Origin of the sequence: Sphingorhabdus sp., from assembly GCF_041737645.1 — a bacterium.
Taxonomy (GTDB): Bacteria; Pseudomonadota; Alphaproteobacteria; order Sphingomonadales; family Sphingomonadaceae; genus Sphingorhabdus_B.
In genome coordinates, this window is record NZ_JBGSRI010000065.1 from 55882 (window position 1) to 99958 (window position 44077).

The window sequence follows — 44077 nt, forward strand, 5'->3', positions numbered from 1 at the left end:
TATTTGCACTCATTCTGGAATCGACCGCGCATCCACCTTTTTGGGTTCATGTTTTGATTTGGGTTCCCATCACCATTGTGATGACGGTCTACTCGTTGCGTGTGTCCAAGGGTGCACTGTTGGCTTCAGAGCATCATAACAGAGCACACGAAGCCGGTCGGGATGATATCGTATGAAGTGGCCGGTGTTCCCCACAATAATCGTTTCCTTAGCCGTGGCCACCATGATCGGATTGGGGGTTTGGCAATTGCAACGCAAAGAGCAGAAGGAGCTTCTCCTTGCAAGATTTGAGACGGCAGCCAATTTGGTGCCCGTCACATGGCCCGCCGTGCCTGATAAGGAAAATCTGCCTCTTTTTCGAAAATCTGGGCTGATGTGCATCAAGGTCATGCGGATTGAATCAGTGTCCGGAAGCAACCGCGAGGGAAAAGCCGGTTTTGCGCATATAGCGTCCTGTTCTACCGGCGGAGCGGAGGGGCCTGGCGCCAAAGTGGCCATCGGTTGGTCGGAACGACCCGTGTCACCACAGTGGGCGGGGGGGCTGGTAAATGGTATTATCGCGCCCGATAATGTTCAACTTATCAAACTGGTCGCCACAGATAAGGTTGAAGGCCTACAGCAGCTTTCCTTGCCTTCGCCTCAGCAAATCCCGAATAGCCATCTGCTTTACGCAATCCAATGGTTCATTTTTGCGACCGCTGCTGCGATCATTTATGTGCTGGCGCTGCGTAAGCGCACGCAATCGGCTTGAGCCTTCCAGCGGACGTTACTTTCTACCTCGTCGCCTCCGCCGCAGTCATCTTGGTGGGTCTGGCGAAAGGTGGATTTGCCGGCTTGGGTGCCGCAGCTATTCCTTTGCTTGCTCTTGTCATGGATCCGGTATCGGCAGCAGGAATGTTGCTGCCCATATTGATGGCGCAAGACATTGTCAGCGTCTGGGCCTTTCGGCGCAGCTTCGACAGCCGCACATTGAAACTCACCTTGCCAGGGGCAGTCTGCGGGATTTTTCTAGGCTGGTGGTTTGCTGCGGTCGTCAATGAGGATGCCGTCCGGGGATTGGTCGGTATCATCGCGCTCGCCTTCGGGGCTTACAGATTATCTCCGCAGATTAGCCAGATGGTGCAAATGAAGGGCCCTGCACCGGAATGGGTCGGTACGCTTATGGGAGGGGTGTCTGGATTCACGAGCCAGATAGCGCATGCGGGCGGGCCACCGTTTCAGATATGGGCATTATCCCGCAACTTCCCCCATTTTGTGTTTGTCGGGACATCTTCGATATTCTTTGCGATTATCAATTGGATAAAAGTTCCGGCATATGCTGCATTGGGGCAATTCAATAGTCAGAATATGACGTTAACGGCCGTGTTCATGCCGCTGGCGCTGGCAAGTACATTTGCCGGGGTCTGGTTGGTGAAAAGAGTGTCGCCCGCCCGGTTCAATGCGATCATCAACTTATTGATGATCGGCGTTGGACTAGAACTGATCCGGCAAGCCATCTGGTGATGGCGCCATCGCCTATTTAGGAGATAACACCATCAGCATCTGGCGGCCTTCCATCCTGGGATGGGCCTCGATCTTTGCAGTATCAGCGGTATCGGCCTGCACACGTTGCAGTAATTGCATACCCAGTTGCTGGTGCGCCAGTTCGCGTCCACGGAACCGCAAGGTGATCTTTACCTTGTCGCCTTCCTCGATGAATTCGGCGACCTTTTTCATCTTCACCATATAGTCATGGTCGTCGATGTTTGGACGCATCTTGATCTCTTTGATTTCCTGGGTCTTCTGGCTCTTGCGTGCAAGATTGGCCTTTTTCTGGGCCTCATATTTGAACTTGCCGATGTCGAGGAACTTACACACTGGCGGATCAGCGTTAGGAGATACTTCAACCAGATCGAGGCCGACTTCAGCGGCCTGTGCTATCGCTTCACGGGTATATAGCACCCCCAGATTTTCGCCGTCATCATCGATGACGCGCACTTTTTCGGCGGTGATTAAATTGTTGTAGCGCGGTCCACTTTTTACAGGTGGGGTCATGGCGCGCCGGGTAGGCGGGGTTGCGATAATGGATACTCCTAAGGTTGATATGCGGGGCCAATACAGGCATTTGCCGCGCAAATAAAGTGCTTACACAATGGCAGTGCACAATTGTCGCATATAGTTGCCCGCTCGCAACGGACAAGTCGTCGAATCGAAGCCGTTATTTCGATGGTAATGAACGATTCGAATTTATACTGTCAGCAAAGCGATGCTGGTCAATGTTCGCATACGAATGCGATAGCTTTGCGGATATATTTTTCGATTGTGCTTTCAGGGCGATACCAGAAACCGGATCCATTTTGGCGCTCGTTCACTTTACGTGCAGGTAAATTGATGTATGTGAAAAAAAGAAAAGAACATGTTTGGATTTTAATATATCCATTTAAAGTAATAAAATAACATTCGATTGGAATAATAATGAGTTTCTCCTCCACTGGCTCACTTTCAAGTGTGCCAAACGGGCGGATCATCGACTTTGAAATTGCAGAATTGCGAACACTGTCCTTCGAGGACAGTAAGTATCTCTGGGTGAGGGGCACGCTTCCGGGGAACAGTTTTGAAGCCAGACTTGCCCCCCGTATCTATCAGAACCGCCCGGATTACTGGGGCATCGAGATTGCAGCGGTGCAAGCCCATGTCCCGCATCGTTTTGCCCCCGTCGGTGGCGAGCCGACGACATTCGAGCAGTCGATCCCATTGACCGGGATTACGGGTGTCCGCGGTATCACCGTGATCGGCGCCAATCAGGTCAAGAGGATCGATGTCACCGGTGAGTCCTGAAAGGGTCGCAACTTGCCGATGAGGTCGGGGACAGGCGGTATCTACGTCTGTCCCCGTACCGCCTGCGATGCGGATCATTTCGCCAGTTCCGTGAGCGTATCGACGGTCAGCACTTGCGGTAGCACCCGAGGTTCACCGCCGACCGGGTAAAAGAGATAGAGCGGCACTCCGGACCGGCCCTGACGGGCAAGGAAACGGGTAATGGCCGGATCACGTCTGGTATAATCCCCCACCATCGTCGCTATTCCGGCTTTTTCGAATGCCTGTGTGGTTTCCTCCCGATCTATTGCGGCGGCTTCATTGACTTTGCAGGTGAGGCACCAGTCCGCAGTGAAATACAGAAATACCGGGCGCTTTTCAGCGAGGAGTTGCGCGAGCCTCTGTTCCGAAAATGCCTCGCCATCGAGCTTGTTCGTGACCGAAGTCGCTGCGTCGGGTTCCGGCAGGCGATCGAGTGCGAAATAGCCCAAGGCAAAGATCACCGAAGCAATCCCCAGCGCCCAAATCATCGATGCACCTTGCCGAACGATAATCATGATCCCTGCCAGCAGAGACGCTGAGGCAATGCCGCCAATGATCCAGCCGTTAATACCTACCAGCTGACCCAGCAGCCACAGTAACGCCAGCGCTGTGAGCGCCATGGGTATCGCCATCCATTGGCGAAATCTGACCATCCACAAACCCGGTTTTGGCATTCGGGAACGGAGAGGCGGGATGTAGGCAATGGCAAGAAACGGCAGCGCAAGGCCAAAGCCTAATCCGGCAAAAATCAGGAGCGCCTGCGGTACTGGAAGCAATAATGCAGCGCCCATTGCTGCTGCCATGAAAGGCCCGGTGCAGGGCGTTGCAACTACCGCCGCCAGTACTCCCGTCCAGAACGACCCTGCCATCCCGCTTTTGCGGGTGAGGCTGTCACCGGCACCAATTCCGCCAATTTCAAAAAGCCCGGCAAGATTGGCGGTGATCGCCACCATCAATAACAGAAGCAGGAAAACGATAACCGGGTCCTGAAGTTGAAAGGCCCAGCCGATTTCCTGTCCTGCCGAGCGCAGTCCCAGCATCACGCCGCCCAGGATGAGGCAACTCAGCATGATCCCTGCGGTGTAGGCGAGGGCATCACGGCGAGCCTGACCTTCATCACCCCCTGATTTGGCAATCGCTATGGCCTTGAGCCCGAGGATCGGAAAAACGCAGGGCATGAGGTTGAGAAGCAACCCCCCGAGAACGGAAAGCCCCAGAATCAACGCCAGGTTCACACTGGATTTGGCCTCACCGGACAAAGCACCTTCGCCGAGAACCGTGACCGCATCACCACCCGACGGCACAGATCCGGGCAATGCGCGAACCTCTATTCCCTGCGCATCCCCGAAACGGAGCAGGCCGTCGATCTGTCCATTGAACGGCTTATCCATCGCGCCTTTGACGACGAGCCAGTTGCCTGTGCGCCGTGCCGACTGCGATGCGGCGTAGCGAAAGATATTCTCGGTGCGAGGGAAGAACCAGACTTTGTCTGCAGGAGCGCCTGCCGGATAAGGAATGGCTATCGAGATGGTCTTGCCGTTGACGGCATATACCGCCTGCCGGTCCAGCGGAACAGGCAAAGCGGCGCGCCAGATGTCGAAGCGGCTGCGCGTGTCTTTATCAATCCTGCCATCACCGATGGTCAGGGGAATAGCGAACGAACCGCTTTCGGGAACGCAGATCATATCGGAGCATGCCGACCAGCGGGCATCGACCTTTATTGTGATCTTTTGACGTGGCTGAAGCTTCAGCGGCAGTTTCAGGTCGACGAGGAAGGCGTGCTTTTGCTTGTAGATATGGTTCATGAAGCCACTGACGATCAGCGTTTCCGGGACTGGTGCGCGGATCGGGCCCGCCGTTACTCCGGGGGGCAGTTTCCATTCGAGTTCGAGCGGTGTGCCCGCGTCACCGGGGTTGAGCCAATAATCATGCCAGCCCGGTTTCGGGTCCATCATAATGGCAACCGTCACGGTGTCGCCGGGGGCGGGGGTATCGGTTTCAACCGCGATCGAGGCACGTACATTTTGCGGTGCGCCGGGAAGCTGTGCATGGGCTGCCGGAATCAGGAACAGGCCAATCAGAAGCAGGATAATCGCGCGCACATTCATGGCGTTGCCCTTACCGGAATTGGGGGTGGGTAGGACAGCGGTATTTTCCAATCGGCGGCCCACTTCCCAACGGGGGCGAACGTCTACCCCAGCCGTGCCAATGCCGCCGTCAGCCGCTCCGCCTCCGCGGCTTTTTCCGCATGGTCGGCGCGGGCCTTTTCGACCGCTTCGGGCTTGGCCTTTTCGACAAAGGACGCGTTGGACAGGCGACCGGAGAGCGAGGCCGCTTCCTTGGTCGCCGCTTCGATGGCTTTGGTGATGCGTGCCCGTTCGGCGTCCAGATCGATCACGCCCGCAAGCGGCAGGACAAAAGTCGCCTCGTCGACGACCAGCTGTATGGAGCCGCCTTCAGGGGCATTTCCGGCGCCGATATTTTCCAGTCGGGCAAGACGTGCGATAACGGCTTTCTGATTGGCCATCCGTTCCAGCGTCGCAGGCGAAGCGTCGCGGACAAAGGCGTCCATCTTGGCACCGGGTGCAATGCCCAGTTCATTCTTCGCGGTACGGACTTCGCCGACCAGCCGGATCAGCCAGTCGATTTCTGCGGTTGCCGAAGCATCAACGTCTGCCTTTGGTTCAGGCCATTTCGCATGAATAAGGTCATAGCGACGTGGCTGTTCAGGGTCGGCCAGCGCGTGCCATAATTCTTCGGTGACGAACGGCATGAAGGGATGCAGCATCACCAGCATCTGGTCGAGCACCCAGCCCGCCACGACCCGGGATTCTTCGTCCATATCCTGCTTCTCGCCATCGATGAAGGCAGGCTTGATCAGTTCCAGATACCAGTCGCAGAACTGGTCCCAGACGAAGTGATAAATAGCGTCGGCCATGCCGTCGAAGCGGAATTCGGCGAAGGCCTTGTTCAGTTTTTCGACTGTCTCGACAACTTCGCCGATGATCCAGCGGTTGACCGCAAGCTCGGCTTTGGGGGCCGAGATCGAATGCGATCCGCCGATACCGTTCGACTGCGCGAAACGCGCCGCGTTCCACAACTTGGTCGCGAAGTTGCGGTAACCGGCAACGCGGCTTTCATCCATCTTGATGTCGCGGCCCTGGCTCTCCATCGCCGCCATGAAAAAGCGCAACGCATCGGCACCATATTGGTCGATCAGGCCGAGCGGGTCGATGGTGTTACCCTTCGACTTCGACATCTTGCTGCCATCGGCAGCGCGAACGAGGCCGTGGAGATAGAGCGTCTTCCACGGCACTTCCTTCATGAAGTGAATCCCCTGCATCGCCATCCGCGCGTCCCAGAAGAACAGGATGTCGAAACCGGAAACGAGGACGTCATTAGGGTAATGGCGCTGGAGGGTGTTCCCCAAATCCTCCCCGGTACGGGGAGGGGGACCAGCCGCAGGCTGGTGGAGGGGGTTGTCCGCATCAGGCGACGCGTTTGGCTGCGCCCCCCCTCCGTCAGCCGGTACGGCTGCCACCTCCCCGGAACGGGGAGGATTTTCTTAGGGCCAACCCAAAGTCCCGCATGGCCCGAGCGCAGACGAAAACCAGGTGTCGAGTACGTCAGGATCGCGGATCAGTTCGACGCTTTCGTCGGCCAAAGCCTGCGCACCTGCTTCGTCTTCGGCGACATAGCATTTGCCGTCGGCGTCAAACCACGCCGGTATCTGGTGCCCCCACCATAACTGGCGCGATACGCACCAGGGCTGGATATTCTCCATCCAGTTGAAATAGGTTTTCTCCCACGACTTGGGCACGATATCGAAGCCGCCATTGGCCTTGCCATTGCGCGCGGCCTCAATCGCTGGCTTGGCGAGCGTTGCCGCATCGACGTACCATTGGTCGGTCAGCATCGGCTCGATGACAACGCCGGAGCGGTCGCCAAAAGGTTGCTGGATCGTTTTGTTTTCGACGGCAATCATCAGGCCATCGCCATCGATGTCGGCGACCACGCGTTTGCGTGCTTCGTAGCGATCAAGTCCTCGATAGGCTTCGGGGACGAGGTTGAGTGCGTCGACTTCAGCAGATGTTGCGGCTTCGCCAGCGGCTATCGCTTTGGCGCGCTCGGAGGTCTCGCTATATGGCGCGCCGTCGGTGCGCATCGCTGCTACTTCGTCCATCAGGCGGTACATCGGGATGCCGTTGCGCTGCGCTACGCCATAATCGTTCTGGTCATGCGCGCCAGTTATCTTGACCGCGCCCGAACCGAAATCTGGGTCGGGATATTCGTCGGTGATGATCGGGATCAGGCGGCGATGCGCCTTGGGGCCGACAGGGATTTCGCAAAGCTTGCCGACGATGGGTTTGTAGCGTTCGTCCGACGGATGCACAGCAACCGCGCCGTCGCCAAGCATCGTTTCGGGGCGAGTGGTGGCAATGGCAATATAGTCGCGTTCCTCTTCGACAGTAACATTGCCGTCTGCGTCGCGCTCGATGTAGGTGTAGGTTTCGCCATCTGCGAGCGGGTATTTGAAGTGCCACATATGGCCGTTCACTTCGCGGGTTTCGACCTCGAGATCACTAATCGCAGTTTTGAAATGCGGGTCCCAGTTGACGAGCCGTTTGTCGCGGTAAAGCAGGCCCTGGTTGTAAAGGTCGACGAACACCTTGATGACGGCCTTTGAAAAGCCGGGGTCCATGGTGAAACGCTCATTCTCCCAATCCATCGAGCAGCCGAGACGGCGCAGCTGGCCAGTGATGGCACCGCCGCTTTCTTCCTTCCACTCCCACACTTTGGTGACAAATTCTTCGCGGGTGAAATCGGTGCGCTTCTGTTGCCGTTCGGCCATCTGCCGTTCGACCACCATCTGTGTTGCGATGCCGGCATGGTCCATGCCGACGACCCACAAGGCATCCTTGCCCTGCATGCGGGCATGGCGGATGAGGATATCCTGCAAGGTGTTGTCGAGCGCGTGGCCGATGTGCAGGCTGCCCGTGACATTGGGCGGCGGGTTGACGATCGTATAGGGCTCGGCTTCGGGGCGATCGGGACGGAACGCGCCGGTGCTTTCCCAATGGGCATACCATTTCGCCTCAATCGCGGCGGGATCAAAAGTCTTGTCGATAGTCATGCGGATGGCTCTTAACGGGCCTTTTCCCAAAGGGAAAGTGCGGTTCGCACCGTTATTTCCCAGCTACGGCGCTGGGCCATTAAGGAAACGCCGTGGTACAGCCGCAAAGGCCACCGGCGTTTCCTTTATCGCCTTATTTGGAAAGCAGGGTGGTCCCAAAAATGTGGGAACCAAAATACACCAGCAAAAAGCCCCATCCCGCCATGCCAAACGCACTGAACGCCATATTTGTGGGGTCACTGTGCATGGCATCCGGTTTGAAATAGAGCATCGCGTTTGTCAGCATTCCCACGGCGCACAACAGTATTACGGTGTTAAGCCAAAGGCCCGGTTTCGCAGGCGCACGGTAAAACAAAGTCACGAGCAACAGAAAGGCGAAAACCGCGGCGATCATCAATGGTTGAAACGGTTGCCGGACAAAAACCGGCGATGCGCTTCGCATGGCATAGATTCCGGCCAGGATGACAAGGGTGGCCTTACTTAAAACAAGAAACATAAATCTCTCCTTCAGGAACAGAATATTTTTCTGGAGTTCAAACTGAAAAGGGATGGCAATGGCTTGAAAGCCAATTGCCATCCCTCAAGGTGTTACCTGTGTGTCAGGTAGAAAAATTCCCGCCTGACATCGTCCGCCCGAAAACTAATGGGGAGCCTTGCGGGAGGAAATGCAGCCGGTGACGTGGCTAAAAAGCTGAAGCAACATCACCGGCCTGGTCACAGTTAGAATTCGCCAGCGATACCCGCACGGATGGCAGTATTCTTGCCACCGCTTTGCGAAATACCGGCGGTCAGCGCGAACGGACTGTCGACATCAAGGCGATGCATCAACGACGCGCTGAACGCGACTTCACCGCGAAAAAGCCCGGTGTTCGCTGCATAGCTGGTCTTGCCCGGCGCCGAAGGGAATGGCGCATCGGCCATCGCAACGGCTGCGGCGATCCCGCGACGCGATTCGGTCTGGTTGATTTTGGCAAGGTCGAACAATGCTGCCTGACCTGCTTCCAATGTTGTCAGGCGACCATCGAATTGACCGATGGACGCGTTCAGCGCGGCGATTGCCGGGCGGATCGTTGCGTCACGTCCAACGGTGCCGGTGGCATCAACGGTCATGACGTCCGTCGGGCCAACCTGCGCCAATGTGCTGGCCGCGATGTCACCAACGGTAACCGATGTGCCTGCGCCGCCCAGAACAACCTGATTGGCGCGGGTTGTCGTGGCCGTGTTGCCAAGTGCTGTCGAACCGTCAAAGTTTGCAACCGCACTTTTGCCGACCGCTGTTGCGCGAACACCCGATGCGAGCGCCTGATGCCCGACAACCAGAGACAGGGTTCCGGTGGCTTTTGATTGCCAGCCAAAGGCCTGCGCCCCGCGTGCGTCGGCTTCGGCTTCTCCGCCGATTGCCGTGCCGTGAAAGCCAGCGCTTGATTTGTCGCCGATAACGGTCGCATCTTCGTCAAAGGCTTCTGCCCCGCTTCCGATGGCAACCGTCGTTTGTGCCGTTGCCTTTGCGGCGCGGCCAATCGCTATGTTCGAATCTGCAAACGGATCGGGGTTAACGGTCGTCGGCGTGATCAGTTCGGCCTGCGCCGCATCGCCCAGCGCAACGGCGGAAAACCCTACAGCAACCGCCTTGTTACCTTGTGCAAATGCACTACCACCCGAAGCAACGCTTTCCGAACCCAAGGCAACTGCCGCGGTTCCGTTGGCGATGTTGGTGAAGCCCAGTCCGACTGCGCCCTGACCACTAACCTGGTTCGGATCACCAATCGCGACCGCACCGTTACCGGTGGCAGTGTTACCAAAGCCGATCGAGACAGAAGCCCCGCCGTCAGCCGTTGCACCGTTGCCGATAGCCACTGCATTGTCGGTTGCGGCAAAGGACGCCTCCTCCTAGATCATTACCGCCAAAAGACACCGTGTTGATTTCGTTGACTCCAGTCGCGATCGAATTAATGCCGATCGCTACGCTGCCTGCTGACAAGGCTTGACTGCCGGCGCCAAGGGCTATGCCGCCACTTGCTCCGAATCCCACTTCGGAACCCACGCCAATAGCAATGCCGCCATCTGCGCTGCCCGCCACGTCAGCCGAAAATCCAACAGCCACCGAATTTAACCCAATGGCATCTGCAAAAGCTCCTACAGCAGTGCTGAACCCAGACGCGTCAGAGCTCGCTCCAACGGCAGTGCCGCTATTACCAGTAACTTCAGCGTCCGCACCAATCGCAGTAGCGTTGGTCGCCGTTGTACCGGTGGTCGAAAGTGTGCCGCACTCCGTAGTATTAGTCCCAGCACCATTGACGCATTCCGGATTTGGCCCCGCCCAAACTGGCGTAACCAGTCCTAGAGCGGCAATGCTTGCGCCTGCGGCCAATGCCGCACGCGTTACTGTTGATTTTCTCATCATTAAATTCCCTTTGGTTATCTTGTTCGTCACCGCTCGATCGCTCCAGAATGGCGCCATCTGTGGTGACTGTTCGATTTTTGAGACCCGTCCCATTTGCTCCAGCGGGCTATTTCCCGCGAGGCAGGGTTGAATACATAGTGTTGCTATGATATAGCACCCCCCAAATGGATAGTCCAATTGGGGGTGCGGTCGGCCTGGAGTCCCGCTGGACCAACGGAGCCGCGTTCTTTCTGGAACTGGACGTCGCCTGAAAACAATGAATGACGCGATGAGCGTCTGGAAGGATCGATTATATGCAATCCTGTCTGATCTGTGATGACCATCCGATGATGCGCGAGGCCTTGTCCGGAAGGGTCAGGCTGGCGTGGCCCAACACACATGTTATGGAAGTTGCCGCCTTTCCGGATGCATGGAAGCACGCAAAAACGGAAGGCCTTGATCTCATCCTTTGCGATCTGGATATGCCCGGCGCAACGCCGATTGTCGGCATTGCAAGAATACTCAGAACCGTGCCGGACGTGCCATTGCTTGTCATTACCGCAATGGAAGATGATGCGACGCTGCTGGCATTATTCGATCTGGGCATAGTCGCCGTCAGTTCGATCCTGTGTGATCGCGCTGACGGTGCATCCGGCACATTTAAGTGGTCCTGACCCTAACGTTCAACGGCCATGCGCGCAGGGTTGAATAGCCGTGTCCAAGTCCGGAGCCCGCGCAATCCGTCAAATCGTGACTACGCGACTTGCTCTACCAAAAATGCACCAGAATTCCTGGAGGCCCGAGCCGGAATCGAACCGGCGTGCAAGGATTTGCAGTCCTCTGCGTCACCACTCCGCCATCGGGCCTCTGGAAAGCAAAATGCTTGATACAGCATAGCTGCATGTGGTGGAGGCGCGCGTCTAGCGGGTTGGACCGCGCAAATCAACCGGCAATCTGTGCCCTGATCGCCACAACGTCCGGAAAAAATGCCATTTGCATGGACAGGTTGGGCGTTTGTCTGAATCCGGCTTGGCGATTGGCTGCGCGCTGGCTAGAACGATTTTCAGCGGCTGTATTGTATTTGCAACACAGCTATGCCACACGACCCGGAAAGTAATGGAAAAATCCCGATGGAATCTGTGAGTTTTGAAGATATGCGGCGGGCAATGGTTGATTCCCAGCTGCGCACCAACGGCGTGACGCAGGCGTGGGTCCTTGCCGCCCTGGGTGGATGTGCGCGGGAACAGTATGTGCCGGCTAAGTATCACACTGTCTGCTATACGGATCGTGCAATCCCCCTTGGGGACGGCACCGTCCTGAACCCGCCGCTGGCGACTGCCCTGTTGCTGCAAGCGGCGGATATCGAGGCATCGGACCGGGTTTTGTTGCTGGGCGCGCCTGACGGATATGTTGCGGACCTGTTGAAAAGCCGGGTTGGTGCGGCAACGTGCGTCGCCCCTGCCGATTTTGATAGCGCCGTAAAATCTGCACCTTTTGACGTTATCATTATCGACGGCGCGATCGAACAGCTTCCCGATGGTTTACTGCACATGGCTGCGGACGGCGCACGGCTGGTAACCGGCCTGGTCGAAGGGCCGGTCACACGGCTGGCCAAGGGCTATGTTCATCAGGGGCAGGTTGCATTGAAACCCTTTATCGACAGCGAAATCGCGCCGTTGGCCGCGTTCGCCCGCAAACCGGAATTTACATTTTGACCCCGCGTATGATCGTGATGGCGTCGCTGCTTTGCTCGGCCTTTGCCAGCGCGCCTGCCGCTGCGGATACCCTGCGCGATGCGTTGGTGTCGGCCTATGAAACCAACCCCAGCCTGACCGCCGCGCGCGAAGGGCAGAAGGCAACCAATGAGGGCGTGCCGCTGGCCAAGGCCAATGGCCGCCCTGATGTCAGCATACAGTCAACCTATTTCGAAAACATCATGCAGGACGGCGGTTCTTCAGTCACGCAAGCGCGCGGGGCAAGCGCGAATGGCACGATATCCGCGCCTGTCTATGCAGGTGGCGGCATCCGCAATGCGGTGCGCGCCGCTGAAAACCGAGTAGAGGCAGGCTTTGCAGGCTTGCGCGGCACCGAAAGTGCGATTTTTTCAGCGGTGGTTGCGGCCTATATGGATGTGATCCGTGATGAATCGATTGTCGAGCTGAACCGCGCACAGGTCGGTGTTTTGTCTGTCAATCTGGACGCGACGCGCGACCGGTTTGAAATTGGCGACCTGACCCGTACCGATGTGGCGCAATCCGAAGCACGGCAGGCGCTGGCGACCAGCAACCTTGAAACTGCGCGGGCAAACCTGATTCGGTCGAAAGAAATCTATATCCAGCTTGTCGGGCGTGAACCGGGGCAGTTGTCCGCGCCGCCGCCATTGCCGAATTTGCCGGATACGCCCGATAATGCCGTAAATGTGGCGCTGGAAAATAACCCGGACCTTATCGCCGCGCGGGAAGCGAAGGAAGCCGCCGGGTTTGACCGACGCGCCGCCAATGCATCGCGCCTGCCCACCGTGAGCGTTTTTACATCGCCTTCCTATAGCAACGCGCTGAACTCGGTTTCATCCAATATCCCCGGGTTTCAGGCGGATAACAGCTCGTTCACGGCGCAGGCCGGTATCCGCGCAACCCTGCCCCTGTATCAAGGCGGGCAACCTGCGGCCCAAATCCGTCAGGCGCAGGCCCGTCTAGGGCAGGCGCAGGAACAGGAAATCGCCGCTGAACGCGAAGTCATTGCCCAGACCCGCGCTTCTTATGCAAGCTGGAGAGCGGCCAACGACGTCATCATTGCGTCCCAACGCGCGGTTTCGGCCAACGAGTTGTCGCTTGAAGGAACGCGCGCGGAAAACAGCGTGGGCAACCGCACAATATTGGACATATTGAACGCCGAGCAGGAATTGCTGGGCAGCAAGGTGCAATTGGTGACGGCACGGCGCAACGCCTATGTCGCAGGCTTCACCCTGCTCGCCGCAATGGGCCGTGCCGAAGCACGTGATCTGGGTCTTGAAGGTGGGGTCCTCTACGATCCCGTTGCCGAATATGAAAAGGTCGACAATGCGTGGAATGACTGGTCGTCGCAACCCGATCCGACGACGAAATCGACACGCACCGTTGACACGCCTGCACAAAAAGCAGAAATAGAGCCGCTTCCCGACCCGACGCGGAAGTAATCAACCAAGGCTTTGGAGAGCTTTCAATATGGCAGAGGGCCGGAACGAACCGTCTATGGATGAGATTCTATCTTCGATTAAACGCATCATTGCAGATGATGACCGTGCGCGCCCAGCTTCGGCAAAGCGCGCCCCCAAGGACGCACCCTTGCCTGCGGACGATGAAATACTTGAGCTGACCGAAGCCGCTGACGCTGATACCGATTCGGACGCAAGCGATGAAATATTGCTCGACGACCAGAAGGCCCGCAGCTTGCGCCATAGCTTTTCCGCCCTGCAAACCCTATCCGAACCTGGCGCAACGCCGCAGATCGTGCGTTCCGGCGAAACTTCGCTTGAGGGTTTGGCCCGGGATCTACTGCGCCCGATGCTGAAGGACTGGCTCGACACCAACCTGCCCCCTATTGTCGAGGCGATGGTTGAACGCGAGATCAACCGGATCACCAAAAAGGGCTGATGCGCGCCTTACCAATTCTGGTATTTGGGCTGGCTTTTACATCCGCCCCGCTTTTTGCCCAAAATCTGTATATCGAAACCGGGCAACTGGTCGATGTCGTGGGCGGCACCGTTCGCACCGGCCAATGCATCCATATTGTGCAGGACCGGATTGATTCGGTTGCCCCCTGCGGCGCGACGCCCAAGGGGGCCCGCCGAATCGATTGGTCCGACCTTACCGTGCTTCCCGGCCTGATCGACCTGCATACCCATCTCGCCGATGCAGGGCAAAGCGCAGACCTTGCCCTGCCGCTCAACACCTCGCCTGCTGAAACAGCGCTGATCGGCGCGCACAATGCTAGGGTCACGCTGGAAGCGGGCTTTACCACCGTGCGCGACGTCGGCACTTATCGCGGCCTGACCGATGTCGCGCTGAAAAATGCAATCAACGCAGGTCATGTGCCGGGGCCACGGATGTTCGTGGCCGGGGCGTATATCACCATCCCCAAGGGCGGGGGCGAACTGAACGGTGTTATCCCCAATGAACAATTGCCCGCCGATATGCGGCTCGGCGTTGCCGGCACGCCCGAAGAGGCGAAGGCAAAGACCGAGTTTTTGATTTCAAAGGGCGCGGACTTCATCAAGACAATCGCCACCGGCGCGGTACTCGCAATGGGCACTGAACCCGGCGAACCGGAATTGACCGAAGCTCAGCTTCGCAGCGTAGTGGACGCTGCAAAAGCCAAAGGGGTGTTTGTGACCGCCCACGCCCACGGCGCCATCGGTATCAAAAACGCGATTCGCGCAGGCGTGCGGTCAATCGAACATGCCAGCCTGATCGACGACGAAGCGCTTGCCATGGCAAAACAGGCAGGGACCTGGCTCGTCATGGATATCTACAATGGCGATTATATTGACGACATCGGCACCAAAGAAGGCTGGCCCGAGGAATATCTGCGTAAGAATCGCGAAACCACCGATATCCAGCGAATTGGCTTTACCAAGGCGGTGAAAATGGGCGTCAAGATTGCCTATGGCACCGACAGCGGGGTCTATCCGCACGGTCAAAACGCGCGGCAATTTGCCTATATGGTGCGCTATGGCATGACCCCGATGCAGGCGATCCAGTCCGCCACCATCCGCGCCGCCGAATTGCTGGGCAAACAGACGGAATTAGGCACGATAGCGCCGGGATATTATGCCGACCTTATCGCCATAAAGGGCGACCCGCGAACCGACATTCGCCTGTTGGAAAATGTCGCGCATGTGATCAAGGGCGGCACGCTGGTAACCCCAGCCCAATAAAGCCGTAAAATTCGGGCATCGACAAAACGCGCGAGGCGCCCGCGTTTAGGGCGAAACCTTCGCAACCGTGCAATCACGCCTCACCTACGAAAACCGAAAATTCGTAATTATAAATAGTGTTACAATGATAACTTGACATAGCGCCGCAATGTTTGGCAGAACTTACTCGAAATCGGTTCTTTTCTCGAATCCTTCGGCGAAGATCCGGTTACCAACCTTGCAGCAGGTACAGCTGCCACGGATGCTGTGAACAAGGGCCAGCTTGATGGCCTTGATGTTGCGGTGGACGGGCGTCTTGATGTTGTCGAACTTGATATTGTCGATATCACCGGGGACATCACTAATATTACAGGAGACGTCAACGCCCTTGAAGACAAGACGAAGTTCCTTGCGGTGGGCAGCCTTGCTACATCGGCTGGGGCTTCGGCAGGCGGACTGGATGCGGTTGCTTTGGGTATGCTTCGTTCACCGCCACCGACATTACCAATCTGCAATCGTCCGTAGCGGATTTGACGAGCGGGTTTACAAACATCAACGCGGACATTGATGGTTTGACGCGGAGGGCCCGTCAGGCCGATGGCGGTATCGCGGCGGCGATGGCGCTCGGTGGAACGTTATTGATACCGGATAAGGCACTTTCAGTGACATTCAACCTTGCGACCTATCGTGGTGAACAAGGCTTCTCCGGCGCGTTGGTCGCGCAAGTGAAAGAAAATATCTGGATCAGTGGCGGTGTCGCAGGTTCTACCGTCAAACGGTCAACCGGTGGCCGCGTCGGTATCAGCTTTGGTTGGTAACACCAAAGCCGGATAGGTTTCGGAAATTAAAAGGGAGCATGGCGATACTAACCGCCATGCTCCTTTATTCCTTTTCACAAAAAACGCTCGTCATACCTGACAGGGATCAGCGACCGTTTCTTGTGACGCCAGACGCTAAATCGCGATCCCGCAATTGGGTGCCGGGACACTGCCAGTGCCCGTTCCGACGCGGTTGATGATATTGCCATAGCTGTCCTGGTCGCCGGCCAATTCGTTCAAAAACTCTTCCAAATTGGTATAGCCATCGCCATCGGCATCGGCTGTCGCATTAGAGACCTTGTTTCGTACTTCCCAAGTGTCGTCCATGCCATCGCGATCGTTGTCGATGTACGCGGCGCTGGATTGCAGGACAGGCCAACCGCCGACTTCGCTCGGGCTGTTGATAATCCGGCCGCTGCATCCAAGAAACGTCTGCAGCACCCGACGGTCAGACGCATCGCGGGGGAAAGCCCCTGCAAATGCAGCGACATCCCTTACCGCTTGTTCAGGGGAGCTGAACAATTGAACGCTCAGATCGCCGATGGGTTGGGTCTTCACATATTTCCAGTCCAAGGGGTCCATGAACATCCTGTTGTCGACATTGTGCGAACGACGGCGACCGTCGATGTTCTGGTATAAATAGAATTCGGCATTGCCCGGATTAGTGGAATATTGTTCGTCATAATTGCCGCCAAAAATTGCGGTGCCGCGCAGCGAGCTTGGTCCCATGGAGACCCAGTTACCAACGATATTCGCCTGCCGCTTCAGTCCGCTGGCCAGCTGGCTCTCTTTCTGTTTCATGGAGAAATATTGATGGGCCTTTTCGCGCATATTGTACGAAATCAGGTTTACAAAATCGGCACGCGTGCCGACACCCGCGTTCGGCATGCGATCGGTTGCATGGGCCATGAAGACATGGTGCGCCGTGATATTATTGCCTTCAAGGAACATACCCTTGGAATGTTCGCCAGATTTATGCGTCGATTTGCTCAATCCTTCATACACCATCGACCATTGGATCGTGATGTTGGATGCTGCCTTGGTTGTGTTGAACGGCTCGTCGGTTGCCCATGACAGGGAGACATGGTCCAATATCGTATAAACTGCGCGGCTGTCGACCGTTATGCCATCGGTGGTATCCTGCTTGGTTCCGTTGGTTGGTCCGGGCCGCACCCGGATATGCCGGATTATATTATGCGGCGCGTTGAAAAAGAGCGGTGATCCAGTGAGGTTATTGGGATGGTTCTTGATTGCGATGCCATCCCCGGGGGCAGTTTGGCCCGCGACCGTCAAATAGCCAGAGGTTGGCTTGATCTGGCTCATCAATTCAATGGTTCCGCTTACCCGGAATACGCAAGTCCGAGGCCCTGTATCCATCATGCAGGCCCGTAACGAACCAACGCCGGAATCGGCAAGTGTAGTGACCTGGATAACACGTCCGCCACGACCGCCCAAAGACGCTGCGCCAAAACCTTCGGCCGTCGGGAAAGATCTTTGTTGTCCGGCAGGCAATTTCGATGGGCTATACGTCGACGAATAATTTGCATGATTGACCGAAGGCAGTGCAATCAACGTTCCAGTCGCCAATAATGCTCCAAGAATTTTCTTCATCAAAACCTCCGCTGCATTTCCAAATCAAAACACAAAAAAATTGTGTGAAATGCGAAATGAACGGAGCAGGTAAAAATTTAACAGAGCAAACGCGGTTAAGTCAAAAACCGGGTAACCATTCCGATAATGGCATGTTGTTTTGCCGAATCAGCGATTTATATAGTTAAAATAGGCTTTCCCATATTTGTACGTGACAGGAAATACTTTGAATATCGGATAATATTTTCGGCGTTGTGACCCTAAGCGGTGCGGATTTTTTGATAGAGTGCAAGGTGATTGGCGCACGTTGCTTCGATGGAAAATGACTTTGATCGCTCAATTGCTGCCGCCGAACAATGGCTGTAAAGGTCAGCATCATCGATCAGGTTCGAGATAGCTCCTGCAAGATCTTCTGCGTCATCCAAAGGACAGAGCAGGCCATTATCCCGATGCCCCACAAGCTCGGTATTGCCTGCGACTTTTGTGGCCACAATAGGAAGGCCGCTCGCCATTGCTTCGAGCAATGCCACCGGCATGCCTTCATAACGCGAAGTGTTGAGGTACAGATCGGATGATTGCATCAATTGCGCTATGTCTGACCGCTCGCCCAGAAAATGCACATGGTCTGCAACACCGCGGTCCTGTGCCATCACCCGCATATTTTCCAGATCGGCGCCGTTACCGGCGATCATGAATTTTGGCATTGCGCCAACGCCAATCCGGTTTTTCAACGCGACTGCCGCTTCGACCAGAAGATCATAATGCTTTTGCGCCGAAATCGTCCCGACACTCAGAATTTGCGGATTGGCGCTCGCGCGTATGCGCGGTGCAGATGCAGAAAAACTCTTGCTCGCGGCATTGGGAATGTAGGCGATGGGTCGCTTTACATTTTGTGTAAAGATCTGCTCGGTCTCTTTGCTGATCGCGACATAGGCATCGGCAATCTGGTCAAACAGCCGAAACATGGCGGTGGGGAAACTCAGCTTGCTGTTATGGTGGGTCAAAACCACCGGCGCTTTGCCGGGATGCGCGAGCAACATGAGCAAGGCGCGCGCCGTATGCGCGTGGACGACGTCAGGCTTTAGTCTCCGCACCAGTGCCCGCATCTGCCTCCACCCCCGCAACGGGTTGCGCGATGTGCCCAGTTGCAGGGATATATGGTCACCCCCTTCATCGAGGATACGCTGTCTTAACGTGGCTTCCATCGCACAAGAGTTTCCGACGCTGTCGGCATCGGCCAATGTAACGACCGTGCTGCGATGTCCGGCTGCGACAAATTCCTTGTTCAAATTGACGACAAGCATTTCGGCACCGCCCGATGTCAGGCTGGTCAGGATGGAAACAATGTGCATATCGGTTCCGCCTGATTTCAATCGAGCGCGATACCGCTGCGCTGCATCAGGGATTTAGCCTGGGGCACCATAGTGTCTCGGCAAATCTGAATGATGCGATCCGCTTCGATCTCGCTGAGCGTATCGGAATAGCCACCGACCTTGCCTTTGCGGACGCGCAGGCTGTCTTCGTCCGACCGGTCATAGTCATGGCCGGGGATTCCGGTTTTCTTTTCAGTTTTTTGCATTTTGCTGAATCGCGCCAGTTCAATCGCCTTGGCCAGCGCGGCTTCGTCGACAGGCTGGCCCAAAAATTCGAGGATTTGGCGAATGGTTGCGTCCGTGTGGCTGCTCATATCTTCGTAGCTGATGACCAGCGAGCGGCTGCCTTCAATTCCCGTGGCCCAGCCATTATGATAGCGGACGATGGCCGGCACGCCATATGTGTCGTCTTCAATAAATTCGGATATGCTGCCGGTAAAACGGTGCTTATGTTTGGTTTCGTGAAAATAGGCCGAAACACATACGTCGCGGGGATCGCGGACCAATATGATGACCGGACGCCCGGCAAACAGCTGTCCTGTAAACTGGCGGTGGCTGACCGCGATTAATGGCACGGATACCGCGTCCGAACGGCCCACAAACACCGGCAGGCCGCGTTCAGCGTCACGATCAAAATTAGGCAGGACACGGAAAGTCGTGCGCAGATCGGGTTCGAAATCCAGATGTGCCACTTGTGCGAAATAGCAGGACAAAAGGTACCGTAACCAGGTCCGACCACTTTTCGGGTAGGACACCAAAAAGGCATCGACCGATGGAGCCGCCCTTTCCAGCAGCATCAGGTTCCGCATCCGCCGCACACGGCGATAAATGTTTTTTACAAATTCCGGCGCCATTTGCATTTTTCCTGAATCCTTCATTGTCCGCGCGCGGTCGCAAGTGCGCCACGGATTGTATTTTCCCAAAGGTCACCAATGGCAGCGGGCGCGAACCGGTCGGCCGCCGATTCCGCTGCAGTGCCAAGACGGCTGCGTAAAACGGCATCGCCCATCAATTGCGACAGGGCGCGCGCCATGGCGTCGACATTGCCTTCTTCGATCAGCAACCCGTCATGGTCGTGGGTAATCATGTCGGCGGGACCAAAGGGACAATCGAATGATATGCATGGCAATCCTGCCGCCATCGCCTCACCCAGCACCAGCCCCCAGCCCTCGAAACGGGAACTGAGTACAAAGGCATCGGCTTCTTCGATCCAGCGTCCGGGGGCCGAACTGACACCGGGCATCTGCACGCTGTCTGCAACTCCATGCTCTACGGCCAATGCCTCCAGCATAGCTCGGTCTGGGCCTTCACCCCAGATACGCAGGCACCAGTCGTTATGTTGGCCTGCTATTTTGGCCCATGCCTGTATAAGTAAATCAAAGCCCTTTTGGTCGACCAGGCGGCCAACGGCGGTCATCACCTTGCGTTCGTTCGTGAATTTGGGTTTGAAATCCTGATAATCGGCCATGTTTGGGATGACCCAGCTGCGTGGTCGCATTACCTGCGGAAAGCATTCCAGCGCGCCGCGTGTCATCGTAATCAAGCCAAAGGCGCGGGCATAAGCGTAGCGGCGCAAAATCTGCCAGACGATCCCCGGTTTTTGGCGAAGCGGATTATTGCGCTCTGAAACGATGACGGGAATGTCGAGACCGGTGGCGGCCAATACAGCAATCACATTGGACCGCGTGAGCAGGCTGACCACCATATCGGGACGCTGTTCCTTGAATATGGCGCGCAGCCGCTGCACGCGTCGCACGATGTCCGAAAGAACGCCCAGGGGCCCGCGTTTGCCGATCGGAACATCGAGATAGTCGATCCGGATCCGATCGTCGGTTTTGTAATAAGGCGTGCTTCCGCTCATTTCGAACGACAGGATGCTGACATCAAAGCCCGATTGCGCCAACCGGTTGGCAACGAAGCTGACCACATGCTCGGAACCGCCAGCCGACAGGCCGGGCAGAATGAATTTGATTCGTGCCGGACGGGGCGTGTTGATCGTCATTCTTTCGACTCTTTCACGGTCTGTCCAATTTGGCGCCACATTGCGATGTCCATGGCAATGGCGGTCAAGGCGGCAAAGGCAATATGGGAAAAGTTGGCGCCCAGCGCGCCATAGGTGGGCATGGTGATCCAGGCCGTGACGAAGAATAGAATAGTTGACGCGATCGCCACCCAAAGCACGAAACCCGGCCGGTTCATTGCCAGCAATGCAGACCGCGACGGTGCTGCGTGCATGATAAGGACGACAGCGAGCAATTGTGCAACGAGCAGCGGATAGGCTTGCGCGAATTCCGGCCCGAATACGACCTTCATCATCCAGTCACCCAATAGCCAGAATGCCACCAGAAATGCGACGCCTACCCCGCCTAGAACAAGCTGCACCCGTTTTACCGTCGACTTAAATGCAGTGAAATCCTTTTGCGCCCACATACGCGCCATGTCGGGATAAACGACGGCTTGCATCATTGATCCGACCTGTTGTGCCACTTTGGCGATCCGTTTTGCGATATGATAAAAACCGGCCCAGGCGGTGCCTGCAAACGCGCTCACCAACAATGTATCGGCTTCTTGCGTCATCGTTCGCAAGGTACCCGAAATATTCGTGGACCAGGCAAAGGACATGAAACCCGGAAACTTTTGTTTCAAACCAAATGGATTGGCGCGAAAGGGGCTGGGGATCCCCTGCTTGCGGATGACACGCAGGCCAAGCCAAAGGAACAGGAGGGAATCCAGCGCCTGACATACGGTCCAGACAATCACAAATTCAAGAAGTGAAAAACCAAGGAACAGCCCCGCACCGGCCAGCGCCAGCCGAAGCACCGATGACGTCATCTGGACATAAGCAAGCGTCTTGAATTTTCCGTCAAAGCGCAATGCCGCCGTGGGAACGCCCCGGATATTCATGGCTATCGCGACTGCATATATTGCCAATAACGGCATATGTTCAGGCTTTAGACCTATAACCGTCATCAACGCATAGCCGACAATCATCGTCAGGACCGCCGCCAGTAATGCCGTGCCGATGTCAAGGAACAGGCCATAAAGGTAAAGTTCGGACATTTTTTTCTTGTCACCGGCAATGTCTTCGGATGCCGCAAAGCGGATCAGCGGTTGCCATGATTCAAAGCGCAAAAGCCGCTCGCTTAACCGGCCGACGGTCAGCACCAACGCCAACACGCCATAAGCCGCAGGGCCAAGCGTCCTTGCCGCGATTGTGGTGCTTATCAGCATCAATATTGCGTTGCCTGAACTTCCCGAAACAAGATGGAGGATGTTTTTTAACCAGCCTTTTTCAAAGCCCTTTTTCCGCCATGCAGGCGTGGCGTCGGCTTTCAAATTATCGGCGGCCGAATTGGGAACTGTCATGGCTGTTGCCCTCTTAATGCAAGTGCGGTTGGCGTTCCGTCGACTTCAAACACATCGTCATATTCCCCGACAATTTCGGGCGTGAAATAGATTTGTATATTGCGCGCGAAACTTGCGGCCAACGCCAACATCAACGGTGTGATCCACAGCCTGTTGTACATGTGCGGGATCGAAGTTGAAAAAATCAGCAAAATGACCAGAATGGCAAGCGCCATCGCCCCGTCTTCGCGATGCATGTTAAAGGCGCGAATTCCCATCATACCGAGTATTCCGAACATCAGAACCAATCCGGTAAAGGACAGAATGCCACCTTCGGTCAGCAAGAGCATCCAGAATTGGTGCACCGGCATACCGTGGATGCTTTCCACCCTGAAACGATCAACGCCCAGGCCGACAAACAGCGTATCCTTGCTCATCTCCCACGCCTCGGCGATCAATGCGGACCGGTGGGTGAACGTACCGGCCTGTGATAAATCACCGCTTAGAACAGCGCCAAGCACGCGTTCGCTGAACGCTTCGGGCAAGGGCAAGCCAAGGGCAATATAAGCCACCGCGCACACGATCAACGGGATGCCGACTTTCATAAAGCGGCCAAGGTTGGACCACACGAAATAGATGCATGTCGCAATGCCGGTTGACGCAAACGCGGTAAAGCTGGCGGTTGACAGCAAAGCCCATAACAGCACCGCACCGACACAAATAGCAAAAAAGTTGCGGATTAACCCGTGGTGGTGGGCATTGAACAAGGCGATAATCGAAAAAGCGATAACCGCACCATTCAGGTTTGCGTCGGACACAAGTCCACCGATGCGGCCATTGCCTGCAACCACGCTTGGCCCGAGCAATTCCTTAGACTGTTCAAAGCTGAAAAAGCTGGCCATCGACAAGGCAACAATTTGTGATGCCGCGACGCCCAGAACGAAATAGAGCAGGCACTTGCGGATCCACATCCGGTCCTCACTCATCAACACCATCGGCAAAAGCAGGAATCCGAAAATATACTGGCTGGCGATATTTGCCCAACGCAGCGGGTCGCCATTAAAGACAGACCCTATCAACAATCCGCCAAGCATCATCGCAAGCGCCGCGCACCAATGCGCGGTCATGACATTCAGCGCCAACATATTCAGGCGGTTCCGAACCAGAAATAATCCGAAACAGACGAGGAACAGGAAATCCGATGCGGTGAAATTGAAATCACCGACCCTCAAGACATGCCAAGAAAGCAGAAAACAGGCCGCACCGAGACATAACTGCCGGAAACGTTCGATACGTTCGAGCGGTGGCGCGTATCCCACGACGTTCTGGTCATATGGATATGCCATGCTTGCGTCTTGCGTCATCGCTTTTGCTCCGGGCAAAAAAGTTCGGGTCTGGGCGTCATCTGTCGATTTGCCGGATCAACATAAACGCCTCGGCGGCTTTCAAATACATGGACGCACCGCGCATAGTCGCGAGCGCCCGGATCGCTTCGATTGACCGTTCATCGGGGAATATTTTCACCTGGCTTTCAAAGCATCGAAAGGCATCGATCTTCAATTCGAGCGTTTCGGTTATGTCGATGAACACATTAGGCACAAATGCAGGCGTAACACCCGGCGCATACCAATTGGTTTCCGACAAGGTTTCATAGGCATAGATGCGTTTTGGCGCATGTTCGTCCCGTGGACGCGCCGCGACCATTGCCGCCAGGAACGTTAATTGATGGTCGGTATGGATATCACCGACAAAGGGCACAAATAAAGTGTCCGGGCGCACGTCCTGAACGAGCTTTGCTAAAGTGCCATTGAGTTTTGTCGCCGGAACCGTTTCCAGCGCGGCGGCGGGCAGGTCGAGATAGACCGTTTCTGTGACACCAACCATCGCGTGCGAAGTCTTCGCCTCGGCGCGGATATTTGCCACAAATTCATCGGAAAATTGCGGAGCCATGCCCCGCGTGACAATCGCAACAACGACTTCGGCCCCCGACTTTGCCAGCCGTGCCATCGTGCCGCCGCAGCCCAAAATCTCGTCGTCGGGATGCGGTGCAATGACGAGCACCTTTCCCATATAATTCAGGTCACCCATGATCGCTTCCCCATATGCCGTGCATAGCAGGACGCCCTTCGCCTTCCCATGACCAATCGGTAATTCTTATCTGGCCCGCACCCGTTTGCACCAGCAAGCCTTGGGCATCATCGACCAACAACTGTCCCGGTGATGCATGAAATGGCAATGCCGGTTCTAGTGGCGTTGATGCCCAAACCGTCAAGCGTGCGCCTTTGACGGTTGTGAATGCCCCGGGATACGGCTTACCCGAAGCCCGCACCAGCCGGTCAATCTGCGTCGCTGACTGGTACCAATCGATCAGGCCATCCGCCGGTGTCCGGCGCACTGCATATGTGGCGCAGTCTTCGTCCTGCACCCGAAATTCCGTGTCACCCCGCGCCAGTCGTGCGAGAGCGCTTTTGGCCATTTTATCGAGTGCAACCATATGCTTATCATACAATGTCTGCGCGGTTTCACGGGGCGCGATATGGAAATAGCTTTGTTCCAACAAGGGCCCGTCGTCGACCCCGTCAGCCATTTGAAACAACGATCCGGCGCTGATTTTTTCATCCAGCACGATCGTCCACGCAATCGCGGCCCGACCCCGCAGCCGGGGCAAGGCTGCCGGGTGATAGCCAATGACCTGTCCTGGTGTAATCGCCAGAAACTCCGGCCCGCAAATCTGTGACCAGCCAACGACGAAAATATAATCGGGTTTTGCGGCACGAACCGCTGCGATCGTGTCCGGGTGGTTGGTTTGGGTGGTACGAAACAGGCGTGCACCGACCTTTTCGGCATCGGTTTGCAAGTCGACATAGTCCGAATGCCGTGCGGATTTCTCTGGCGGCAATGTCACAACCAGCGACAAATCCCAGCCCGAACCGTCAAATGCCCGAATTGCAACGGCCGTGCTTTCGACTGCTCCAACGATGACAGCGCGCAACGTCATGCTTGCTTGGCCACTAGCTGTGCGGCCGAGGAAGTGTTGGCATTCGATATATGTTGCAGGCCCATATGGCCGGTCAAAATGTCGTTGACCTTGGCAACGTCATAAACTGCTTCGGCGATGGCACGCGATTTATCGCCCATTTCTTGCGCTTGCTCCGGGTTTTCAAGGAATGATTGCATCGCCGATGCCAACGCGTCTGCATTTTGGGGTGGAACGATCAGTCCGTTGACCCCGGCTTCGATCGGGTCGCGGCATCCCGGCATATCGGTGGTGATGACGGCACGGCCGGTCGCCAGAGCTTCTAATATCGTACGCGGCAACCCTTCGCGATAATAAGATGGCAGGACGAATACCGAAGATTGCGCCAGATAGGGGCGAACATCGGTTGTCTCTTCCAAAAAGGTAACGGGATATTCGGACTGCAAACGGGGAATGTCGTCTTTGCTGATACCGGTCGGATTGAAAACCTCGGCGCGGCCAAGGATACTGAACCGCGCGTCGGGAAATTCCTGTTTTAGTTTCCGGGCGGCTTCCAAAAATTCGTACACACCCTTGTCGCGCATCAACCGTCCAACCATCAGGAAATGCGTCGGGCCTGCGGGCAGCGGTTGCTGGACAAAATGCGTGGTGTCGACCCCTGAACCTGGCACCTGAATGACAGTCTGGTCCCGGTCGACAATGCCCGCCGCGATCATGTCTTCATGGTCGTCGCGGTTGAATACGAAAATCTTTTTCGTCCGGCGGACACCCTCGCGATAGAGTCGTAAGAAAATAGATCTTTTCAGCCCGGGCTTTGAGCCGTCGGGACTGAACAAATAGCCGAGGCCGGACATCAACGCGTAAAACGGGATATTACCCGTCAGCCGGGCTGCAATACCGCCATAGATGATCGGCTTTTGGGTGTAAGCCAAAATCAGACCGGGACGCTCTTTCAAAATCAGACTGACATACCCCAAAAGGGTACGGATATCCTCTAGCGGTTTCATGCCGGTCCGGTTCATGGACACGATTCTGAATTCAATATTCCGTTCGCTCAGCCATGCGGAAACGGCGGGATCATGATCGGGTGCGACAGCCACTACATCATGTCCGGCGTCTTTCATGCGGCACAACAACGCGCCGCGAAAATTCACAAGCGAATAGGCAAGGCTCGAAAAAACAAGGATTTTCATGCTTGCGCTACCTCCAAAAAATTCGTTTGCGCCGGATTGGCATCTTCGGTTTGCGCCTTAAATCTAAATCGTATCAGTCGCGTTAATACAGGGTCCAGATGGGCCATCGAAGGGCATTAGGCAATTTAGCAATAGGTATTCATCCTTTTGGCCCGACAAAGGGGGCGCGCGCCCACCCCGCGCGTTGCGATTTAGTAGACCCCTATCCCCCATTAGGGCCGAGTTCTCTCTCGTAGGCAGAATTTTGACCCTTTCGTCTAATGTCAGCAAGAGAATGCGACGTGTTAACGTTCCTGTCGTAGATAGACGGTGAAATGACGAAATCAGTTTTCATCACAGGCCACGTCAAATGTGGGATCGCCGTCAAGCAGCGCGCTTGCCGGGCGTGCCTTCGACTTGTGATGTTCGAAAATGGGAGCAAGCAATGATCCAGGGCTTGGCGCAAAACATAGACCGGTTCATCCACAATCGCGGAAACCAGCGGGACTTAAGTTCATTGTGGCGGTTTCCGTATTGGAAACGCGTGGTCCGGACGGCTGCTGTATGGACGTTGGATACGCTGGCGATCTTTGCATCCTTTGTGGTGCTGTTGGCGCTTACCCGGGGATGGGCTGAATCGGCGACATTGCTGTCACTATATGACGGCGCAATTATCGCGGGCGTTGCTTCGACCTTTTTGTTCTTAACTGGCATGTACAAGCGCAGTTGGCGTTTTGTTTCGTTCGCCGACAGTATTTCCATGCTGATTACCAGCTTCATTGGCCTCGCCATCGGCTGGGCTTCGATTGCCTATTTCTCTCCGTTGTCGTCCTATCTGTTCAACTTCGCGACTTTTGCATTTTTACACTACAGCCTGGCCAGTATGGCGATGCAGTTGATGCGCGCCGCTCGACGTGCGGCACGCTCCTATTTGCGCCGGAAGCAAAATGCGGCTTCGACATATTCGAATGACAATGTCGCGAAAACGGCGTTACTGATCGGCGATCCGGAATGGGCGTTGTCAGTGCTTGATATGTTCGGACCGCGCAACTCATCAGCAATCAATGTTATAGGTTTGTTGCTGCCATCCGATGATCGCACCATTTCCCAATTGGCGAATGTGCCTGTGCTGGGTGGTCTCGATTCCTTTAACCAGACCGTGGCGTTCCTGACCGAACAGGGGGAAAAGCCAAATTTGGCAATTGTGTGCGATGATGGGTTTAACATCAGCGTGCGCGACCTTTCTGCCCTGAACAAATCGGCAAAGCAGCACAATATCGAAGTGCTGAAATTGAGCGATCCCGCCAGCCAGCTGCTGAACCGTCAGCCAACCCGCGACCCCAGCAACTTTCCATTGTCGGAACTGCTGGGCCGCACCGAACGCACCATCGAGCGCAGCATCATCCAGCGCCAGGTTGCAGGGCAATGCGTTCTTGTAACAGGTGCAGGTGGAACCATCGGCGGCGAGTTGGTCATGCAGCTCGCGAGCTATGGCCCATCACGGATCGTGCTTCTCGATCATGCCGAATTTCAACTTTATAACATTGAGATGCGGTTGAGCGAAGGCTATCCGGATCTTGAAATCTTCCCTGAGCTTTGCAATATTCGTGATGAAGATGAAGTGCGGCGCGTTTTCGCGAAGCATTTGCCTTCGGTGGTTTATCACGCAGCAGCGCTGAAACATGTACCGATGGTTGAGGCCAATCCGCTGGGCGGCATTCACACCAATATCATTGGCACCCGCAACGTCGCCAACGCCGTGACCGAATATGCGGTGCGCGCCATGGTTCAGGTATCGACCGACAAGGCGGTTAATCCCGTGGGCATGATGGGCGCAACCAAGCGCGTTGGCGAATTATATTGCCAGTCGCTCGATCTGTGCGGCGTCGATGACACATCTGCGCCTCGTTTCATGACCGTCAGGTTTGGCAATGTGCTGGGTTCCAGCGGCTCGATTGTGCCATTGTTCAAGCGGCAGTTGCTTGAAGGTCGTCCTTTGACGGTTACCCATCCGGATATCGAACGGTTCTTCATGACGGTCGGCGAAGCGGTCCAGTTGATTCTGGAAAGCAGCGCCCGCTCGCTTGAGGATAATTCCACCCGCGGCAATATCTTCGTTCTCGATATGGGTGACCCTGTAAAGATCGTCGATCTTGCCAAGCGGATGGCCAAAATGCACGGGTTGGAACCCGATGTCGATGTGCCAATCCAGTTTGTCGGACTGCGTCCGGGTGAAAAACTTTTTGAAGAATTGTTCGATACCTGTGAACGCCGCGTGGATTCGAAAATCCCCAATCTGTTCGAAGCTTGCTCACGCCCCATTCCGTTACCATTGATTGGCCGCGCGATAGACGAGCTTGATCTGGCGGTGAAGCAAGGTAAGCAGGAAGAAGCGTGCCGTTTGACTCATTCGCTGGTCAAACTTCCAAGCAGCGACATCGATCTTTCGACCATGTTCGTTAATAATTCTCTGCCAAAGCGTGGCCACCATCTGCAGCTGGTGCAGGGTCTGTAAAAGAAAAGAAAGTTGGCAAATCATGAACAAGCAAACAACGCCGACCTCCGCCGAGATCCGTGATTATCCGGTGCCGATCGCCTCTTCCTGGCCGACCCATGGCCGCGATGAAATCCTGGCTGTCACACAAGTTCTGCAAAGTGGCCGCGTCAATGCGCTGGTCCATGGCGAACAAAACCGCGCCTTTGAAAAAGAGTTTGCCGCCTATATTGGAATGCCGCACGCCATCGCCGTCAGCAACGGAACCGTTTCGATTGAAATGGCATTGCGCGCCTTTGGCATTGGTGCAGGCGATGAAGTCATCATTCCCGCCCGCAGCTTTTTTGCCACAGCAAGCGCCGTAGTATCGGTTGGGGCCAGCCCGGTCTTTGCCGATATTCTGGTTGAATCACAAAATATCGACCCAGCTTCGGTGGCGCGCATGATTTCGGAGAAAACAAAGGCAGTCATTTGCGTCCACCTTGCCGGACTTCCATGCGACATGCGTGCTTTGACCCAGCTGTGCGAAGACCACAGCCTTTTTCTGATTGAAGATTGCGCGCAGGCACATGGCGCAGTGTATGATGGAAAAATGGTCGGTTCGTTTGGCGATGCGGCCTCCTTTTCCTTTTGTACAGACAAAATCATGTCGACAGGCGGCGAAGGGGGTATGATCCTGTTCGCCGATAAATCGGCTTGGTCCAAAGCGTGGGCGATAAAAGACCACGGTAAGGTGCCACCCGAAGAAATGCCGAAGAACATCGCCCCCGCTGGTGAATTTCGATATGTGCACCAAAGCTTTGGCACCAATTTCCGTATGACGGAAATGCAGGCCGCAATCGGCAGGGTGCAGCTTAAAAAATTGCCCAAATGGCTGGCGCAGCGTCGTGCCAACGCAAATTGCCTGAGCGAAGCTGTCGCTGAAATTCTTGGAATTATAGTTGATGAGCCTGACGCGCACATTTTGTCAGCGCGATACAAATATCTCGTCCGGATTGATGAAAGCAAATTGCCGGGAAACAAGACCCGGTCCGATATTATCGCCGGTTTGCTGGCACTCGGAATCCAGTGCGGTAGTGGTTCCTGCCCCGACATGAGCAGGGAAATCGCGTTTCAGGGTCGCGAACCGCGACGCGATGGAACTCTCGAAAATGCCCACAAGCTGGGTGCCAGCACGATTATGTTTCCCGTAGACCATCTGTTCAGCGAAGATGATATGCTGGTTATCGCCGGTGCCCTGAAAAAAGTAGTGATGACATGACACAGGCTCACGCCGGACAGGCCGACTGGCATCCGTCTTTCATCATCATAGGGGCGGTAAAGGCTGCGACGACTTGGGCGCTGGAACAGTTACAGGTCAATCCCGCGCTCTATATGCCCGATCCTGAACCGCATTATTTCAGCAGTGAATTTGAACAGGGCGAAGATTATTATCGCGCCTTTTTTGAAGCCCAAGCGGGTTCGGAGCGTATGTTGGGCGAGAAATCGGCTGACTATCTTGCCCACCCGCAAGCCGCGCAACGGATTGCTGCGATGTTGCCCCATGCGCGGCTGGTGGTGCAGTTCCGCAATCCGATCGAGCGTGCTTATTCCGACTATAAAATGCTCTATCGCCGCGGGACGGTGAAAGAAGGGCCCGAGGCCTATCTGACATCGCTCGACAATCCGCAGCCGCGATTCTTGAATGACGGCCTGTATGCGCTGCACATGCGCCGCTGGCTTGACCATTTCCCTGCCGAACAGATTTACTCTTTTCTGTACGATGACGTAAAAGCGCAGCCAAAGGCGACCATTGAGGCGATTTCCACGCATATTGGTGTCGATCCGGTCTTCGACATCGACCAGTCACGCAAGAAAGCGAACAATGCGTCGGAACGTTTTCTGCCCTTGCCGGTCCGTAAGGTATTGGCCCCGCTCAAAAGCTCGATTGCGCCATTGCGCGGGACAGCATTGTTCGAATCAACGCGGAGCATGTTCGCGCGTGAAATTGCTTATCCCCCATTGTCGTCAGATTTAAGGTTGCGGTTGCGTGATTTTTATGCCGATGATGTTTCGGAACTTGGTCGGATGCTCGGAAGAGATTTGTCGGATTGGCTGGACGTCACGCAATCCGGTGCCAAACAAGGTGAAGGTCGGGAAAAACACAAAAAAGTCGCCTGATCGGATGAACTGGTTAACTAGGATGCACCGGATTATTCCGGAAGCAAATTAAAATGGGGAGACAGCGAAATGCTGAAAATGCTCAAATGTCTGCTAACCGCCGCGGTTCTTGCAGGATCGTCAATGGTTGCTGGATGCGCGTCTGGGACCAGCGGACTTTCCGCAATACCAGCAACAGATACGGCAGAGTTCCGGCTTGAACCGGGCGACAAGATCAAGGTGCAGATTCCTGACCTTGTGGGCGCAGATGGCGAATATTCAGTGGATCAGAGCGGCATTATCTCGCTGCCATTGGTCGAGGAAGTGAAAATTTCCGGCCTGACTTTGCGCGAAGCCGAACGTGCCGTTGAAAAGTCACTGCTCGACAAACGCATTTTGGTGCGCCCGAATGTCACTATTCAGGCGGCTTCCTTGCGGCCTATCTATATTCTGGGCGAAGTCGGTAAGCCTGGCCAGTATGAATATAGGGAGGGCCTCACGGTTTTCTCGATCATTTCGCTGGCCGGCGGCTACACCTATCGCGCCGACACCATGTCGATGGTCATTACCCGGACCGTAAATGGGCGCAAGGTGACCGGTAAGGCATCGGAAAATACCATCGTGATGCCCGGCGACCAAATCCGGATTGTAGAGAAGTGGTTCTGATCCTGATGCGCCATTATCTATTCGCGGCCTGCACGGTTGCTGGCTTGCTTGTATCACCTTCAGCGCAGGCGGAATCGGTCAGTAAAACCGCGCCGCTTGTGTCTGACCAGTTGCCGGATTTCGAACCCAAAGGGTTTGATCTTGGCGGCTTTCGTTTGTTACCGGATTTTGAGTATATTCTCTATGCCGATGACAATGTCTATGCCGTGCCGGACGGATCGTTTCCGAACGGAACCCAAGCGGATGCCGCGTTCATCATTGTCGGCGGCGTTGAAGCCAAGGGGCGAATTGGCAATATTGATCTCGCCGCCAACGCAAGAACCCGGATCCGGCGTTATGACAAGCTGACCACCGAAAATTCTGAAGGGGCCGAGGCGGGGGTTACGTTGGGTTGGCAGCCGCGCGAGGGCCAGAAATTTGGTCTGGCAGGTGGATGGCGCAGGGTTGTCGAAGAACGCGGCGATCCTGAAGCTCTGCTATTGACATCAACGGGTCCAAGGCTGGCCAATATTTTCGAAACCGAAGCGAAATTCAGCCAGGAAGGCGGAAAAATGCTGGTCGCCACAGATGTTGTGGTCCGGAAATTTGACTTTCTGGGCGCGGTAAATGACCGACGCGATTTTTCGTCGCAATTTGTTTCGCTGACATTGGGCCGCAGCATCGGCGGCAGATTATATGGCACCGCCACAGCCTTTGTGACCAACCGCGACTTTCGACTGCCGCTGACTACTGGCGCCATTCAGGACGAAACCACCGTTGGTGGCCGTATCGGTGTGGCTACCAAGGACCGTGGCTTGATTGAGGGCCGCGCGTCAATTGGGATGTTCCGGCTCAATCCAGCCGAACCTGGTCAAAAAGGCCGCAGCGGTATTTCCGCCGATGTCGCGCTCACTATTCGGCCGCAGCGGCGCACCGCCATATCGTTGAATGTATTTTCCGGCGATGTCGCCACATTCCGTTTGGGCGCAATTGCGCGTTCGGACACGACCGCTTCGTTAAATATCCAGCAGGAAATCAGGCACAATCTTTATGCAACGGCAGGCGTGTCCTATCTTCGTGCAGAATTTGTCGGCTCTGGCGATTTGGAAAAGGCAATCAGCCCCCGCATGGAAGTGGAATGGCTAGCAACTAAACGCCTCTCTATTGCGGGTTACGTAAGCTACACGGATCGTACCAGTAACATTGCCGAAGAAGTTTTCGATCGTGCGCGGGGCGGGATTGCGTTAAGATTGCGGTTCTGACCCCAAGGGTCAGGACCTTTACGCGGATAGATTGCGATAAATTTGCAAAATTTTCGCAACGTGCGTTGCTTCGGAAAAGCGTGCTCTAGCGCTTTCCCGCGCGCGCGCGGTCATGGCGGCTGTAGAGCTGCTCTCACTTAATGTTTCAAGCGCGGCTGCGGCCATCGCGTTTGCGTTGTCTGGAACCACAAGCTTGCCCAATCCGTCAAGAATAGCTTCGGGATTGCCGCCTGAATCGGTTGCGATGACGGGGGTTTCGACAAGCATGGCTTCAACGAGAGTCCTGCCCAACGGTTCGCTGACGGCGGTTACAAGCAGCAGGTCGACCGCAGCTATCCAGTCAACGCCGGGTGACCTGTAACCCATCATGTGCACTGAACCCGCGACATCGGGATCGGTCATCCGGGCGCGCATTGCGGCTTCCAGTTCGGGATAAGTCGTTTCGCCGAACATCACCCCGAGAACAGGCCGGTCCTGCATTTTCCGCATTTCAGCAATCGCGTTGATGAATTCCAGAGGCCGCTTGCGATCAATAAAGCTGCCGAAATAGCCACAGATTATGGTGTTTTGTGCAGCCCCCAGTTCGGCCAACAATCGTTGACGCATGGCATTGCGGTCGGAACGAACCTCGATATCGAAGGGGCTGAAAACAACTTGGGCACTTGTTGCTACCTTGCCGGGGCGCATACCGGACAGGGAAAACCGCGACACCGCCACCACCTGGTCGGCGACCCACGGCGCCAGATATCTTAACCCCTTGGCATAAGGGTCTGCGCGGTGGTGCCAAAGCAATTTGCAGCCCGCGCGTTTGGCCGCAAACGCCCATGTCGCATGAGTCCGGCCATCATTGCTGTGAACGATCCGGGAGTCCATTTGCCGCAACAGTGCCGCCCGACGGCCCATGCCGGAAAAGGTTGATGCAAAGTGGGAAAGACTAAAGTCGCGCCCGACGGCAAAGCTTTCTTGCGGTGGTGCGGGGTCCGCGCATTGTTCGAACGCCGCAAAATGTTCCGCCAGCCGACCTGACGGATTTTCCAATATGATAACGGGCTTGTACCGCGCGGGGTCAAGGCCTTCGAGCAACCCCCTAAGCGAATGATGGCTGCCGCCCAGGCTATCGCCTGCCATCGGATAGGCGATTGTTACAGGACCATTATTCATAAAAATATTCAGGCTGATACCGTTCAACGCAGCAGTGCTTGATGAAGCGCGTCAAGAAAAGCGTCCAAATTGGTTATGCCGTCCTTGTTTGAATCCGCCCAAGGGTCCGATACCCCGACTTTGGCTCCATGCTTGGCCTCCCATCGGTCATCCATGCCATCACGGTCGCTATCGGGATAAGGTGTTCCGGCCAATATGGCTGGAATTGAACCGGGTAAATCTACAATCCGGCCCGTTCCATTTGCAACATCGGCCACAACTTCAATATCAATGGCATCGCGAGGCCACGCTCCGGATTTGGCCAATACAGACGAATATGCGTTGGCGGCTGATAAAGGAGTTATCGTTAGCGGGCATGACGGATTGTTCCGTTGCGCGACGGCGACTGACGCATCAATGTGCGTGAAATTGCCGAAAAACTGGTTGTCATGGATATAGATGGCCGATTTTCCGGTGCTGCCGACGGTTTGGCGAATAATGCCGACTGCGCCGTCGGTTGTGTCCGCGCCGGACTTGAAGCTGTTACCCACCAGAGAAACCGGCGTCCCGCCATAGGTTTCCCAAATCTCGGCAAATTCCGAAACGGCATTATAAAAGACGTTGTTCACAACCTCGACACAAGAGGCCTGCTTGAAGTTTATATCGGGGTTCCGGTCGCCATTATGCGCGCAGATATTGCCGACAAAGCTGAACTTTTGCGGCTTCTTTGGGTCGCTGCCCAACAAAGCGCATTTGTCGTGGCGCGGTATTCCATAGGAAAAAATGGAATTGCTGATGGTGATGAAATCATTGCTGCCATAGCCGTTGATAATCTCGTCCCGGGCCCAGCTTGCGCTCACCTGGTCGATGACGACATATTTGCTGTTCTCGATTGTTATCGAATCTTCCGATTCCTTTTCCCCGCCGATCCGGTCGTTGCGGACGCGGACGTGGCGGACAATCACATCATTGGTGTTTTTGATAAGCAATGGCGTGCGCGATTCCGCGCTGCCATCATGCGCGATAGTGACACCGCCGCCCGGCGCGGTTTGACCCGCTATTGTCAGGAATGGATTGCGGATAACCGGAGGCGCGCCGCTGAAACGAAACACACCGCCAACACGGAACACGCACGTGCGTGGGCCGATGGCTTCAACACAGGCCCGCAACGATCCCGCCACTCTATCCGTAACGGTTGTAACTTGAACGACCTTGCCTTGAAAGCCGCCCAATGTTGCCGCGCCATGACCGATAGCTCCGGGAAAAGCTTTGGAACGCGCCGATGGCTGCGTCGTGCCTTTTGTCTGACCGTCCACAGGCGAGCAGGACGAAAAAGCAATGCTTGTGGAAACCAATAGGCCCAACCCAGTAAAAAGCCCGTTACGCGAAAAGGGAGACATCGGCATATCCTCGTAGATTCTCTTAAAACCATATTGCACGCATTGGGTTCAGAATTGAATAGGGCAAAGGGCTTACCCCTAATGTCCAAAAGAAATAAATCAGTGCCTTATCGCGATAATGCCGGTCGATTTGCGGCTATGATACTTGCCAATTTTGTGGAAAGTCTTATGCCGCGCATAATGATTTTGTGTAGAGCCAACTATCTATATCTCCTTAAATTCCTGTTGTTTACAGGTTTTACTTTGGCTGTGCCTAATAGTTTGTTAGCCCAAGTGTATGAAATTGGTACACATAGTAATACTATGTTAAAGCCAACTTTAACCCAGCCGATAACTGGCAATGAACACTCCCGAATCGAAGGCAAAGGCGATGCGATCTATTCACCTTTGGTGACGCGAAAAATAATGCCGACTAACTGGAAAATAATTGTCACGACCATTTCCGAACAGCACGCCATTGATCCTGTGTTGTTTGAAGCACTGATCTGGCAGGAAAGCCGCTGGAACCCCTCGGCCCGGTCGCCCAAGGGGGCGATTGGTCTGACCCAATTGATGCCGGGCACAGCCCAGCAGCTGGGGGTCAACCCTTTTGATATCGTCGCCAATCTTGACGGTGGTGCGCGATATCTGAAATCCATGCTGACAAAGTTTAATGGCGACACCCGCCTGGCTTTGGCAGCTTATAATTCCGGACCCGCCCGTGTCGTCCAATATCAAGGCGTGCCGCCTTTTGCGGAAACCCGCCGATATGTGGATGCGATACATCAGCGCGTGGCCTGGGGTGGCGCTTTGGAGGAATGATGATATGAAAAACCTGCTTAAACGGATAGCAATATTGTGGCCAATGGCGTTGCTGTCGTCACCTGCATTCGCGCAACAAGACCCTGCCGGAAGCGGCCCGATTGTAAGGGCTGCCCAATGGTTGCAAGGAACCTTGCTCGGTAATGTGGCTACGGCCGCTGCAGTCGTCGCCGTTGCCGCCGTCGGCTTTTTGATGCTGACCGGACGGATGAACTGGCGCTACGGAATGACCGTTGTGCTGGGCTGCTTCATCCTGTTCGGCGCGGTTGCCATTGTTTCGGGCATTCAATCCGCTGCGGGCGCGGGTTGAGTGGTGGCACTTAGCAAGGCCCCTATTTTTACGTCGCTAACGCGTCCGCATATGTTTGCGGGCGTCACCTATAGTTTTTTTGTTATCAACGGCGTGATTTCGACCGAGGCATTTTTGATTACCCGCAGTTTTTGGGCGCTCGGAGTCGCGTTGATTGTGCATGTTATCGGTTATCTGGCGTGTCTTCGGGAGCCCCGGTTTTTTGATCTATGGATTACAAAAGTATCGCGAACACCGCGCGTTAGAAATTGGAAACGCTGGGGTTGCAACAGTTACGCACCGTGAAATGGAATAGATGATGGCTTGGCGGGGACCCGCAGCATGGGGAAAATATGAACAACGTGCCGGGGAACGTTTGCCCTATCGCCGGCATGTTGATGACGTGACGCTACAACTGCGTGACGGCAGCCTGATGCGTGTCCTGCACTTGAACGGGCTTCCATTTGAAACAGAAGATGCCGACCATCTGAACCATACCCAGGCTGTGCGCGAAACGATTTTACGCAGCACGCTCGATGCCCGCTTCATCGTCTATCACCATGTTATCCGGCGGCGGGTGTCGGCTGAAATGCCCTCGCATTTTTCGGGTGCATTTGCCGCGCATTTGCAGGAAAAATGGACCTATCGGCTGGCCAAAAGAACCTTGTTCGCCAACGAACTTTTCCTAACAGTATTGCGCCGTCCGCCAAGGGGTAAGGTGGGCCTGCTCGAACGTCTGCGTCGCCGGTTCAATCGCAATCATTATGATGCTATTTTCCAGGAAGAATTAAGGGACCTCGATAGCGCGGTAATCGGCTTAAGCGCGGCGTTGCAACAATATGGCGTGCGCGATCTGGGTTGTTATGAAGGCGAAGGCGGAACCTGTTCCGAACCGCTGGAATTTCTGGCGGCGCTTTATAATGGTGAAATGCGGTCGGTGTTGAAACCCGATGACGATGTCGATCTGGGAAATCACATTCCTTATAAGCGGGTGAGTTTCGGGCTCGACACCATTGAATATCGCGGTGCTGGCGGTTCTGAATTTGCCGCGATGATCTCGGTCAAGGATTATCCCGGCGAAACGCGGGTTGGCATATTGGACGATGTGTTGCGCCTTCCGCATGAATTCGCCCTGACAGAGAGTTTTGCCCCGGTTGACCGGCAAGTCGCCAAGGAGCGTATCGATTTGTCTTTACGGCGGTTAAAGGCAACCGACGAAGATGTCGCTGGTGAACGCAGGGAAATGCTGGCGGCCAAAGATCAGTTGATCGGCGGACAAATTGGTTTCGGTATGCATCATTTGTCGTTGTCGGTCCGCGCCGATGACATTCCCTCACTTGACAAAGCCGCTGCGAAAGCTGTCGCCGCGCTTGCCGATTTCGGATCGATCGGCGTGCGCGAGGATGTCAATCTGGAACCTGCCTTTTGGGCACAGTTTCCGGGGAATGAAATGTACATCGCACGCGGTGCGATGATTTCGACCAGCAACGCGGCAAGTTTTATCTCGATGCATGGTTTTCCGATGGGCCAACCCAAAGGTAATCACTGGGGTGATGCCATCACCATATTCGAAACCACCAGTGCGACGCCCTATTTCTTCAATTTCCATGAAGGCGATTTGGGCCATTTCAGCCTCATTGGGCCTTCGGGGTCGGGTAAAACGGTGGTGATGAATTTCCTCACCGCACAGGCGCAAAAGCTTGAGCCGCGCACAATCCTGTTCGACAAGGATCGCGGCGCGGAGATTTTCCTGCGCTCGCTGGGTGGAAATTATGTGGAATTGCGACCCGGCGTGGCGACCGGGTTCAACCCCTTGCTCTTGCCCGACAGTCCGCTGAACAGGGCGTTTCTGCGTGACTGGCTCGCGTGTTTGCTCGCACCCGAACGCGGCGGACTTTCGCCAGCCGATGAAACGGTAATTGCCGCCGCTGTCGATGCAAATTTTGAACAAGGGCTGCATCTTCGGACCTTGCGCCATTTGGGCGATCTGTTGGGCGGGACCAAGCGCCCCGAAGAAGGCGATTTGCAATCGCGCCTTCGGCCATGGCTCGATCATAGTGATCGTGGCTGGGTGTTCGATAACAGCGATGACGGGCTGGATCTTTCAAACAGGATCATCGGGTTCGATATGACTGCGCTGCTCGATCAGCCTGCCATTCGCACAGCGGTTATGATGTATCTCTTCCATCGGGTTGATGAGCGGCTCGATGGCAGCCCGGCGATGATCATGATCGACGAAGGCTGGAAAGTGCTGGACGATCCCCTCTTTGCCGCCCGCCTTCGCGACTGGCTCAAAACCTTGCGTAAGCGCAACGCGATCGTCGGTTTTGGCACGCAAAGCGCCCGTGATGCACTCGACAGCAAGGTGTCTTCGGCCATAGTCGAGCAAACCGCGACGCAGATTTTCATGCCCAATAGCCGAGCAAAGGCCGAAGATTATTGCGGTGGTTTCGGGCTTAGCGACCATGAACTATCGCTCATCCGCACTTTGCCTGTTCACAGCCGTTGCTTTTTGATCCGGAAGCCCAATCACAGCGTCGTGGTCCGGCTGGATCTGGGTCAAATGCCGGACATATTGACGATATTGTCCGGCCGGGAATCAAGCGTGCGCGCGCTCGACAGTCTGCGCCTCAGCTATGGCGACAATCCGGAAAACTGGTACGAACATCTTACCAAGACGCCGTGGCCGGGCGACCCGAACATCTTGCTTGATCTGACGGAATTTGCCCAATGAGCCAATTCTGCCAAGCAACCGGCCTGAAGGAAAAAGGCATTACCGCAGGGTTGCAGTATATCGACTGCAACAGCGAACGGATCATCGAATATGCGTTCAACCGCTTCTTCGGACCCGGCGGTGCTTTAGGTTGGGCGCTGACGATCATTTTGACGATCTACGTCGCGCTTATCGCCTTTCGGCTGCTCAGCGGCCGTGGCCGTCTGTCGGCGCTTCCTCCAAGGATTTTGGGCCTTGGATTGATACTGACTTTTGCGACCAGCTGGATCGGCTATCAAAGCTTCGTTCTCAACATCGCTTTGGGCGCGCCGGAAGAGCTTGCCAAGATACTGTTGAACACAAAAGGCAGCGCGACATACATGTTCTCGCGGCAACTCGATGTCATGTTTCAGGCAATTGCCCAAGTGGCGTTGCAGTCCCGCGGTGCGGGGGCGGGGCCAGAGGCTGCGACAGGTGTAATGTCCGCAGAAGGCGATTTGTTATGGCTCGGCGCGTTGATGTTGCTGCTTGGTACCGTCGGGGTGCTTATCGTGTCCCGCATGGCACTTGCTTTGATGCTGGCCTTGGGACCGATTTTTATCATTCTTGCGCTGTTTTCGGGAACACGCGGCCTGTTTGTCGGTTGGATGAAATCGGTGGTGATGCTGGCCGTGACGCCCTTGTTCGCGGTGCTGTTGGGGGGTGGCACCCTTACGCTTATTCGGCCTCTGGTGGTCGAATTGGCCAAGCTGGATGGGCAAATTGATATGCGGATTGCCGTAAACATCTTTTTGGCCGCCTCGGTTCATGTTGCCCTCATGTTGATGGCGATAAAGCTCTCTACGACTTTGGTGTCGGGATGGCGGTTGCCGTGGGCAGAGGCTGACGGCAATGGTTCGGCGGTCGACAACAGCAATGCGGCTGCAAATGCTGCGGCATTGACCGCTTCGGCATCCGCACTGGTTGCGGCAAGTGCGCCACAGTCTGCTGCAGAATCGGGGCCTGACCAGAGGACCCAGTCAATTTTGCGCGCGGTGGAACAAGGCGCGACGGCATCGGCTTCCCCGGATTCTGCCGAACGTTCGGGCTTTACCAGAAGCTTTGCCGTGAATAGCGGTGACAATATCGGGAATGCAGGAAATGCGAGACGTGAAACCAATGATGTTACGCAAGCGCTGGGTCGTAAATATCGCCCCGCCACCATTGGCGCAGTGCGGTTGAAGCGCGAGGGGGCCGAGTGAAAAAGATGCGTTGCTCTCCTGTCATTCTGGCGCTGGCTTTCCTGTTCGCAAGCCAGCCATCAGCCGCTCAGCAAGCGAATGATAGCCGCGTTGTCGAGCGGCATTACTCTGCGGCAACGGTATATCGGATAGCCGGTGTCATGGGCATCCAGACGGCTGTGCTGTTTGGGGAGGAAGAGCGGATCGAAAATATCGCGATCGGGGATGGCTCGAACTGGCAGGTCACACCGAACAAGCGGTCGAATATCCTTTTCATCAAACCGATTGCTACCAGGAAAGTTACCAATCTGACGATCGTGACGGATCGCCGGACCTATCTTTTCGAACTGAATTCGGTCGATCAAAAGGCGGTGCCGATATACACTTTGCGGTTCATTTATCCGCCTGATCCGGTGGAGCCCGAGTTTCCTGACCTGACCGCTATCCCGCCAGAGGCGATAAGTGACACCCCGGCTGTTGCGCCGTCGAACCTCAAAGTCAGCTGGTCAAAAAGCGGTAAAGCCAATTTGTGGCCAAGCGAGATTTTTGACGATGGCACTTTAACATATTTGCGCTGGCCCAAAACAGTGTCACCGCCGGCGATATATTCAATTGGCGTCGATGGCACGGAAGGCTTGGTCAACCAGCTTTCCCAAAATGATTATTTCGTGATCGATTTCGTGCCGAGCGCGATCATGCTAAGGCTTGGCAAAGCAAAAGCCAGGTTGGACAGAATAACGCTGCCCGACGCTGATATGTCTAAACTGGAGTCCGGGAATTGAAGACGATCACGAAAGGCATCCATGATGAGCGTGATCCCAGGACCATGCTTGATGGCGACAGTCTTGAAGAGGCTTCGACCAACCGATTCCCCGTCGTTGCGAGCCAAAAGCGCGGGAAAGACGGCTTTGCGATTTGGGGCGGAATGTTCGGTGCCGTCGCGTTGGGCGCACTGACCTTATATTTGATGACCGATGCACGGCAAACCGCGAGTCCGCAGCCAAAGCAGGAAGAGGAAATGCCTGCCATCGCCGATTTGCAGCCACCATCGGTCCCGCAAAATGCTGTTACGCTAGTCGATCCCTTGGGCAATTCGGTAATGGGCGTGCAAGCAGGAACTGGGACGGCTGGTCAAGGGATGCCGCCTATGACACCGCCGCCGGTTTCGGTGGTGCAAGCGCCATCGGCATTGACTTCGAACTTTGAGCCCCGAACCACCGATCCGCGTTCGCCTGCGCTTATTCTGGATGAATATGCAGACCGGCTGCAACGCCGTAACGCGAGCCGTCAGGGGGCATCGGGCGATATTCCCACAACCCCCGTCGGTCTGAATAACGACGAACTCTTTGGCTTGAGGGCGGGCGAAGAGGGAAGCAGCAGCGCCACGCCAATGGCGAACCCTGCGGCCACTATTGTGGCGGGCACGCTGATTCCGGCAGTGCTTGAAACCGCGATCAATTCCGACTTGCCGGGCTATACCCGGGCCTTTGTGAGCCAGGACGTTCGCAGTTTTGACAATAAGACCGTGCTTTTGCCGCGCGGATCGCGCCTGATCGGCCAGTATAAAAGCGGCGTCGCTGCGGGACAGACTCGGGCCTATGTCATATGGACGCGTGCGATCCGGCCCGATGGTGTCTCGATTGACCTTGGTTCGCCCGGAACTGACGGTGCCGGTGAAACCGGCCTTCCGGGCAAAGTGAACAGCCATTTCTTCCAGCGTTTTGGCGCCGCGATTTTATTGTCCGTTGTCGGCGCATTGGGTTCGCGATCAAACGACGGGGTCGTTATTGCATCGGGCACCAGTGCCGCATCAGTGGCCGCGCAGAGCAACGCCAACATTCCCCCGACAATCCGGGTTACGCAAGGACAGGCGGTCAAGATTTTCGTCGCGCGCGATCTTGATTTTTCGACCGCCCTGGATGCCAGTCTTTGACGATGAAGCCTGAACACACATTTGGCCGCGCTCCCGACAAAGTCGCCGAATCTTATCTCGAGGCTTATTTTGCGCCGCTCCAGCCTTGGCTTAACCAGGATGATGTTACCGAGGTTTTGATAAACCGGCCGGGCGAAATATGGATCGAGCGCGCCGGCCCTGGCAAGATGGAGCGATTTCTGGTGCCGCAGATTGACAGCCGGTTGATCGAACGTCTGGCGACCCAAATTGCGCGGGTGAATAATCAGGGCGTCAACAGGGAAAACCCTTTATTGTCGGCGGTGCTGGAAGACGGCGCCCGTGTTCAGGTCATTGCGCCGTCGGCAACGCGAGGCGACTGGATAATTGCGATTAGGCGGCACAAGATCAAGGCAATGCCGCTTTCGGCATTTTCCAACCAATTGGCGCCCGCCAGCGAACCAACGATTACGTTGGCCAAAAGCGACCCGATCGCTTTTTTGCAGCAAGCGATTCATGCGCGTAAAACCATTTTGATTAGTGGCGGGACTTCGACCGGTAAAACCAGTTTTCTGAACGCGCTGCTTGCCGAAGTGCCCATGTCCGAACGTATTGTACTTGTTGAGGATACGCCTGAAATCCGGTTGTCGCATCCCAATTCGGTCGGGCTTGTGGCCATGAAAGGCGACATGGGCGTTGCCCGCATCAACACGAACGACCTGTTGCAAGCAGCGTTGCGGCTTCGGCCAGACCGCATTGTACTGGGGGAATTGCGCGGGTCTGAATCGGTAAGCTTCTTGCGCGCCATCAATACCGGACATCCGGGCAGCTTTTCGACCATCCACGCCAATTCACCAAGGGGTGCGATTGAACAGCTTGCGCTTATGGTCATGCAATCCGGAATTGGATTAAGCCGTCAGGACGTTATAGAATATGCACGTTTCGTGATTGATATTGTAGTACAACTGGAACGCCAGGAAGGTAAAAGGGGCATCAGTTCAATAGTTGTGACCCGTGACCTTGAATTGTAACAATTGGTGGATCTTTAGCCTTGGTAGCCCTAACCAATTGAATGATATTAGCTAAACGATATTCTTGGAAAAATCCGCCAAAACCCTCGTTAATCTGCGGTTCATAGGCATTTTCGGCTGACCGATAAAATACAACGTGTGGCCGAAGCACAGTTTCATTAGCGATATGTTAACCATAGTTGCGTACACCTAATTAGGTAACTTCGAATACCCGATGCTTAGAAATAAAAAACGGCACGGGTTTCAATCAATATGATCAGAGGTCGCAATTCGATGCAAAAACGCGGACGCATTGTCGTCGGTTCCACTACACTTGTCTTTGCCTTGGCCCTGTCGGGTTGTGGCGGCGGCGGTTCAGGCGGCAGCACAGGCGGGACTCCTCCGTCGAGCTCGCCACCTCCGCCTCCTGTTGTTGTAGTGCCACCTCCGCCATCACCACCGCCGGTTGTAACTCCTCCGCCATCACCTCCACCTACGACGACGCCTCCCCCGTCGCCGCCGCGCCCGCCTGCGCCGCCGCCGCCACCG

Annotated in this window: 41 protein-coding genes, 1 tRNA gene and 2 pseudogenes (1 of these 44 cut by a window edge); 24 read left to right on the top strand and 20 right to left on the bottom strand. The window is 55.5% G+C overall.

The features are described from left to right. The 3 genes in view from ACEW72_RS12650 to ACEW72_RS12660 are tightly spaced (at most 47 nt apart) and all read left to right on the top strand, a layout consistent with a single transcriptional unit that may run on beyond the window. Positions 1–176 carry the 3' portion of a DUF983 domain-containing protein gene (locus ACEW72_RS12650; protein ID WP_373476746.1) on the top strand. Its footprint begins 211 nt before the window's first position, so the window shows 176 of its 387 coding nt (coding positions 212–387); the start codon falls outside the window, past its left edge; its stop codon occupies positions 174–176. A gap of 47 nt (positions 177–223) precedes the next feature. Continuing rightward, on the top strand, positions 224–751 hold the full coding sequence (locus ACEW72_RS12655; protein ID WP_373476786.1) for an SURF1 family cytochrome oxidase biogenesis protein: 528 nt from the start codon (positions 224–226) through the stop codon (positions 749–751). Beyond that, positions 748–1503, top strand: a complete 756-nt coding sequence (locus ACEW72_RS12660; protein WP_373476747.1) for a sulfite exporter TauE/SafE family protein — start codon at positions 748–750, stop codon at positions 1501–1503. Before ACEW72_RS12655 ends, ACEW72_RS12660 begins: the two co-directional genes overlap by 4 nt. A gap of 12 nt (positions 1504–1515) precedes the next feature. Here ACEW72_RS12660 and infC read toward each other — a convergent pair whose 3' ends face one another. After that, positions 1516–2034: a translation initiation factor IF-3 gene (gene infC / locus ACEW72_RS12665; RefSeq protein WP_160354205.1), complete on the bottom strand. Its 519-nt coding sequence runs from the start codon at positions 2032–2034 to the stop codon at positions 1516–1518. Between the two features lie 420 nt (positions 2035–2454). Between infC and ACEW72_RS12670 the strand changes: the two genes are divergently transcribed. Next, entirely contained in the window at positions 2455–2817 is a 363-nt protein-coding gene (locus tag ACEW72_RS12670) for a hypothetical protein (RefSeq protein WP_373476748.1), read from the top strand. A 74-nt stretch (positions 2818–2891) separates the two neighbouring features. On the opposite strand, the gene ACEW72_RS12675 is transcribed toward ACEW72_RS12670, so the two are convergent. From ACEW72_RS12675 to ACEW72_RS12700, 6 genes and pseudogenes are all read right to left on the bottom strand, one after another. After that, positions 2892–5009 (bottom strand): protein-disulfide reductase DsbD family protein, encoded by a 2118-nt coding sequence (locus tag ACEW72_RS12675; protein WP_373476749.1) that lies wholly within the window; start codon positions 5007–5009, stop codon positions 2892–2894. Positions 5010–5029: 20 nt separating this feature from the next. Beyond that, complete coding sequence (locus ACEW72_RS12680) at positions 5030–5983, bottom strand: class I tRNA ligase family protein (RefSeq protein WP_373476787.1); 954 nt, start codon at positions 5981–5983, stop codon at positions 5030–5032. Then, positions 5975–7972: pseudogene (locus ACEW72_RS12685) on the bottom strand (valine--tRNA ligase); the annotation flags it as partial. The pseudogene ACEW72_RS12685 and the gene ACEW72_RS12680, both read right to left, overlap by 9 nt. A 133-nt stretch (positions 7973–8105) precedes the next feature. Further along, on the bottom strand, positions 8106–8468 hold the full coding sequence (locus ACEW72_RS12690) for a hypothetical protein (RefSeq protein WP_373476750.1): 363 nt from the start codon (positions 8466–8468) through the stop codon (positions 8106–8108). Positions 8469–8692: 224 nt separating this feature from the next. Continuing rightward, the gene (locus ACEW72_RS12695) at positions 8693–9829 is read right to left on the bottom strand and encodes a hypothetical protein (RefSeq protein ID WP_373476751.1); all 1137 of its coding nucleotides are present in this window, start codon (positions 9827–9829) and stop codon (positions 8693–8695) included. Further along, positions 9801–10376, bottom strand: coding sequence for a hypothetical protein (locus ACEW72_RS12700; protein WP_373476752.1), 576 nt, complete (start codon positions 10374–10376; stop codon positions 9801–9803). The genes ACEW72_RS12695 and ACEW72_RS12700 overlap by 29 nt, the downstream gene beginning before the upstream one ends. A 293-nt stretch (positions 10377–10669) precedes the next feature. On the opposite strand from ACEW72_RS12700, the gene ACEW72_RS12705 reads away from it, so the two are divergent. Further along, the gene (locus ACEW72_RS12705; protein ID WP_373476753.1) at positions 10670–11029 is read left to right on the top strand and encodes a response regulator transcription factor; all 360 of its coding nucleotides are present in this window, start codon (positions 10670–10672) and stop codon (positions 11027–11029) included. 118 nt (positions 11030–11147) lie between these two features. Here ACEW72_RS12705 and ACEW72_RS12710 read toward each other — a convergent pair. Continuing rightward, a tRNA-Cys gene (locus ACEW72_RS12710) sits at positions 11148–11221 on the bottom strand. A 264-nt stretch (positions 11222–11485) separates the two neighbouring features. Here ACEW72_RS12710 and ACEW72_RS12715 point away from each other — a divergent pair. The 6 genes from ACEW72_RS12715 to ACEW72_RS12740 all read left to right on the top strand — a co-directional run bounded on the left by ACEW72_RS12715 (position 11486) and on the right by ACEW72_RS12740 (position 16067). Further along, entirely contained in the window at positions 11486–12070 is a 585-nt protein-coding gene (locus ACEW72_RS12715) for a protein-L-isoaspartate O-methyltransferase (RefSeq protein ID WP_373476754.1), read from the top strand. A gap of 8 nt (positions 12071–12078) precedes the next feature. Then, complete coding sequence (locus tag ACEW72_RS12720; protein ID WP_373476788.1) at positions 12079–13530, top strand: TolC family outer membrane protein; 1452 nt, start codon at positions 12079–12081, stop codon at positions 13528–13530. A 55-nt stretch (positions 13531–13585) separates the two neighbouring features. Next, positions 13586–13987: a DUF2497 domain-containing protein gene (locus ACEW72_RS12725; RefSeq protein ID WP_373476755.1), complete on the top strand. Its 402-nt coding sequence runs from the start codon at positions 13586–13588 to the stop codon at positions 13985–13987. Beyond that, the gene (locus ACEW72_RS12730) at positions 13987–15270 is read left to right on the top strand and encodes an amidohydrolase family protein (protein ID WP_373476756.1); all 1284 of its coding nucleotides are present in this window, start codon (positions 13987–13989) and stop codon (positions 15268–15270) included. Before ACEW72_RS12725 ends, ACEW72_RS12730 begins: the two co-directional genes overlap by 1 nt. A 171-nt stretch (positions 15271–15441) precedes the next feature. Continuing rightward, the gene (locus tag ACEW72_RS12735; protein WP_373476789.1) at positions 15442–15774 is read left to right on the top strand and encodes a hypothetical protein; all 333 of its coding nucleotides are present in this window, start codon (positions 15442–15444) and stop codon (positions 15772–15774) included. Positions 15775–15779: 5 nt separating this feature from the next. Next, positions 15780–16067, top strand: a complete 288-nt coding sequence (locus ACEW72_RS12740) for a YadA-like family protein (protein WP_373476757.1) — start codon at positions 15780–15782, stop codon at positions 16065–16067. Positions 16068–16202: 135 nt separating this feature from the next. On the opposite strand, the gene ACEW72_RS12745 is transcribed toward ACEW72_RS12740, so the two are convergent. From ACEW72_RS12745 to ACEW72_RS12785, 9 genes are all read right to left on the bottom strand, one after another. Further along, positions 16203–17678, bottom strand: coding sequence for a hypothetical protein (locus tag ACEW72_RS12745; RefSeq protein ID WP_373476758.1), 1476 nt, complete (start codon positions 17676–17678; stop codon positions 16203–16205). 239 nt (positions 17679–17917) lie between these two features. Beyond that, positions 17918–19009, bottom strand: a complete 1092-nt coding sequence (locus tag ACEW72_RS12750) for a glycosyltransferase (protein WP_373476759.1) — start codon at positions 19007–19009, stop codon at positions 17918–17920. Between the two features lie 17 nt (positions 19010–19026). Further along, on the bottom strand, positions 19027–19884 hold the full coding sequence (locus ACEW72_RS12755) for a sulfotransferase domain-containing protein (protein WP_373476760.1): 858 nt from the start codon (positions 19882–19884) through the stop codon (positions 19027–19029). Positions 19885–19904: 20 nt separating this feature from the next. Further along, positions 19905–21032 carry a glycosyltransferase family 4 protein gene (locus ACEW72_RS12760; protein ID WP_373476761.1) on the bottom strand — a complete coding sequence of 376 codons (1128 nt, stop codon included), beginning with the start codon at positions 21030–21032 and terminating at the stop codon, positions 19905–19907. Further along, on the bottom strand, positions 21029–22396 hold the full coding sequence (locus tag ACEW72_RS12765; RefSeq protein ID WP_373476762.1) for a lipopolysaccharide biosynthesis protein: 1368 nt from the start codon (positions 22394–22396) through the stop codon (positions 21029–21031). The genes ACEW72_RS12760 and ACEW72_RS12765 overlap by 4 nt, the downstream gene beginning before the upstream one ends. Continuing rightward, positions 22393–23721 carry an O-antigen ligase family protein gene (locus ACEW72_RS12770; RefSeq protein WP_373476763.1) on the bottom strand — a complete coding sequence of 443 codons (1329 nt, stop codon included), beginning with the start codon at positions 23719–23721 and terminating at the stop codon, positions 22393–22395. The genes ACEW72_RS12765 and ACEW72_RS12770 overlap by 4 nt, the downstream gene beginning before the upstream one ends. 55 nt (positions 23722–23776) lie before the next feature. After that, the gene (locus ACEW72_RS12775) at positions 23777–24463 is read right to left on the bottom strand and encodes a PIG-L deacetylase family protein (RefSeq protein WP_373476764.1); all 687 of its coding nucleotides are present in this window, start codon (positions 24461–24463) and stop codon (positions 23777–23779) included. Next, a complete protein-coding gene (locus ACEW72_RS12780; RefSeq protein ID WP_373476765.1) occupies positions 24456–25373 on the bottom strand; it encodes a methionyl-tRNA formyltransferase in 918 nt (305 codons plus the stop codon). Before ACEW72_RS12780 ends, ACEW72_RS12775 begins: the two co-directional genes overlap by 8 nt. Further along, positions 25370–26545: a glycosyltransferase family 4 protein gene (locus ACEW72_RS12785; RefSeq protein ID WP_373476766.1), complete on the bottom strand. Its 1176-nt coding sequence runs from the start codon at positions 26543–26545 to the stop codon at positions 25370–25372. The genes ACEW72_RS12780 and ACEW72_RS12785 overlap by 4 nt, the downstream gene beginning before the upstream one ends. A gap of 424 nt (positions 26546–26969) precedes the next feature. Between ACEW72_RS12785 and ACEW72_RS12790 the strand changes: the two genes are divergently transcribed. The 5 genes from ACEW72_RS12790 to ACEW72_RS12810 all read left to right on the top strand — a co-directional run bounded on the left by ACEW72_RS12790 (position 26970) and on the right by ACEW72_RS12810 (position 33064). After that, positions 26970–29039 carry a UDP-N-acetylglucosamine 4,6-dehydratase family protein gene (locus ACEW72_RS12790; RefSeq protein WP_373476767.1) on the top strand — a complete coding sequence of 690 codons (2070 nt, stop codon included), beginning with the start codon at positions 26970–26972 and terminating at the stop codon, positions 29037–29039. A gap of 22 nt (positions 29040–29061) precedes the next feature. Further along, positions 29062–30279, top strand: a complete 1218-nt coding sequence (locus ACEW72_RS12795; protein WP_373476768.1) for a DegT/DnrJ/EryC1/StrS family aminotransferase — start codon at positions 29062–29064, stop codon at positions 30277–30279. Further along, positions 30276–31178, top strand: coding sequence for a sulfotransferase (locus ACEW72_RS12800; RefSeq protein WP_373476769.1), 903 nt, complete (start codon positions 30276–30278; stop codon positions 31176–31178). The genes ACEW72_RS12795 and ACEW72_RS12800 overlap by 4 nt, the downstream gene beginning before the upstream one ends. A 69-nt stretch (positions 31179–31247) precedes the next feature. Beyond that, entirely contained in the window at positions 31248–31823 is a 576-nt protein-coding gene (locus ACEW72_RS12805; protein WP_373476770.1) for a polysaccharide biosynthesis/export family protein, read from the top strand. After that, the gene (locus ACEW72_RS12810) at positions 31814–33064 is read left to right on the top strand and encodes an outer membrane beta-barrel protein (RefSeq protein WP_373476771.1); all 1251 of its coding nucleotides are present in this window, start codon (positions 31814–31816) and stop codon (positions 33062–33064) included. The genes ACEW72_RS12805 and ACEW72_RS12810 overlap by 10 nt, the downstream gene beginning before the upstream one ends. Before the next feature lie 18 nt (positions 33065–33082). Here ACEW72_RS12810 and ACEW72_RS12815 read toward each other — a convergent pair whose 3' ends face one another. After that, the gene (locus ACEW72_RS12815) at positions 33083–34225 is read right to left on the bottom strand and encodes a glycosyltransferase family 4 protein (protein ID WP_373476772.1); all 1143 of its coding nucleotides are present in this window, start codon (positions 34223–34225) and stop codon (positions 33083–33085) included. A 23-nt stretch (positions 34226–34248) separates the two neighbouring features. Then, positions 34249–35604 carry a polysaccharide lyase family 1 protein gene (locus tag ACEW72_RS12820; RefSeq protein WP_373476773.1) on the bottom strand — a complete coding sequence of 452 codons (1356 nt, stop codon included), beginning with the start codon at positions 35602–35604 and terminating at the stop codon, positions 34249–34251. 303 nt (positions 35605–35907) lie between these two features. Between ACEW72_RS12820 and ACEW72_RS12825 the strand changes: the two genes are divergently transcribed. The 8 genes from ACEW72_RS12825 to virB11 are packed head-to-tail and all read left to right on the top strand — an operon-like array spanning position 35908 to position 43549. After that, positions 35908–36405 carry a lytic transglycosylase domain-containing protein gene (locus ACEW72_RS12825; RefSeq protein ID WP_373476774.1) on the top strand — a complete coding sequence of 166 codons (498 nt, stop codon included), beginning with the start codon at positions 35908–35910 and terminating at the stop codon, positions 36403–36405. Between the two features lie 4 nt (positions 36406–36409). Further along, complete coding sequence (locus ACEW72_RS12830) at positions 36410–36715, top strand: TrbC/VirB2 family protein (protein WP_373476775.1); 306 nt, start codon at positions 36410–36412, stop codon at positions 36713–36715. Further along, on the top strand, positions 36716–37000 hold the full coding sequence (locus ACEW72_RS12835) for a type IV secretion system protein VirB3 (RefSeq protein WP_373476776.1): 285 nt from the start codon (positions 36716–36718) through the stop codon (positions 36998–37000). 10 nt (positions 37001–37010) lie between these two features. Further along, positions 37011–39428: a VirB4 family type IV secretion/conjugal transfer ATPase gene (locus ACEW72_RS12840; RefSeq protein ID WP_373476777.1), complete on the top strand. Its 2418-nt coding sequence runs from the start codon at positions 37011–37013 to the stop codon at positions 39426–39428. Next, a complete protein-coding gene (locus ACEW72_RS12845) occupies positions 39425–40648 on the top strand; it encodes a type IV secretion system protein (protein WP_373476778.1) in 1224 nt (407 codons plus the stop codon). Before ACEW72_RS12840 ends, ACEW72_RS12845 begins: the two co-directional genes overlap by 4 nt. A gap of 5 nt (positions 40649–40653) precedes the next feature. Further along, positions 40654–41409 (top strand): TrbG/VirB9 family P-type conjugative transfer protein, encoded by a 756-nt coding sequence (locus tag ACEW72_RS12850; RefSeq protein ID WP_373476790.1) that lies wholly within the window; start codon positions 40654–40656, stop codon positions 41407–41409. Beyond that, the gene (locus ACEW72_RS12855; protein WP_373476779.1) at positions 41406–42560 is read left to right on the top strand and encodes a TrbI/VirB10 family protein; all 1155 of its coding nucleotides are present in this window, start codon (positions 41406–41408) and stop codon (positions 42558–42560) included. Before ACEW72_RS12850 ends, ACEW72_RS12855 begins: the two co-directional genes overlap by 4 nt. A 2-nt stretch (positions 42561–42562) precedes the next feature. Then, a complete protein-coding gene (gene virB11 / locus ACEW72_RS12860) occupies positions 42563–43549 on the top strand; it encodes a P-type DNA transfer ATPase VirB11 (protein WP_373476780.1) in 987 nt (328 codons plus the stop codon). A gap of 218 nt (positions 43550–43767) precedes the next feature. Here the strand turns inward: virB11 and ACEW72_RS12865 are convergent. After that, positions 43768–44077, bottom strand: a pseudogene (locus ACEW72_RS12865) (hypothetical protein); the annotation flags it as partial.

Bases quoted from the DNA above. Each gene is read 5' to 3' on its own strand.
- ACEW72_RS12655 (WP_373476786.1), top strand. From the start codon at position 224: ATGATCGGATTGGGGGTTTGGCAATTGCAACGCAAAGAGCAGAAGGAG.
- infC (WP_160354205.1), bottom strand. From the start codon at position 2,034: ATGACCCCACCTGTAAAAAGTGGACCGCGCTACAACAATTTAATCACC.
- ACEW72_RS12670 (WP_373476748.1), top strand. From the start codon at position 2,455: ATGAGTTTCTCCTCCACTGGCTCACTTTCAAGTGTGCCAAACGGGCGG.
- ACEW72_RS12680 (WP_373476787.1), bottom strand. From the start codon at position 5,983: ATGGATGAAAGCCGCGTTGCCGGTTACCGCAACTTCGCGACCAAGTTG.
- ACEW72_RS12690 (WP_373476750.1), bottom strand. From the start codon at position 8,468: ATGTTTCTTGTTTTAAGTAAGGCCACCCTTGTCATCCTGGCCGGAATC.
- ACEW72_RS12700 (WP_373476752.1), bottom strand. From the start codon at position 10,376: ATGATGAGAAAATCAACAGTAACGCGTGCGGCATTGGCCGCAGGCGCA.
- ACEW72_RS12705 (WP_373476753.1), top strand. From the start codon at position 10,670: ATGCAATCCTGTCTGATCTGTGATGACCATCCGATGATGCGCGAGGCC.
- ACEW72_RS12715 (WP_373476754.1), top strand. From the start codon at position 11,486: ATGGAATCTGTGAGTTTTGAAGATATGCGGCGGGCAATGGTTGATTCC.
- ACEW72_RS12720 (WP_373476788.1), top strand. From the start codon at position 12,079: ATGATCGTGATGGCGTCGCTGCTTTGCTCGGCCTTTGCCAGCGCGCCT.
- ACEW72_RS12725 (WP_373476755.1), top strand. From the start codon at position 13,586: ATGGATGAGATTCTATCTTCGATTAAACGCATCATTGCAGATGATGAC.
- ACEW72_RS12730 (WP_373476756.1), top strand. From the start codon at position 13,987: ATGCGCGCCTTACCAATTCTGGTATTTGGGCTGGCTTTTACATCCGCC.
- ACEW72_RS12745 (WP_373476758.1), bottom strand. From the start codon at position 17,678: ATGAAGAAAATTCTTGGAGCATTATTGGCGACTGGAACGTTGATTGCA.
- ACEW72_RS12750 (WP_373476759.1), bottom strand. From the start codon at position 19,009: ATGCACATTGTTTCCATCCTGACCAGCCTGACATCGGGCGGTGCCGAA.
- ACEW72_RS12755 (WP_373476760.1), bottom strand. From the start codon at position 19,884: ATGGCGCCGGAATTTGTAAAAAACATTTATCGCCGTGTGCGGCGGATG.
- ACEW72_RS12760 (WP_373476761.1), bottom strand. From the start codon at position 21,032: ATGACGATCAACACGCCCCGTCCGGCACGAATCAAATTCATTCTGCCC.
- ACEW72_RS12765 (WP_373476762.1), bottom strand. From the start codon at position 22,396: ATGACAGTTCCCAATTCGGCCGCCGATAATTTGAAAGCCGACGCCACG.
- ACEW72_RS12770 (WP_373476763.1), bottom strand. From the start codon at position 23,721: ATGGCATATCCATATGACCAGAACGTCGTGGGATACGCGCCACCGCTC.
- ACEW72_RS12775 (WP_373476764.1), bottom strand. From the start codon at position 24,463: ATGGGTGACCTGAATTATATGGGAAAGGTGCTCGTCATTGCACCGCAT.
- ACEW72_RS12780 (WP_373476765.1), bottom strand. From the start codon at position 25,373: ATGACGTTGCGCGCTGTCATCGTTGGAGCAGTCGAAAGCACGGCCGTT.
- ACEW72_RS12785 (WP_373476766.1), bottom strand. From the start codon at position 26,545: ATGAAAATCCTTGTTTTTTCGAGCCTTGCCTATTCGCTTGTGAATTTT.
- ACEW72_RS12790 (WP_373476767.1), top strand. From the start codon at position 26,970: ATGATCCAGGGCTTGGCGCAAAACATAGACCGGTTCATCCACAATCGC.
- ACEW72_RS12795 (WP_373476768.1), top strand. From the start codon at position 29,062: ATGAACAAGCAAACAACGCCGACCTCCGCCGAGATCCGTGATTATCCG.
- ACEW72_RS12800 (WP_373476769.1), top strand. From the start codon at position 30,276: ATGACACAGGCTCACGCCGGACAGGCCGACTGGCATCCGTCTTTCATC.
- ACEW72_RS12805 (WP_373476770.1), top strand. From the start codon at position 31,248: ATGCTGAAAATGCTCAAATGTCTGCTAACCGCCGCGGTTCTTGCAGGA.
- ACEW72_RS12815 (WP_373476772.1), bottom strand. From the start codon at position 34,225: ATGAATAATGGTCCTGTAACAATCGCCTATCCGATGGCAGGCGATAGC.
- ACEW72_RS12820 (WP_373476773.1), bottom strand. From the start codon at position 35,604: ATGTCTCCCTTTTCGCGTAACGGGCTTTTTACTGGGTTGGGCCTATTG.
- ACEW72_RS12825 (WP_373476774.1), top strand. From the start codon at position 35,908: ATGTTAAAGCCAACTTTAACCCAGCCGATAACTGGCAATGAACACTCC.
- ACEW72_RS12830 (WP_373476775.1), top strand. From the start codon at position 36,410: ATGAAAAACCTGCTTAAACGGATAGCAATATTGTGGCCAATGGCGTTG.
- ACEW72_RS12840 (WP_373476777.1), top strand. From the start codon at position 37,011: ATGATGGCTTGGCGGGGACCCGCAGCATGGGGAAAATATGAACAACGT.
- ACEW72_RS12845 (WP_373476778.1), top strand. From the start codon at position 39,425: ATGAGCCAATTCTGCCAAGCAACCGGCCTGAAGGAAAAAGGCATTACC.
- ACEW72_RS12850 (WP_373476790.1), top strand. From the start codon at position 40,654: ATGCGTTGCTCTCCTGTCATTCTGGCGCTGGCTTTCCTGTTCGCAAGC.
- virB11 (WP_373476780.1), top strand. From the start codon at position 42,563: ATGAAGCCTGAACACACATTTGGCCGCGCTCCCGACAAAGTCGCCGAA.